The sequence below is a fragment of the Oenococcus oeni genome, assembly GCF_020510245.1.
Taxonomy (GTDB): domain Bacteria; phylum Bacillota; class Bacilli; order Lactobacillales; family Lactobacillaceae; genus Oenococcus; species Oenococcus oeni.
Genome location: NZ_CP084701.1, coordinates 921,844 through 979,514 on the forward strand (window position 1 = coordinate 921,844; position 57,671 = coordinate 979,514).

Genomic DNA, 57,671 nt, shown 5'->3' on the forward strand with positions numbered 1-57,671 from the left:
ATTTTTAGGTCGATTTGAACCATTATTTGATTTTCTTCGACTTTTTTTCAAATTATTGGATGAATCCCTTCGCTTTTCATTAGGGGCTTTGTTTGCATCGTTATTGTAGTTATCATAATTCTCATACGAGAAATTTTGCGTATTGAAATCACTATTTTGGTTGAAATCGTTACTTTGATTAAAATCCTGGTTTTGTCCGTACGAACTCTGATTTCCATCAAAATTTTTGTTTATGTTTTTATTTTTATTCCGACCAAAATGGATAGGAAGCCGTCCATTTGTCTCGGGAAACATATTATTCGGATCTTTGTAATTCGATGGGGCTGAATCAAAATTCGAGTTGGCTTTATTAGCAGAATCGCTGCTATGATTTTGGCCGTCGTAATTACTTCCGAAATTATTTGGATTGTAAGAATTGTCAGACATTTAGATATTAAAAAGTTTTTTCAAAGCTGGTAAATAATCCAGACTAGGTATCATTTTACTGTTTATTTTAATTCCTTGCTTGGAAACGATTTTATAGGGCAAAGATTTCTCTCCGCCAGCCTTTGCTTTATCCCAAATTTTGATTAAAAGTGAGGCTGGAAAAATATAATACTCCGATAAAGTCGTAAAGCCAAGGACCAAAAAACCAATCCCTCCATTTTCAAGCACGTTTTTTAAATGGGTAATTTGGTGTTGATGAAAATTTTTTAAGGGCATATTGGTCTTGTTTTTTGTTTCTTTGGCATCGAAATCAATATATTTGCCGCTAACGACCCCATTATAATCGGTTGTTGACGGTTGAACATAATAAGCCTCGGTAATCTTGGCCATGCTCCGATCGGGATAGTCGACATGGACAACAGTAATCGGAGTTGGTTTTTTATGAATGACTGCTTGATGATTCACTAAGTAGTAGTCGTTGGCCTGATTGATCATTTCTTCAAGACCCATCCCACGTTTACCGTAACGGATGTTCTGATTTTTCTTTTTTTGTGGATAACCGCCTGCTCTTACTCCACTTGGATAATTTACCATAACAACAATTGTAGAATAAAGACATGCAAACACGTCTTTGGGTTACAGGATACCGAAGTTTTGAGTTAGGTGCTTTCAATGATAAAGATCCGAAGATCGAAGTCATTAAACGTGCTTTGAAGGAAAATCTGATTGATCAGTTGAAAAATAACGGACTCGAATGGATAATTACCGGGGGACAAATGGGCACTGAACAGTGGACTTGTGAAACCGCGATTGGGCTTAAAAAAGATTTCCCACAGCTTAAAATAGCACTTATGCTTCCTTTTTCTAATTTCGCTGCAAATTGGAATCAGGAACACCAAGTAAAGTTAACTGATTTGAGGACTCGGGTCGATTTTTCGGAGGCTCTTTCAAAAGAGAGCTATAAAAGTCCAATTCAATTACGCAACTTTCAGGCCTTTATGCTTAAGCACACAGATGGAGCATTGATGGTTTATGATCCTGATAATCCTGGAAAAGCGGAGTTTGAATACAAAGCAATTCAAGCATATCAACTGGAACACCCCGACTATTCTTTAAAAACAATTGATTTTGATATGCTGACAGATATTTCCAATGAAATCGAAGAAGAAAAACGACCCTGGTAAGGATCGTTTCTTAATAAAAATCTTAAAATAATTTTTTCAAGGTTGAAGGATTATTTTTAATTTATTTCTCAATTTGTTTCGTGTAAGCGATGATTTTATCAACTGTATCAGATAAAAATTGAATTGTATTTTTCAATGGTTGATCACTTGTTACATCGACTCCGGCAGTTTTAGCGGCCGCAATCGGTGCTTTGGAACCGCCAAGTTTTAGGAAATCCAACCAAGATTTGCGACCGTTTTCAGGATTGTTTTTTAAATTAATAAATCCCTGGGTTGAAATTGTTAAACCAGCTGAGTATGTGTAAGAATAAAGACCCATATAGTAGTGCGCCTGCCGCATCCAAGTTAAAGCGGCATCATCATCTATTTCGACTGCATCGCCCCAAAAACTTGAAAGAACCTTCTTCATAATTTGATTCAGTTTTTCTGCATTAAAGGAAGCCCCTTGATCGATGATTGTGTAAACTTCTCGTTGAAAAGCCGCCTCGGTCAAATGAGTAATAAAATTATGAAAATAAGTATCGCTTAGACGGTGAGAAAGAGCGAAACGCTTCGTTCTTGGATCATCGGACCGGTTTTCCAGATAGTCCGACAGGAGCAGTTCGTTAAAAGTTGAGGGAGCTTCGACATAATAGGTTGAAGGTTCATAGTTGTAATAGCTTTGATTTTTAGCTGACAAAGCACCTTGACCGGCATGACCGATTTCATGAATTAGAGTATAAACATCCGACAAGCGCCCAGTCCAGCTCATCAGGATGAAGGGATGGACCCCATATGGAAATGTTGTATATCCGCCAGAATCTTTGCCAGTATTTGCCGGGAAATCGACCCAACGATCTTTTAAGAAAGGCTCGATTGTTTTTGTATATTCATCCCCAAGTTTGGCAGTGGCCTTCATCACATAGCTGTAACCGTCTTCAATTGAAGCCTCCGGATTCAATTCGGAGTCCAAATCAAGTTTCCAATCGGCAAAAGTCATTTTCGACAACCCATTGACCTTGGCAACGTGTTTTAAATATTTTTGCGCAACCGGGGCAAAATCGTTCATGATCAAATCAATTTGCCGATCAAACATTGTCCGATCGACTTCTTGGGGAGCCAACAGATAGTCAAAAACTGAATCGTAACCGTGCATTGTTGCCAGTACTTTTTCGTTTGTCACCTGATTAAGATAAGCCGCCGCTGCAGCGTTTTGGTTTTCTCTTAAACCAGTTGAGAAAGAACGGAAAGATTTTTCTCGAATCTCGGCATTTTCGTCGTTTTGGTAGAAATTTTCGTATGCGACAAATGAATTTTTGTATATTTTTCCATCGACTTGAAAATCCTGCATATGATAGTCGCCAGCCCGAAGCTTTGTATAAACATCGTAAGGAGTGTTTAAAGCACTTTGTAAATTCGCGATTGTTTTTTCGACGGTATTTCCTAAATAACTTTTTTTGTCGAGTCTTGTTTTGCGAACCAATTCCGCATAATTGGGATTTTTATTTATTTCTTTAAGAATTTGATCATCGGCGTTAATCAAGGCATCTTTCCAAAAACTTAAAGCAACATCGCTTTTGGTGACAAAGTCCTGAGCGGCATGAGCTATTTCACCAAATTTTTCATCGGAAAAATCCGATGTTTGAGGCATAAAACCATAATTTGCAATTTGATCTATCTCTATTCCCAACTGTTCATAAACCTTCAAGGCTCTTTGAAAATCTTCAAGGCTATGTAAATGCCCATCAAAATTTTTTTGAAAAGCTTTAATCTGGTCCAAGCTATCGCTAATAGCTCTTAGAAATGCATTTTCATCGGCAAAAAGAGGACTCAGATCCCACTTATACCTTTCTTCGAATTCTGAACGTGCTTTTAACTCTGTCATAATTTCCTCCTAAATTTCCAAGTTACGAGTTAATAAAAAGTCTAGCACGGTAAAGCATTTGTAGAAATTCTTACTAAAAAATGTTTCTTTTTTATTTTTTTGAAAAAGTCGCCATGTGTATAATAGTTAAGGGCAAATCGGATGATCGCGCGATGAAAGACTCGTGAGGAAGGTCCATGCCCGCCCAATCTGAGATGATTGGAGTGTTTGTACTGAGCCCAATAAGCGAAGGCAGTATTTAACTGACGGCTAGCGAAAGGACTAAAGCTTAGCCATGTCTGATTAACTTATAAAAGTGCTATAGCGACGAATAACCGGGAAACCGGGGAAGTGAGACGACGTAAACCCTGCAAGCGGGCAACCCAAACTTTTTGGTAGGGGCGGTCAATTTGGCTAAATGAAGTAAAAATTGACACCGGTTTTATCCGGTAGATAGATGATCGTCGAAGAACGTGATCGCCAATCTCGTTTGGAACATAACATGGCCTATAGATTTGCCAAGGCAACCGCAGAGATGCGGTTTTTTTGTGCAATTGTGAAATTTATTGAAAGCGTTTCCAAGTCCCTTGTTAAAGTAGTAAAATGAATTTTGTAATATGGTTCACAAGTAGCGCGAAATCATAGTTTACAAGGGGAAGGTTTTATTATGAAAACAAGTAAGACGCTAAAAAGCATCGCTTTAACGAGCGCTGCGTTTATAATACTTCGGTTACGGACAGCGCAGCAAAAACTGCGAAGCAGACCGCTGGTAAGAAGCTTAAAAATGGGACTTACAAATTGGCAGAGCAGGATTACTATAATGGATATCGTGTTGTAATGTCGATGAAAGTCAAAAACAACAAAATTGTTTCCAATAAATATGATTATGTCAACAAAAAAGGCAAGTCGAAGACTGATGACGCAGCCTATGAAAAAGCAATGAAAAAGGCCAACGGGGTTGGACCTAAGGAATATATTCCAAAGTTAAACGAGGAATTAATTAAAGCTTACGGTTCCAAAGAACCTTCGGCCGTTGTTGACACGGTTTCCGGGGCAACCGAGTCTTCGAATCTTTTCGTTATTTATGCTCAACAGCTCATCAATCGTGCTCAAGCGGGCAACCATAAGACCGTTAAAATTTCTAATATCATTTACTCGGATTGAGCAACATAAATTTTCAACAATCTGAATCAAAAACACTTGTAATTCGAGGGTTCGGCTTACAGGTGTTTTTATGTTCCTTAATACGTAAAATTTAAATGAGAGGTTAAAAATGACAAAAAAGGATTATGCGAAAATCACCTGGCCAATTTTCTTTCAATTGATCAGTCTCCCACAGAAACTCACTGGTTTGATGCCCCTTTTATTCGGTTTTGCCTATGCTCAGTATGCTTTTGGCAGAATTGACTGGATAAATACGCTGCTTTATTTCGTTGCCCAATTCTGTGTTGCTCTCTTTGTATCGGGTTTTAATCATGTACAGGATTTTAAAAAAGCCAAAGATTCAAAATACTTGGAAACGACAAATATTATCAGTTATCGGCATTTGAATCCGAAACACGTTCTTTATTTAATGTTTTCCTTTTTATTAATTGCTTGTTCAATTGGAATTATATTAGTTTTTCGGACAAATTTAATCCTTCTTTTCATCGGTGGGGCAGCGATCTTTGTTGCAATTTTTTACACAGCCGGCCCAATCCCTCTGTCGAGACTTCCTTTAGGAGAGATGTTGTCCGGACCGGTCGAAGGTTTTGGAACCGTTTTTATCGCTTCCTTCATCAACATGCCATATTTGCCGATTTTTTTGTCTTTTCATTCCGAATGGATTGTTAATCTGACGGTCAATCTTGCTGTTCTGTTCCAACTTTTACTTGTCGGTCTGCCATTCGCAATTCTCGATAGTACGGTTATGTTCGCTGATAATATATGCGACTTAAAACAGGACATAAAAAATGAACGTTATACTCTGCCTTTCTATCTGGAAAAAAAGAAAGCCGTCCAAATTTATCCATTTTGGCCATCGACGGCGCTTTTGTTCATCTTAATTTCAGTTATTTTTAATTATTTGCCAATCTGGAGTCTACTGGTTCTTCTTTTATTACCCTGGATAATCAAAAATACCCATGCCTTTATGCAATTTCAGGATAAGGCAACAACTTTTAAAAGCGCTATAAATAACTTGCTGATGATAGGCGCAGCGCAAGTATTGATTATCGTTGCTTTTCTTTTATTTTCTTAAAAAATATATTGCGAAAATCAGAAAAACAAATATTAAGCATGCTATCCAGTCATTCACTTTAAATTTTAATCGATTAAATTTTGTTCTTTTAGGAGCTCCGCCATAACCGCGTGATTCCATTGCCGTTGCCAATTCATCGGCTCGATTAAAACTGGCGATAAATCGGGGAATAAAAGTCGGTACAAGCGATCTCATTTGTTGGAAAATATTTCCTTCGCCGAAATCAACTCCGCGAGCTCGTTGGGCATTCATAATTTTACCTGTTTCATCCATTAGAGTTGGTACAAATCTGAGGGAGAGGGCAAGCATTAGCGATATTTCATCGATGGGGAGATGGAAAAATTTTAATGGTTTTAAAATACTGGATAATCCGTTTGCCAAATTTGTTGGCGAGGTTGTCAAAGTCAATAATGTTGAAATAAAAATAATTAAAACGAAGCGCAAAAAAACGATTATTCCAGAATTGATACCGTACTGTGATATTGTCAACCACCCCCAATGCCAGTAAAGGTGTCCGCCGGTTAGGAAAAGAACCTGCATCATAACTGTGAAAATGATCAGCCAGAGCATCGGCCGTAAACCGTTTAAAAAAAGCCAAAGCGAATTTTTGCAATCAAAACACAAAAAAAGATGAAGGCAAACAGTAATAGATTGGATTGCCAATTATCAGCGAAAAAAGTTAGAAAAATAAAGGCCAGTGTGATCACTAATTTTACCCGTGGATCAAGTCGATGAATCAGTGTTTTTCCGGGCAAATATCGGCCAATTAATAAGCGGTCAACATTCATTTTTTATCCTTCTTAATTTCAAACTGCTTTTTAATTTCTCTTAACAGCTCTCGCTTATTTTTGATTGAAACATTAATTGGAAAACCAACTTTTTTCAATTGCTTGGCAAAATCGATTGCCGAGGGTAAACGCAATTTTTCTTTGCGTAAATAACTTTCATCGGAAAATATTTCTTCCGGACTACCGACTTTTGAAATCCTGCCAGCGTTTAAAACGATTATTTGATCGGAATAATCGGCGACATCATCCATTTCGTGACTTACCATTACAATCGTTTTTCCCTGCTGGTTGAGTCTGCTAAAAAGATTCATTATTTCATCCTTGCTGCCCGGATCCAAACCAATGACCGGTTCGTCAAGCAAAAGCAGCTGCGGATCGGAAATTAGAATCGATGCAATCGCGACCCGTCTCCTTTGGCCGCCGGAAAGGTCTAGTGGTGATTTTTGCAAAAATGATTCCGGTAAATTAACAGTTTTAAGAACTTTCCGCGCTTTTTCTTTGGCGATTTTTTCTTCGACGCCAAAATTTTTTGGTCCGAAAATCAAATCTTTTTCAACCGTTTCCTCAAATAGTTGATTTTCGGAAAACTGAAAAATAAAACCGACATTTTTCCGGAATTTCTTTAAATGCTTTGCATTGCTGCCGGAATTCATTTGAAAGCTTCCAGCTTGTATGTGACCTTTTTCTGGGATTAGAAGTCCATCGATAAGTTGAAGAACTGTCGATTTGCCACTACCCGTATGTCCGACAATAGAGGTGAAGGATCCATCTGGTATATCGAAACTGACATCTTTTAAGGCAGCAGTCGAAAATGGCGTATTTAATTGGTAACTAAAACTTACGTTCCTGAAATTGATTTCCATAGAAAATTAACCAGCTCCCTTTGATGATTGTATTCTTGTGTAAAATTGATTCCACTTTCACGCAAATCTTTTTGCAATTGTTGCAAAAAAGGAAGTTTAAGATCGTTTTTTGATAGAAGCTCACTATCAGAAAAGAGTTGGTTAATTTTTGTATCAGCGGCAATTTTTCCATCATTTAACAAAATTACTCGATCGGATAAATTAAGTTCATTCAAATCATGGTTAACTGATATGACGGTCAAATTTTGCTGTTCTTTTAATTTTTTGATTGTCTGCCAGACTTCATCGCGTCCATCCGGATCAAGCATACTGGCCGCTTCGTCCAAAATTAAAATTTTCGGCTGAATTGCCAAAACACCGGCGATTGCTACTCGCTGTTTTTGTCCACCTGACAGGCGAACTGGCGATTTTTCGGCAAAATCGATCATTCCGACAGTTTTTAAAGCCTGTTGAGCACGTACCAACATTTCTTCTTGTGGAATTTGATAATTCTCCATTCCAAAGGCAACATCTTCTATCACGCTACCGGACACAAATTGATTATCGGGATTTTGAAAAACGATTCCAATTTTTTTGCGAATTTCCCAGAGAGTTTTTTCTGAAAGGGTTAGTCCATCGATGATTATCTTTCCTGAATCAGCTTTAAGCAAGCCGTCTAAAAGGCGAATCAAGGTACTTTTACCGGAACCGTTTTTCCCGACTATCGTTATCCATTCACCATCTAAGACAGAAAAATTAACATTCTCGATACTTCTTATCGATGACTGAGTGTAACTATAATTTAAATTTTTTGTTTCGATTATTTTCATTTCAGGATTGCCGATCCAATAATTCCCTCGTGATATCGATTAAAGCTTTCTTTGCAGGTTTGTCAGGAAGATCATTAATTTGTATAAGTGCTTTTTTTGTATAGGTTTCAGCATATTTTTTGGCCTTTTTAATCCCATCGAATTCGATAACCAGCTTAGCAATTTCTTCAGTATCCTGATCAGTCATTTTGTTCTTCTTTTTCAAAAAAGGGAAAAAAAGATCTTTATGTTGAGCCATCGCCAGAATCAAAGGGGCTGAATAAACACCTTCACGCATGTCGTTATGAACCGGCTTGCCGATCTGTTGGCTATTATCGGTATAATCCAAAATATCATCCATTAATTGAAAAGATACGCCGATATTCAGGCCGATTTTTTCGGCATTTTTCGCGAATTTAATTTTATTTCCGCTTTCGTAGGCACCGAGAAAAGTTGCTAGGGAAAATAATTGCCCGGTTTTTCCGGAGATTTGTTTAAAATACTGGTCAATGGAAATGTTTAGATCATAACGCTCGACCATCTGTGTCATTTCACCATTTAAAATCGCATTCATATGGTGACCGTATTGCTGAATTCCACGAAAATCGCTGGCGTATTCGGCTAACAAGTTAAAACATACAACAAACAAATAATCACCGGAATAGACAGCTGTACTTTGTCCGAACTGTTTTTGAATCGATGACATTCCCCGTCGAGTTGGCGACTCATCGATTACGTCATCGTGAATCAAAGTCGCCATATGGAGAATTTCAATCGCTGCTGCCAAGGCAATAATTTTATTGCGATCGGTTTTTTGGAACATTGAAAACAACAATAAATAAGCTGGCCGGAGCAATTTTCCGCCGGAATTAATCATCTCCAAAATCGCTTTTGAAACGGGCTCGTTGTCAGTTTTAATATTTTTTTGCATCAAAGCTAAAGTAAGCCCCAACTCATGTTTGATAAGCGGATACTTATCCCACATCGGATTTATTTTCATATTTTTACTCGTTAAATCCTTTCTTTGACATTTGAATACTCAAAACGCAGACGAGACAGTGTACGGACATGTTCGAAGAGAAAATTAGCTGCGATGCCAACGGCAATTCCGGCTAAAATTCCAATGAAGGAAAGAATCGGCATATACAGCATTACAGTCCAAGAGCCGGCAATCCAACTTGCAACACTTAATTGGCCAATATTAAACAGTATTCCTCCAGCAGCTGAAATCCCAATCATAGAAACGTGTTTTTCTCCAAACTGTTTGATTAAGAGCATCCCAAGCCAAGAAAGAAAAGAACCGGCAACAGAATACATAAAAGTCGACATTGTTCCACCAAGCAGCGTCGTTAGAACCAAACGCATCAGCATCAATAAGAAACTTTCCGAAACTGGGAGGGTATAAATCGATACGATTGTAATAATGTTGGCCAAGCCTAATTTTGCTCCTGGCGCGAAGGCGAAGGGAAAAGGAATCATTCGTTCAATGAGGCCGATGATAACTCCTTGAGCACAAAGCAGGGAAATATAGACATATTGTCGTGTCTTTTCCGAAGAATAATTCAATTAACAATTCCTCCGAAGGTACGCCCATCACTGGATTTTATTTCGACGATTAATTTATGTGGCAGGCAAACGATCGATTGTCCTGCTTTGCCAATTGCCGCATGCTGAACGCAAATCTGATCCGGACAGTTAGCTTCGACGATTTTAACTTTTTTTCCTGTTGCAACTACCACGTTGTATGCTTTTCCATTCGTAAAACGATACTTTGTTGTTCCAGTATGTCCTGTTAATTTGATTTTGTGGACAACTTTTCCTTTATGAGTGATAACGGCAGTTAATATTTCCTGGGCCCCCGCTGATTGTTCTTTTTGTTCTTGAAGCGAGAAAACTCCCAAGGGTGCAAAGGAAAGTAAGATCAAAAGAACCACAATCATCAGATCAAGAGGTTTGATCATCTTCAAATATTTTTTTGCAGCAGCAGAAAGTCTCATCTTTTATAATTTCCAATTATTTGTAAATTGATTTTTCTTTTCCATACCACCAATTTACAAAATGTTCTCTAATCCATGGAATTATATATTTGTCAAGGCCGAAAATTCTGCCAGCACCGTTCATGGCTGCAATCGCCATTGGGATCATCCATATATTTGTCCAGTAAAACATCGAGCTCAAAGAAAATATTGCAACGAAGGCAACCGAGGCAGCGGATGCCAGCCAGGTGAATAGGCCGAAGACAAGCGCCAATCCGATTAATAATTCAAAAATAGTCATTGCTTTTTGCATGAAAAAAGCAACATCGGTATTTGGAATCATGAATTTAGTTATATTGTAATACCATTTCGGCATGTGTTTGAAGATCAACATCGGCTGGTTGCCATATTCATAGGAGAGAGAAAAAGTCGCTTTGGCTGTTGTTGCAGTCGAAGAAGTTGCATCGCTTCCGGCTGCCGAAGCTCCGGACGTCGTATTGGCTACCAACCAGTCAAAGCTCGTCAGCCGCAGCTTGTTTGCAAACCAGGAACCTTTTCCACTAATTTTTTGGGAAACATCGACAAGCCAGGTTGCGCCAAGGAAGAGGCGGGCCGGAAGCGACCACAGTACGTTTCCTTGCCTGCTTATATAACCGTGGAACATGTTTCGTTCATTTCGAGTATTGAAGAATTCATGTCGTAGATACCTAAGGAAATAATAAGCGTTTGTAATCTGGAAAAAATACATGAAATTGATCATGTGTTTAACTGCTTGAGCAAAAAAACCACTTAAATGAGTATTTTTGCCGAGATGGGCAACGGCGTATTTCGAACCAATCGATACAACAAAACCGGAATATTTTCCTTCGAATTCAGCTGTTGTCTTTTGCCCGGAAATTGCGAGGGCAATATTTTTCGCTGCAACTTTCGAACCGGCCTCGGCTCCTTGAACTGTTTGTGGTTGGCCTTTTCCTGAACCGTCTTCATCAGTTAACGAGACGTCGCCAAGAACATAGATTTTTTCGTCATCGAGAGACTGGCCTTGTTTGTTGACTAAAATCCTTCCGCCGCGTCCCTGTTGTAAACCAAATTTGTTTACTTGATCCGGCGCTTTGATCCCGGCTGTCCAGATCAAAGTCGAAGTTGAAAATTTACTGCCGTCTTTGAAATCGATTGAATCATCCCCGATACTAACCACGCTGGTATTCTTAAGGATTTCCACACCGTGCCTTATTAGATATTTTTCTCCTTTATCGGCGTCTTTTCGATCGAGCATATTCATCAAAGTTGGAGCCATTTCGATTAAGGTTAATTTAATTTCCGATGGATCGATCTTGTTTTTTTGCAAGAATTTTCTTCCAATCGATTAATTCACCGATCATTTCAATTCCGGTAAAACCGGATCCAACAACTGCTAGAGTCAACAGGCTTTTGCGTTTACTTGAATCTGTTTCGACAGCGCCAAGGCGAATATGCTCTTCGATTGCATGCTTCAATTTAATAGCTTGTTCCAGTGAACCAAGGGTATAACCATATTTTTCGACTCCCGGTGTTGAAAAACTGTTTGGTTCTGATCCGGCACTTAAAACCAGATAATCATAAGGGTAGCTACCGTTTTTTGTAATAACTTGCTTGTTTTTGCGATCAATATTCCTTACTTCGTCGGTCACGATATTGACATTTTTTCTATGACAAAACAGTTTTTGCAAATCGTATTGAATGGCATCGGCATCCACGCGATCGGCAGCGACTTCATATAATTCAGTCATATAAGTCATATATGAATTCTTATCGATTAAAGTAATTTTTACGCCGGAATTCTTTTTGAATTTCTTTGCGAGGTTCTTAACGGTATAAATTCCCCCGAAACCACCTCCGACAACGACAATGTTGCTATCTGACATTTTGGCAACTCCTCCAAATTGTTATGAATTTAACTAACTTCCTAATTGTAAGCCTTTTCATGTAAGCTTGTCTAGCTATTTTTTTGAAGACGAAATAATTCTTTGTAAAAAAATATTGTATTTTCCGGTCTTTTTAAAAGATAAAAAATTGCTTATTTTATAGTTTGTATCAATTTACTCATAAAAAAAATGAACAAGTAGAATGGAGTAATGAAGCAATTTAATTTAATCGCAACTTCCGGACAGGGAATCGAAGCACTCGTTGCCAAAGAACTGAATAATTTAGGTTATCAAACACGAACCGAAAATGGGTTTGTCCGCTTTTCCGGTAATCAAAGAGATATCTTGAAAACCAATATTTGGCTGAGAACAGCCGATCGGATCAAAATTCTTGTTGGAGAATTTCATACCTTGCGTTTCGACGATCTTTTTGAATCGGTTAAAGCGCTCCCTTGGAGTGAACTCATTAACTGGGATGATCAGTTCCCGGTAATGGAAGCTCATAGTCGCGATTCGCAGTTGTTTAGTGTACCTGATATTCAACGAATTACTAAAAAAGCGATTGTCGAGGCTTTGAGATCGCAGACTGGCCACGAAGATCTTCCTGAAACCGGAAAGCATGTCGGTATTGACATACGAATTGATAAAAATAACGTCCGAATTATGATCGATACAAGCGGCGAATCACTTTTTAAACGCGGCTATCGTACGGAACACGGTGGGGCTCCATTGAAGGAAAATTTTGCTGCCGCTTTGGTTTTATTGACGAACTGGTTTACAGATAATCCCTTCGTTGATCCGGTCTGTGGATCGGGAACGATTCCGATTGAAGCGGCTCTGATTGGAAAAAATATTGCACCAGGGATTAATCGAACTTTTGAAATCGAGTCATGGGCTTGGTTTGACAAAAAACTCAGTCAGGATGTTAGAGAAGAAGCTGATAGTCTGGCAAAATACGATCAACCTTTGGATATTAGCGGCTATGACATTGATGGTAATATGATCAGAATTTCCAAAGAAAATGCAAAAAAGGCCGGACTTTATAATGACATTGCCTTTAAACAGTTGGCAGTCAAAGATTGGCAAACTGATAAAATTAATGGAATTTTGGTAGCTAATCCGCCCTATGGCCAAAGACTTGGCGAAATCGAGGATGCACGACAGATTTATCAACAAATGGGTTCGATATATAATCAAATGCCGACCTGGAGCAAATATATTTTGACCAGCGATGAGAAATTCGAACAATTTTATGGTAAGAAAGCGACGAAGAAAAGGAAATTATACAATGGTCCGATTCGAACAGATTTATATCAATATTGGGGTAAGAAGGTTCGCTGATTTATAATAGATGAAATGAGAAGTAAACACTTAATAACTTATTATCAAGACTTAACTTTTAAAGGACAAATTACCTTGATTTGGTTGGCGATCTTTGGGCTTTTTGCTTTGGTTGTTCAGCTGGAGTTCTCACGCCTGGCTCTTGGTGCCTTCATTGTTTGGGGCCTGTTTTTGTTTACAGTTGTTTTTTATGTCTTTCGTTTACGTTTGTTATTGGATGACGACCGTATTCTTTTTCAGGGAGTTTTTTTTGGCAGCGATCTGGATATTGAGATAAAAGACATCAAAATCGTTAAAATATTTCCAAAAAAACGGTTTGTCGAGTTTACTTTCGATAATCGAAATTATCGAATACTTACAAGCAAAAAAGCAGTTAAGTATTTCCAAAAGATAAATGACGGTTCAAATGAAAAATAAGCAAATTTTAGAAAGTACAATCGTCAATCAAAGTGGAAGGTTAGACAAAATTTTAGCAACCGATTTTTCTGCTTTTTCTCGAAATCAGATCAAAAAATTAATTGATCAGGATAGAGTGATTGTCAACGGAAAGCCTGTTCTTGCAAAGTATCTTGTTCAAGATGGAGATCATGTCGTTATCAAAGTTCCACCTGTTAAAAAAACCGAATTGTTGCCTGAAAAAATTCCACTCGATATTGTCTATGAAGACGACGACCTTATTGTTGTAAATAAGCCTCAGGGAATGGTCGTCCATCCGAGTGCCGGCCATTCGGAACATACACTTGTTAATGCTCTGCTTAGCCATGCCCCCTTATCGACCATCAATGGCGAGTTCCGTCCTGGAATTGTCCACCGAATCGATAAAGATACCAGCGGATTGTTAATGGTAGCTAAAAATAATTTTGCTCATGAACATCTGTCGCTTGATTTGAAATCTCACAAAACGGGACGAAAATACTTAGCAATTGTTCATGGGAATTTTTCTGAGAAAAGAGGCACGATTAAAGCACCAATCGATCGTGATCCAAAAAATCGTCAAAAGCAGGCCGTCGTCGCTAACGGCCGGGAAGCAATAACGCACTTTAAGGTTTTGGAAAGTTTTTCAAATTATTCGTTAATCGAAGCTGTTTTGGAAACCGGTCGTACCCATCAAATTCGAGTCCATATGGCTTATATTGGCCATCCGGTCGCTGGCGATCCTTTATACGGACCCCGAAAAACTTTGCCCGGCAGGGGACAGTATCTTTTTGCAAGCAGCTTATCTTTGACACAGCCGCATACCGGAAAAGAATTAAGTTTTAGTGCGCCTTTACCTGATTATTTTCAAAAAATGCTTTTAAAATTGCGGAATCTAAATGAGTAAAAATTACGAAAAACTTAGCCGAAATTACTATGACAAAATTGCCGGTCACTTCGATTTCTCGATCTCGGGCTTTTTTTCCTATCCATTTAAACGTTTAATAAATCACAACTTAAAATTAAAAGATAACGATCGTTTGTTGGATATCGGTTGTGCCAATGGCCGTTTACTAGGATTACTTGGAAAACAAGCCAATATTATTGGTGAAGGGATTGATATATCGGGAAAAATGGTTTCTGTCGCCAAACAAAAATATCCTGATTATCGTTTTGTCTGTGCTTCTTCAGAATCAATTCCATTCAAAAATGAAAAGTTTGATTACATTATTTGTTCTGCATCTTTTCATCATTTTTCAGATCTAGACCATTTTTTGAATTCGATCAAACATTTTCTAAAAGCAGACGGCCGTTTAATAATAGCCGAAATTAATATTCCGTTTTTCCATAATCTTTATAATAATCTGATCGTATCCCAATCCAAAGAGGGAGATGTCAAAGCCTATAAAACGAGTGAATTAATAAATTTATTTCAGGAAAACTCTTTTAAAATTTTAAAAAAAGAAATTATTTTCCAAATTCAATATTACGAACTAAGCCTTTAATTCTTCAACTAATTTTCGGTTCGGAGTAACGTAAATTGTTTGCTGACCTTCAAAAACGACAAAACCAGGTTTCGACCCGTTTGGTTTTCTTAATCTGCCAACGGGAAGATAATCGACAGCGACATTGGCCGAATTTTTCGCTTTGCTGAAATAAGCTGCTAATTTGGCGGCTTCAATGAGGGTCTTATCACTTGGGTTATTGGAATGAATAATGACATGAGAGCCTGGAATCTTTTGTACATGAAGCCAAATATCATCCTTTTTAGGATTTTTCATACTTAGTTGATCATTTTGAAAATTATTTTTGCCGACCTCGATTAAAGTACCATCATTAGCAATAAAACGATCAGGTTTGGCAACTTTAGATCTTTTTTTGGCAGGTTTTTTATCGCTTTTTTTATCTTTTAAATATCCTTCTTTGAGCAATTCGATTTTAATTTGATCAAGATCTTTAGGCGAGGCATTTTTTAATTGCTCTTCGATATTTTCAAAGTAATCCAGCTCTTTACTTGCCAGCCTAATTTGTTCATCGAGATATTTAACTGATTTTTTTAGTTTTTGATATTTTGTAAAATATTTTTGAGCATTGGCATTTGCCGATATTTTTGGGTCTAAAGTAATTTCGATTGCTTTCCCATCGTAATAATTATTCAAGCTAATCGAGTTGTTGCCGCGAATTACTTTGTTTTGAAAAGTTGTTAACAATTCGCCCTTGATCCGATAATTATCGGCTCCTTTTGTTTTGATCAAATCATTATTTAAGTTTTGTAATTTTCGGCGGTTCCTATGTAATTCGTTTTTCACAATTTGATCAATTTGCGATGAAAGTTCGTGGACTCGCAACTGATTAGCCGATTGAGCATAATAGGCATCCAAAAGATCTGATAGTAAAGGGAAGAATGTTTTTTCGCCTATAACGCTTTTATAAGGAAAAGCCGTGAATTCGGATTTTTTTTCATTGATTTTTGTCAGCGTTGCCTGAGGTTGATCGAATTTCTTGAACCAATCTGTCAAATATTCGGCGTCAGCAGCTTCTCTTGCCGACACCATTGACATTCCTTGATAATGGTCCGCCAGTATCCGTGGATCATTTGAAGTAAATTCGCTTGATTCGAAAGGATTAATTAAATCCTGCTTTGGCGGTCTTTGGTATTGAGCGCCGGGAAGCAGGATGCGAACGCGATTCTCAAAGGCCGGAACATGTTTTATCAGCTCGATGATTTTATTTTCCGAATCAAGGAAAAATATATTTGAATGGCGGCCCATGATTTCAAGTACGATCTTATATGAAACTGCGTCGCCAATTTCATTTGCATTGGCAACTAAAATTTCCAGAATTCGATCATTTGCAATTTGTCTGAAGGCTAATATCTTGCCGCCTTGAAGATAACGTCTCAGTACCATGACAAAGTTTGGTGCTGTAATAGGGTTTTCGAAATCAACTTTTGTAATTTGTGCACGAGCCATAACGGGATGAGCTGAAAGTAAAAGTTTTCGGTTTTTTCGAAAAGAGCGAACTGTCAAAATAATTTCGTGTGGAAAAGGGAAGGCGATTTTTGTGATTCTGCCTCCGGCCAATTCCTTATTTAATTCTTTTGTCATTGAATGGAGAAAAAGTCCGTCGAAAGCCATAAATCCAGTCTAGAACAAATTTAGAAGATTTTCTGAAAAGAATTTTTTTGCTCTCTTGTATAGTACAATTACTTTGTTTATAATTTATTGCAGTATACAAGAGTTTATTTATGAAGACAGCATTGGAAAGTTTAAGAAACGCGAGCGCGCTATATAACGAAAAACTCGTCAAATTGATGAAGTCTTTTGGTATGACAATTGCCGAGCATCGCCTTCTTTTATTGATTGAGTCCGGTCTTGACACTCAAGAAAAAATATCTCTGGCAACAAAACTTGATACTTCGACTCTTAGCCGGCAACTTAAATCTGCAGTAAGAAAAGAACTTTTAGACAAAGTAGCGACTGGTCGTGATAAACGTCAATTGATTTATTCCGTTACCGAAAAAGGTCAAAGCGATTTAAAAGGAATTGCAGCCGAACTTGCCAGGATCGACGCGAATGTCTTTTCCGATTGGAACCAAAACGATCGAGCACTTCTGGACCAACTGCTTGATAAATTGGAAAAATCAATCTAGCTTTTTTTTCTCCTTATTGGTGACAGTTTTATTTTTATTTTTCGGATCTTTTTGGCCAAGAGCTTTTTTCCTCGAGTTTTTTGTCTGTTCGTCCTCGGGCATAATGAAGAGATCGTCTAATTTTTTATATGGATCATTTTCCATTTTTTGAATTTTTGCCATTTTTTCCTCTTTTTCCTCGTTAGTTAAATTTTATCGGATTTTGCCGAAACATCAAAGATTAGATAAAAGAGCCAGTATAAAGCGAAAGTCATTGTTGAAAAGAGAACAACAAAACCCAAGGTATGGGAATTGATCTGATCCAATGCAATTTTGAATAAATAGTCCGGACGCCTGATAATATCCCATGAATTAAATCTTGGGAAACGTCCGAGGAAGACACCGAATCCTGACAGAAGGCTTACAATCATCGAGAAAATCCAGGCCGTTATAGTACCAGATTTTTTTCTAATTATTTGAGAAACCAGGTAAAAAGAGAGCATACCCATTAAAACGCCGGTGATAATCGAAAAGGTTGCAAAAAGAACACCGAACCAAGCCGAATGGAAGGTTGAAATATCGAGTCCATAAGAAACATGATATAAATTCAAATGGGCCAAATCAGTCACCATATAGGGTGAATTGGGAAAAAGAATCAACCAAATTATTCCGATCAAAAGAGAAAGAAACTGATTTTCTTTTTTATAGAATAAAAAGTCAATTAAAAGAGCACATAAGAGAGGCAATAGAGCAAGGAAAATATTCCAGATGTAACCGTTGGCCAATGGTATATATCTATGGAAAATTATCGAAACGACAACCAGAATGGTATAGGTGAAAATCAGACCGATTGTCAGGCGATATATTCGATTGTTATTCATGTCGGACACTAAAACTCATTTTAACTTAGATTCGTTTATAATTTTATCGTGGCATCAGAGTTAATTGAACAAAAATTGGCTTTATTGCCTTCCCAACCTGGTTCTTACCAAATGAAAGACAAAAACGGCAAGATCATTTATGTTGGTAAAGCAAAAAATCTGAAAAATCGCGTTCGTTCGTATTTCAAAGCCGAGCATACCGGGAAGACAGCCGAATTGGTTGCAAATATTCATGATTTCGAATTTATTGTGACTAATTCCGATAAAGAAGCTTTTCTTTTGGAAAATACTTTGATTAAACGTTATCGGCCTTATTTTAATATTCGTTTAAAATTTTCCGGTTCTTACCCCTATATCGAGATTACGAATGAACGTGATCCGCGTTTAATATTGGCAAATACTTTAAAACACGATCACGGAACTTATTTTGGACCGTATCCGAATGTATACGCCGCTTCGGAAACTCTGCATTTTTTGGAAATGACTTATCCTTTGCGTCGATGCAACGGTTATCAGGGACGTCCTTGTTTGTATTATTCGATGGGTCAATGTTTGGGAGCCTGCTGGCGAACCGTTCCACAAGAGGAATATCAAAAAAACATTGATGCAATTACTCGTTTCTTAAATGGTGAAACCGGAAAAGCGATTTCCGATATTAAAAAGAAGATGAAAAGAGCTTCTGATTCGACGGAATATGAATTAGCAGCCGATTTCCGCGATCGTTTAAAATTCATCGATCAAACGGTGGAAAGTCAACGTGTTTTGCAAAACGACCATACTCCAAGGGATTTGTTTAATTTCTATATGGATAAAGGTTGGATGACTATTGAAATATTTTTCCTGCGTCAAGGTCGGCTCTTGCGCCAACAAAAGGAGACACTTGCTTTAGCGGATTCCGTTAAAGAAGAGCTGGAATCATATATTCAACAATTCTATAGCCAGAAGAATGCTCAGAAACCTAAAGAAGTATTGGTGCCCAAGAATGTCGATACAAAGCTGCTTGCGGAGACACTTGAAATCCCAGTCAGAACTCCGGTTCGAGGTGAAAAAAGAGATTTGCTGAAACTGGCTGCCAAAAACGCTCGAATTACATTGGAAGACAAATTCCGCTTGATGGAATTAAACGAAGAGAAGACGACGGGTGCCATGAAGGAAATAACCGATGCTTTAAAAATCCCTCATGGATATCGTTTTGAGGCTTTTGATCATTCCAATACACAAGGAAGCAATTATGTCTCTGCTTTGGTTGTTTTTGAGGATGGGCTGCCGAATAAAAATCTTTACAGGCGATACAAACTGAGGACGCCGACAGGACAGGACGAAGCGAAAGCTACTTTCGAAGTAATCACTCGGCGCTATACTCGTTTAAGAGATGAAGGCCAGATGTATCCTGATTTAATTTTAATGGATGGTGGAGAGATTCAGTTGCATTCTGCTGAGGCAGCTTTGAGGAAATTAGATATCGATATTCCAGTAGCTGCGATGGTAAAAAACGACAAACATCAAACAGCCGATTTACTTAATTCAAGAGGTGAGAATCTTTTCTTAGATCCCCATTCTCAGGGATTTTATCTACTGCAAAGAATTCAGGATGAAGTTCATCGTTTTGTAATTACTTTTCATCGGCAACTGAGAACGAAAACTAATTTATCATCTAGATTGGACGAAATTGCCGGAATCGGGCCTAAATCCAGAGTGAAATTGATGCGCCGTTTTGGATCGCTGCCAAAAATTGCCGATGCCTCGATTGAGGATATTGAGGCCTTGGGAATTGGCGAGAAAGTTGCAACGCTCGTTAAAGTATCTGTTTCGGCAATGGTAAAATCCGAGAATAAAAAAATAATCGCCAAGCGAAAATTTGAAAAAGAATAGACCTGTATAATAGATTGGATGGCATTTGTAGATCAAGCGACAATTGAAATGAAAGCCGGTAATGGCGGTGATGGGATAATTTCTTTTCGGCATGAAAAGTTTGTTCCTTTAGGTGGACCCTTTGGCGGCGATGGCGGAAAAGGCGGCGATATTTATTTTATTGTCGATGAAGGTTTAAGGACATTAATGGATTTCCGTTATAATCGTCATTTTCGTGCCAAACATGGTGAAAAGGGTGGTACAAAGGGGATGACTGGTGCCTCGGCCGACGATCTTTATGTCAAAGTTCCGACTGGCACGATTATTTCAAATGCAGATACCAATCAGCAGATTGTCGATCTGACTGAAAATGGTAAAAAGTTTTTGATTGCTCATGGCGGTCGCGGTGGCCGCGGCAATATGCGTTTTGCCACACCTTCGAATCCGGCTCCGGAAATATCGGAAAACGGCGAGCCCGGAGAAACTTTGAAGGTTAAATTAGAGTTGAGAGTTTTGGCGGATGTCGGCTTAGTTGGTTTTCCGTCAGCTGGAAAATCTACCTTTTTGTCGGTAGTAACGGCTGCCCGTCCAAAAATTGCTGCTTATCATTTTACAACGATTGACCCAAATTTGGGAATGGTTCAATTACCAGACGGTCGCGATTTTACGATTGCTGATTTACCTGGTTTGATTAAGGGTGCGTCAAAGGGCGTTGGGCTTGGTTTTGAGTTTTTGCGTCACGTTGAGAGAACTCGGGTTCTCCTCCATATGATTGACATGAGTGAAGAGTCTGGTCTGGGCATTAAGCCATTTGAAGCTTATTTGCAGATTAATCAGGAACTGAAAAGCTATGATCCTCGTTTACTTGACCGACCGATGATTATTGTTGCTACGAAGATGGATTTACCGAGTTCAAAGGCAAATCTTGAAGATTTCAAACAAGAACTTGCCAATCGCCAGATCAATATGCCAATTGTGGAAATTTCCTCGGTGACACAGACCGGCACGAAGCAGTTGTTATTAAAGGTTGCCGATTTATTGGACAAGACTCCGCGAATGATTGAAAGAAAAGAAGAACAATCCACGGATGACCGACTTTATGAATTTAAAGATGATCATCAATCGACAGATTTTCAAATTGAGCATGAAGGCGATGACTGGATTATTGTTAGTGAGCGCATTTCTAAATTGGCAAAAATGACAAATAAGACGACTGATGAGTCTTTGCGTCGTTTTGCTCGTCAGCTTCGTTCTTTTGGCGTTGATGACAAGTTAAGAGAAGCCGGTGCCAAAGACGGCGATATGGTCTATATAGATGGTGCTGATTTTGCTTTCGAGTTTGAAGAATAAATAATTATGGAATTAGAATTTTTAGGAACTGGTGCCGGCCAACCCAGCAAACAGCGTAATGTTACTTCAATTGCTCTGCGGCTTTTGGATGAGAGAAACGAAGTGTGGCTGTTTGATGTCGGAGAAGCTACTCAACATCAATTATTAAAATCGAATACAAGGTCCAGAAAAGTTACGAAGATCTTTATTACACATATGCACGGGGACCATATTTTTGGTTTACCTGGTTTTCTGACTTCTCGAAATTTTCAAGGTTCCGAGTTAATTGATGGTGGTAAACCGACTGATGTAACAATTTATGGACCTGCTGGTTTGCAGCAATATGTTTTTTCTGTTTTGCGTGCAGCTCAAGTTCACTTGCAGTATCGAATTAATTTTATTCAAGTTCGACCAGGGATCATTTTTGAAGATCAACAATTCGCTGTTTCGGCATTTCCTATGAATCACGGAATTGAAGATTATGCCTATCGAGTAGTCGAAAAAGATACTGTCGGGCAACTACAGGTTGAAAAACTGCTTAAATTGGGTCTGAAGTCCGGCCCATTATTTGGAAAAATAAAGGCTGGTGAAATTGTTAAGCTCGAAAATGGTTTAACAATTAATGGGAAAGACTTTCTCGGCCCGGATCGTCCGGGACGAATTATTGCGATTGTTCTGGACACCAAAGATACACCGGAAATCATTAAAGCCGCTGAACAGGCCGACGTCCTTGTTCATGAAGCTACTTATGGGGCGGAAAATTCTATTATGGCTAAGAGGCATGGACATTCGACTTCCTTGCAAGCGGCTGAACATGCTAGAGCGGCCCATGCTCATCAACTAATCCTAACCCATATTTCTGCTCGTTATCTTGGAAAAATGGCTGATCAGTTAGTTAAACAAGCCAAAAATGTTTTTCGTCGTACCTATATTGCACATGATTTGGAAATTTTTGATATCCCAGCAAAGAAAAGCGAAAGGAAAGACAAAATCGATGTTGGATAATCAATATTTTTGGTTTAAAAGACAGACTGATAAGCAATTTATCCAGAAAATCGAACAGCATTTTTCGCTTGACAGACTGACGAGTACGGTCCTTGCCGGGCGGTTTTCTTCGGTTCCGCTGATTGAGGATTTTTTTAGTTCAGATTTGAATAAATTAGTTGATCCGAGTCGTTTGGACCAGATAGAACTTTTAAAAAAACGCTTGATTAGCGCAATTGATAATCAGGAGAAAATCACGATATACGGCGATTATGATGCTGACGGGATTACAAGTACTTCGATTTTATTAAAGACTTTGCAAATACTTGGGGCTCGGGTGGATTATTTTATTCCGAATCGTTTTCGCGATGGTTATGGACCGAATAAGTTTGTTTATCAGCAGCTAATCGATACGGGAACAAAATTGATTTTTGCGGTCGATAATGGCATTTCCGGTTTTGACGCGGTCGATTTGGCAAATCGAAACCAAGTCGATGTCCTGATTGCCGATCATCATCAGTTGCCGAAAAAATTGCCAAACGCCAAAGCGATTATCCATCCTGATTTATCGGATGATTATCCTTTTAAAAACTTGTCTGCTGCCGGTATCGCTTTTAAAGTGTCCAAATATTTGTTGGGAACTCAAAAGGCGCGCCAATTCCTTCCCTTGGTTGCAATTGGTGAAATTGCCGACGTAATGCCCTTAATCAATGAAAATAGAATTCTGATTCAAACTGGTATCGATTTAATAAAGAGTGGCGAAAATAAGGGCCTTCAGGAAGTGATTAAAAGAGCTGATTTGAAGCTCGAAAGTCTTACAGCCCAGGATATTGCCTTTAAAATAGCTCCGCGTCTTAATTCTTTGGGAAGAATGGCTGATTCCGGAATCGGTGTTGAATTGCTTACCACTGATGATTCCGATAAGGTATCCGAGATTACCAAGCAGGTTGAACACTTAAACAAACAGCGGCAAAAAGAAGCCGATAAAATTTATCGTATTGCCTCAAGGCAGGTTTCTCCTCAAGAAAATAATATTATTATTGTTTCTGGTGAAAATTGGCATGAAGGAATTATCGGAATCATTGCCGGCCGTTTGTCGGCATATTTTGGCCGTCCGGCGGTTGTTTTCTCGGTCAAAAACGGTATCGCCAAAGGATCTGCCCGTAGTACCGGAGATTTTGATCTCTATAAGGTTTTAGATCGAGCTCGTGATCTTTATATTTCTTTTGGTGGGCATAAACAAGCGGCCGGTTTAAGTCTCAAGGCCAGTGATTTGGATCGTTTGGACAAAATATTGAATGCCGACGACTACCATTTTTCGGTTGGGAGACTTGCGATCGATGCGGTTATAAAAGCAGGGGATTTATCAATCGATTCTTTTAAACAATTGTCAAAACTTGCTCCTTTTGGTGAGGGAAATCCAGAACCGATTTTTGATTTGGATGATGTCGAATTAGTCAATTTGCGGATTTTGGGATCGGATAAGAAACATTTCAAGTTAAAAGTAAATGGTTTTTCGGGTGATATTTTGTTTTTCAATCGTCCTGATTTAATTGGAAAACTTCAATTAGGTGAAAGGTTGTCGATTGTTGGAACTCTTTCTCTAAATGAGTGGAAGCACAGACAGTCTCTGCAAATTATCGGCAAAGATATCAGAAGCGAGAATCGAATTCCCGACCGAAATTCCTTCTCTCGGATTTATCACTATTATTGTGCGAAAAATGTTTTATACTCTCCAAATGATTTCTTCCAAAAAGTTTTTTTGGAATTAGGATTTGTTAGAATTGTAAATGGTGTTGTTTTTGTCGTTCCTGAAGCAAAGCATGCTGAATTATCTCAATCGTATACATATCGAAAGCGAGCTGAAAATGGATATTGATTTACATGATTATATTGCGACTACTCCTGATTTTCCTGAAAAAGGAGTAATGTTTCGAGACATTAATCCTTTGATAGGTAATGGCCCCGCCTATCGACAGGCAATTAATGAATTGATTGATTTCGCTCGTCCGTTAAAACCTGATATTATCGCAGGTCCGGAAGCCCGTGGTTTCGTCGTTGGATCACCGATGGCCTATGTATTGGGAATCGGTTTTGTTCCGGCACGCAAATACGGAAAACTTCCTCGAAAGTCTGTTAGTTCCAGTTACAGCTTGGAGTACGGAAAAAATGAATTGCAGATGCATGTTGATTCTATCAAACCGGGTCAGCGGGTCTTTATTGTCGATGATTTGCTGGCAACTGGAGGAACGATCACAGCGACAATGGATTTGGTTCGCCAATTGGGTGGCCAAGTTGTCGGAACAGGCTTCTTTATCGAGTTGGCGGATCTTCAGGGCCGAAAAAAGATAATGGAAGTTGAAAATGTTCCTTTTAAGTCTTTGCTGGAATATTAATTAAAACCAGTCATTCGGCTGGTTTTTTAGTAGGCTAGATTATATGAAGATTGTTGACTGCAAATTAGCTCACTATTCAGTTTCTCTGAAAACGACTTTTAAAACCGCCTTGCATGCACAAAATTTTGCAAATGGGTGGATCGTTCGCTTAAAATCAGAAATGGGTAATTATGGTTATGGCGAAGCGATTCCTTCCTTAAGAGTCACGGGCGATAGTGATGCTAGTATTTTTGGAAGCTTAAAAGAGATTATTTTTCCGGCAATTATTGGTAAAAACTTCGAAAATATTGGAAAATTCGATGATTTTGTTTCCAAACTGATTACGCAAAATTCAGCTGCTAGAAATGCTGTTAGCGAAGGAACTTTGGATTTGTTTATTAAAGATGAAGGAACGAATTTGGAGAGTTTTTTTAATCTAGGCAAGGGGAAGAAAGTTGAGACAGACTATACCTTGAGCATTAATAACGAATTGAATATGCTGAATGAAGCAAAAAAACTCAGTAAAAAAGGCTTTTCGACATTAAAAATAAAACTTGGAGATGATCTAATTGAAAAAGAAGTTCAAAAATTAGTCTATTTGAACGATCATTTGGAGAACATTTCTTTTCGGATCGATGCAAATCAAGCTTGGAATCTTCGCGGAAGTTTACGATTTGATCAACTGGCCTTTGAAAATAGATTGCCGATCGAAACAATCGAACAACCGTTACCTATCGGTTTTGAAGATGAATATTCATATTTAATCGGAAAATTTCATTTTTCGATTATTTTGGATGAGTCGGTTCATGAATTTAATGATGCACGCAAATTGAATACGGGGGTCGATTTTAATGGTTATAATGTAAAACTTGAAAAAAGTGGTGGCATTTCTCAAGCTAAGGCCCTGCTCGATTATTCGGAATCGCTTGATAAAAATACCATGATCGGCTGCATGATTGAATCGAACATTGGCATTGCTTTTGCAGCTGCTTTAGCAAAGGCATATCCAATTGTTAAATTTATTGATTTGGATTCTCCTTTAATGTTTACAGATGAAATTTTCAAAGGTTGGCTTAATGACGAACAGACAGGATTCTCTTTTAATTCGCAATTCGTTGAAACAGATGCTTTAAGAGGTCTTTCATGGCAATAAGTTTTAACGAAGTGAGCCAGGAAATCGAGGACATTTTAAAAAGCCTGGACAAACAGCTGCAATTGTCTTTTTATCTATCAAACAGTGAAAACTGTTTTAGCTTTCACGGTAATCGAGTTATGCCAAGTGCCAGTTTAATCAAACTTATGATTGCTGACTATTATTGTTCTAATTTTTCGCTTGCCGATTTACAAAAACAAACGCAAAAAATTAGTCAGGGTGTCGGCGGATCGGGTGTGATCCAAATTTTGGATCAAAAAGTTCTTTCACTTTCCGATTTGATTTCGATGATGCTAAGTCTTTCCGATAATACTGCAGCAAATACATTGATCGATATAGTTGGATTAAATAGTTTGTCTGTTTGGATAAAGGGGCACTATTCTGCAACGAGTCTTTCCAGAAAATTTATGGATTTCAGCCAAAAAAAAGATAATCTGACTGACGCTAACGATGCTGCCCATGCTTTGAGAAGGCTGATTGAATTTCCTTTGACAAAAAGAGCTCTTCTTAAGCAACAATCAACGAATAAATTCGAATTGAATTTCGTTGAATCGAATAATCAAAAAATATATTTTTATAATAAAACAGGTGAAGGTAGTGGTATAGATCATGATGCTATCATTTTTCGTTATCAAAATCGGCAGATTTTGGCCGTTTTGATGACGAAATACGATCCTGCAATCGAAAGTCGTTTGGAAATTATTAATTTGTTCAGTGAAATTGGGGATCTGTTAAAGGAGTCTATTTTATGATTAAATTATCGGCAGTCGCCCAGTCATCGCTTTTTGCTGAACTAAACGGAAAAATTATATCCAAAAAGAACGTTCGAAAAACATTTCCGATTTCGGACTTAAGTCGCCTGGTGCTTATCTATGAAGTTTTATCGGCAATTAGATCTAAAAAGATTTCATTGGATACCCCACTAATTGTTTCGGAAAAAATTAGTCTTTTTTCAAAAAAAGACCGATCGGCGGCAATGCATTTCCAAATTGGCGAATTTTTCACAGTTAAACAAGCAATTGAAATCCTTCTGATAATGTCTGAAAAATCTGCTGCTTACTTGTTGATTGAAAAAATTTTTGGCAATTTGGAAAAGTGGCGAAGCGAAACGGCCCGTTTCTTGAAACAAGAAAAGATCGATGGCCTTATTTACGAACCGGTCGGATTAATGAGTGGGGAGGGTCGAGAAAACTTGCTAAGCGCCATTTCGATTTTGAAAGTCATTAATAAATTAGTGAATGATTTTCCAAAAATACTCGCAATGACACAAAAAAAGCAATTTATTTTTCAATCAGACCGACAAGTACAGTTTTATAGAAATCCAAGTTTTAAACAGCGAATAAATAATCTTCAAATATCAGCTTTTTTTGCGGAAAAATATCAAAAAAGCAGTAATTTTATCTCCGTTTTCAAAATAAAAGATAAGCTATACCTATCAGAATTGTTGGCGGTTGATAACACTTTTTTTAATCGTGAAGAAACGGCTGATGCGCTCATAGATAATCAATTTTTAGAGGTCGAAAAACAATTATGGCAAGAATAAAACATAATCTACCTAACAGTGCTTATTTGGATAATCCATTATTAAGGCTTGTTAATCGAAAACATAAATTACGTGCGGAGATTGATTTTAAAAAATTCAAAATCGGGCGAGAATCTTTCGACATTATCATTCTCGATAATTTGTTGAGATTTTTATCGGATGCTGAGAAGAGAATGTTTAAACTGACGCTTGTTTCCGGTTATCGTTCGATTGACTATCAAAAAAAGCTTTTTAACCGTGCTTTGAAAAAATATCAAAAGAAGGGTCTGACAGAAAAAGAAGCCAGAGAAAAGGTTCTTGAATATCTTCAGGCTCCAGGTGCTTCTGAACATCATACAGGTCTAGCTGTCGACATTATTGATAGCAGCTTTCTCAAAGAGAAAGGCGATCTATATCCTGAAGTCGATCAATTACAATCACAGGAATGGTTAATCAACAACGCACCCAAGTATGGTTTTATTTTGCGTTTTCCAAAAGATAAAGAAGCAGAAACCGGGGTTAAATACGAGTCATGGCATTTTCGCTATGTTGGCGTTGAGAATGCAAAATTTATTCATAGCGAAAGAATCTCTTTGGAAGAGTATATTAAGTTATTAAAAAAGGAAAAGCGCAATAAGATTTTTATTCGAACGCAATATAACGCATGAAACATAAAACGAAAATTTTACATTTGAAAAATGGTTATGATCTTTGGGGAGCCAGTTTTGGTGATCCGAATTCACCAATTAAAATTTTGGCTCTCCATGGTGGTCCTGGCGATGACGCAGATGAGTTTATCGTTTGGGCCGATCAGTTGAAGAAATTCGCTCGAATCGATGCAGAGGTTTTTGTCTATGAACAACTTGGGTCTTTTCACAGCGAATCGCCTGATTTTTCCAAAAAGGAAAATGTCGACAATTATTTAAATTATAACTACTACATAAATGAAGTTGAGGAAGTTCGTCAACTCTTTGACTTGGACAACTTTTATTTGGCTGGCCATTCATGGGGTGGGATTCTGGCATACGAGTATATGCTTCGTTCGGAATATCGGCAACATCTGAAAGCTGGAATCGTTTTCTCGATGAACGATAATATTGACGATTATGTAAAACAAATTAATAAAGAATTACTGGATATGTTTGGCGAGCAAGAATTCAAATATATGAAAAGAATAGAAACTTCCGGGGATTTTTCTCAAAAGCATTACCATCAGAATTTGATCGAATTATACAAAGAACATCTAAATAGAGACCCAAATTACAATCCCGATGATGGAATGAAAATGATGGCAGAAGATGTTTATCATCATTTTCAGGGAAATAACGAATTTGTGGTCACTGGAGAAATGAAAAATTGGAACGTATCCAGCCGCTTACCAGAAATTGATATTCCTGTTTTAGAAACAGTGGGAGAGTTTGATACGATGTCGGTCGAATCTGCAAAAAGATCAGCTCGAAAATTGCCGCGAGGTCGTTTTGCTCTAACTGAGAACGGTGGACATTCTCATGCTCAAGACCACCCTAAAGAATTTTTTGAACATTTGGGAAGTTTTATTAAAGATGTTAAGGCAGGAAATGTCTGAAGATGAATTCATTGAAAAAAACTACAATCAATGGCTAACTGATTTTCAAGAATTATTGTCGATTAATTCGGTTCGCGATGATCATTTGGCCGATACAGTCCATCCCTATGGTCCGGGACCAAAAGCTGCTTTAAAGAAAATGATTTCCTTTGCAATACGTGATGGTTTTACAAGGTTCGGTGTCATAGATAATCGGGCAGGTTACATCGAAATTGGTCCAAAAGATGCCCGGCAGACTGTAGGAATTTTAATCCATGTGGATGTCGTTCCGGTTGATAAGGAATTATGGAATTATGAGCCTTTTGCCGGTACGATTGTCGATGATCGTTTGTATGGTCGCGGATCCGATGATATGAAAGGCTCCGACATGCTCAGTTATTATGCTTTGAAAGCTCTAAAGGATCGATCTTCTACTTTTAAAAATAAAGTTAGGCTCATAATTGGTACTGATGAAGAAAATGATTGGCAGGATATGGAAGCTTATTTTACTGCCGAGGGTCGACCAGATTTGGGATTTTCTCCTGACGGCGATTTTATTGTTGAGAATGCCGAAAAGGGAATTGCTCATCTGGATTTAATATCCGATAGTAAAATTTTAAATCCTTCAAATGGACAATTGCTTTTTTTACGGGCCGGAAAGGCCTCTAACGTTGTTCCCGGTGTCGCTCGAGCAGCGGTGAAAAATGTTGCTTTTAATCGGGCACAAGAAATTTTTCAAGACTTTTTAAAGAAAGAACAGTTGACTGGTCAAATAGAAGAAGATAGTGATGGTTTTAAAATCATTTTGAATGGTTTTTCAGTTCACGGATCAACACCCGACGAAGGAAGAAACGCTGCGACTTATCTAGCTCTTTTCTTGTTGAATTTCGATTTTGATGAGCGAACAAACCGTTGGCTGAATTTTCTTGCCAAAACTATTCATCAGGATTATTTTGCAGAAAAACTGGGTATTGGTATCACTACTCCGGAAATGGGAAAAACGACTCTTAATGCCGGAATCGTGGACTTGGAGATTAATAAAACTGCAAAAATTAATTTGAATTTGCGCTATCCGATCGGTTTTAGCGGTCTAAAGGCGGTAGAAATTATTGAAAATAATTTTCCTTGGATCAAGGCTTATCTCCGAGATGATGGTCTAAAACCACATTTAGTTCCTGCAGACGATCCGGTAGTTACTAATCTGCTATCGATCTACAAACAAGTAACCGGAAAAGAAACTCATTTGAATGTATCCGCCGGTGCTTCTTTTGGTCGATTAATGCCGCGGGGTGTTTGTTACGGAACCCGTTTTATTGGCCAGCAGTCGACTGCTCATCAAATCGATGAATATTTTAATTTACAAAATTATCAGCCGGCAATGAGGATTTTAATTAAATCAATTGAAGCCCTGGCTAATTTGGATTGAGGATAGTTTATTTTCGATGACGAAATATTAGAAACGGATTGGACCAATGTACGGACGACTTTTTACTTATGGACGTAAAAAACTTAAATACGGATTAATTGAGGCTTTTTTCACTTGGCTTGAAAGTCTGGAAGTTTTATTATTCCTTTGGGCTTTGGCCGATTATTACAATAGCCATCGACTTGGATTTTTTTTCTATCTGATTATCCCAGTTATTTTTCTGTCGATTATCGTTTATAGATTTCTTTTTTCCGAAAAAATTGTTCAAGTATGGTCAAATTCGGCTATCAAAGAGATTCAAAAAGTGTTTATTTAAGAAAAAATAATTTTAATCAAAAGATCTCTGCTTTAATTCAGCGTGATTTAAAAGCGATTACCGATTTAAATTCTTTTTACGCTTTAATTGTGCCGACACTTATTAAACTGTCTTTGACCGGTTTGCTGCTGATAATTTTTATTATAATCTGGCAGCCTCTTGCTATATTTATTCCTTTTTTGTCAATTATATTGATAGGTCTCGGCATGATGGCTTTAGCTAAACATGGCGATAAAGAAAATGCGCGTTATATAAATAGTTTTGTCCATATGGGTGAACGTTTTCTAGATGATTTTTTTGAAATGAACGCAATTATTATGTATCGAAGGGACAGAGCTTTCTCTGCTGATTTTCATCGTGATTCGGAAAATTTCAGGAAAAGAACAATGGCTGTTCTGGCCTATCAATTACAAACGCTGAATATTTTGGATTTTGCTATATATGGCGGCATTGGTGCTTTTGCTTTATTTTTGTCTTTTGGAACGGCGCAGGGCAATTTATCGGTTGTGCAAGCAATAATTTTATTCGTATTAGATGCTGATTGGTTCATTGAATTTCGAAAGTCTGGCTATTTCATTCATGTAATGAAACAATTAAGTCCGACTTTAAAACATATTTTTGCTCAAATAGATGATAAGAATTCTTTTTCGTCTCAGAAAAAACAAAGAACGATTGCGAATGATATTCCAAAAATTTTGGAAATAACGATCGATAATCTCTCAATTGGTTATGATAAACCATTAATAACACAATTATCATGGTCTTTAAAAATCGGCCATCTTTATGCTTTATCTGGTCAAAGCGGTTCAGGTAAAAGTACTTTGGCAAAAACTTTAATGGCTCAGCAAAAATCTCTGGCAGGAGAAATTTCTTTTTCCGATAAAAAATTAAGATTTGACGCGAATTTTCGACATGATTGGCTTAAAAGAGCGATTTATTTAGGCAGCGAACCTTATTTGTTTAGCGGTTCGATTATTGATAATTTATTGTTTGCCAGCAAATATGATCGAAAAGAGCTAATAAAAATTTTTGATAAATTTGGTTTGTGTTCTTTTGTTTCTAGCTTGCCTGGCCAATATGATAGTCAGGTTGGTGAAAATGGAAAATGGCTATCGCCTGGCCAACGCCAGCAAATCGCCTTTGGGCGAGCTGTTGCAGCCGACAAAAATTTTTATATTTTTGACGAAGTCACTTCAAATATTGATCATGAGAACGCAGGGATTATTCTCCGGGCTATGAAACGTTTGGCTAAAGAGAAAATCGTTTTAATAATTACGCACAAAATAGAAGACTTGAAACAAAGCGATCAAATTGCTTTCATCACTGAAAAAAAGGCCGTAATCGGTCCTTATGAATCATTATTAAAAAATTCGCCTTCCTTCAAGAACCTTATCAATCAACAATTTCTTTTGTTGAAAGGAAATAAGCAAGATGCTTAAACGACTACTTATTCAAACACATCGATTAAATAATTTACTTCTAGCAAGTATTTTTTGTGGTGCGATTTCCACCTTACTTCAGATTTTTATTATTGCAGCGGCTTTTTACTTAATTATTCAACATCAATTCAGTTGGACTTATGCGCTAATTTTACTTTTTGTGGCTTTGGCTTTGGGTTTTTCGCGATTTGGTGAACAATATTTGGGACATTTTATTGCTTTTCATTTGCTGGCAGATTTAAGAACGCAATTATATGATCATTTATTGTCGTTGGCTCCAGCCAAATTGGATGACAAAGAATCCGGTAAGATATTAAAGTTACTGGTTAAGGATATTGAACAAATCGAGGTTTTTTACGCACATACAATCGCACCAGTTGTGATTGCTGTTCTTCTTTCATTTTTACAAAGTTTCCTGATTTTTTTGTTTTCGCCATTGATGGGGACCTTGGCATTACTGTCTTATTTTTGGATTGGGTTTGTCCTTCCTCTTTTCAGAAAGAAGAAGATTGAAAATACGAGTTCATCTTTATCAAAATATGAAACTGAAAATGATCAGTTATTGAGTGAGACTGTTAACGGAAAAAGCCTTTTGCAACAATTTCAAAAAATCGAACAACGAATCTCTCTTTTAGATAAACAGCGGGATTTAATAGGTAATACAATCAAAAAAGGGACTTTTAGCGATTCAGCCGCTGCCACGGCAACTCAATTAAGTTTATTATTTTTCTCGATTGCAATGGGATATTTGGCTTTTAATTTCTCTGTTGGGAATACTTTATGTTGGGTAATTGCTTTTACTTTTCCATTTTCTTTTGGCAGAGTTCTCGCCTTAGCCAATCTTCCAAGTTCTCTAGGCAATGCTTTACTATCTGCTAAGAATATTTTTAAAATTCTCGATGAAAAAGCAGTATCCAATTTATCTGAAAATCAAGAAATTTCTTTGATCAAACAAAGTCGTTTTGTAGATGTGAATTTTTCATATCCTTTGCGTCCTAATAAAACCGTTTTGAAAGATGCTTCTTTGATTGGAAAAAAATCGGAAGTCATCGGAATTATTGGCGAAAGTGGAGAGAGGAAGAGCACTTTGATGAAGCTTTTGATGAAATGGTATCAACCAAAGAAAGGCTTAATAGAAGTATATAGTCATGATTTGCGGAAAATAAAAAAATCCGGCCTTCGCAAACAAATTAATTATGTTGCCCAAAATCCTTTAATTCTTTCCGGTACGATCCGAGAAAACATAACTTTAAAAAATAATAGTTTTTCTGATTCAAAAATTTGGGAGTCTTTAAAGAAAGTTGAATTGGATAAAACCGTCAAAAAAATGCCCAAAGAGCTTGATACAAAAATCAGTCGTTTAGAGCAGCGTTTTTCTTCCGGCGAATTGCAAAGACTGGAAATTGCCAGAGCATTGCTGTACCCGAGTTCAATATTGATTTTAGACGAACCGACAAGCAACTTGGGCACCCTTAATGAAGCAATTATAATTAATAGTCTGCAGAATTATTATCGGGGACTAATATTTATTGTGATTCACAGGCCAAGTTCACTTTCCTTCACTGAACGGGTTTATCGTTTAGCTGGTGGAGAGTTAGCCGAAATTAAGCAATAAAAAAGTTACTATTTTCGAGTAACTTTTTTATTGCTTAATTTTTTATTTTTTGCGTTCCTGAATTCAGCAATTGACCAACGACTGGAAGCTGACCGAAACTGCCGACTTGATCGTTTGAAACAACAATTGTATTGGTATCCGATTTTGCCAATTCGGTAAAGGCATTGATGCTTTGGTTTTGAAAGTATTTGTTATCGGCATTTTTCAATCCAGTTTGAACAGTATCAATTCGATATTTCTCAGCTTCAGCCCGTGTTTTTGTGGCATCAGCTTGAGCTTTGGCTGTTGCCACAATTGCATCGTTTTTAGCTTTGGTTGTTAACTCAATCGACTTTGCTTCCCCTTCGGCTTGAGCAATTGTTGCAACACGTTCTCGATCAGCTGTTAACTGTTTGTCCATTGCTTCTTGGATAGCTCGTGACGGAGTTAACTCATCAATATTGATTCGATCAACGTTAATCCCGTAAGTATTAGTTAAATCACCAATAGCCGAAGCTAATTCCTGGTTTATTCTGGCTGTCGCGCCTAAGGCTTCATTTAAATCCAAACGACCTATAATATCACGTAAGTGACCACGAACTAATTGAGCCATTGATTCTACCGAGTCGGTGTTTTCGTATTCGTATTTTACAGCATCAGTTACATGATAATTTAAAGTAACGCTGGCAGATACATCCGCGTTATCCTTCGTTATGACTGAATAGTTCGGCAACTTCAAAGGGCTCATTGCCAAGGTGACTTCCTTTATTCCTTGAAAAAAGGGAATGTAAAAATGAATTCCCGGATCAACACTTTTTCGATATTTTCCTAATACTTCGACTAATCCTTTATTGTTTTGTGGAACGATCTTAAAAAATAGTGCCATTTTCTCTCCTAATTTGCCATTTCCATTTTTCTCAGCGTTAAGACATTGCCATTGGCTTCAAGAATAACGTAATTAGCTGTTTTATCGACTTTTTGGTTATCTTCAATTAAATAGCGGTAATAGATTCCCGAAACTTCAACGAGACCATTCTTGTCGTTAATTCTTTTTCCGGGTATCAGTGTACCAACGAACTGTCGATCCTCGAAAGAATTATTTTTAACATCTTTTTCAAGAATTTTTGTGATATAAGAATTTACACTTCGATTGTCAGCGGCAGCTAAGCGCGTGATTTTTTCGTGTAATTCAGGATCAATTCGTAATGCTATATTTCCGGATTTTTTCGTGCTCGTAAGTTGCCCCCAATTTCTATAACTCCATCTGGACAATGATCATGATATCACATTGATATATTTTTTATATTAAAGTTTCTTTAATGTTTAAATGCTCAAGCATAAATTACTAAGGGTTTTTAATCGTGAAAGGCCGCTCTGTTTAATTCCAGCGTATAATATGTCTTGCGTAGATTGAAATATTATTGAAACTTATTCAAATAATATTTTCAGTTACTTGTAGCTTTAATCAACTGACTATTATTCAACCGGATGGATAAGTAAGAGAGGAATTTTTATTAAATTGAATTACACTAAATAATATGAAAGCTGAGAATTTGTAATTTAGAGACAAGCAACACAGAAGAATAATTTGTCTTTTTTTAATGAGTTACGAATAAATGATTTTGAATTGACGCGCCGGATTTTTAATTTAGACGTACTGAACTTAGAAGGGATGAAAGATGACTGAATTTAAACATTTTTTTGAAACATTTCAACCGGAACATTATGAAATTTTTTTGGATATCAATCGAGAAAACAAAAAGTTTTCTGGTAAAACAACAATTAGCGGCAATGCAAAAAACACTAAAATTGCCATCCATGAAAAGGATTTAACAATTAAATCTGTTCAATCTGATGGACATGACTTGTCATTTAATATTGATCCCGAATTAGATGCGATTAAGATTGAATTACCTCAGACCGGTAAAACAAGTTTGACGATAAGTTACACAGCAACTTTAACCGATAGTATGATGGGAATTTATCCTTCATATTACGAAGTTAATGGCGAGAAAAAACAAATTATTGGTACACAATTTGAAACGACCTTCGCTCGGCAGGCTTTCCCTTGTATTGATGAACCGGAAGCTAAAGCAACTTTTGATTTGGCAATTAAATTCGACGAAAAGCCGGGTGAAACGATTTTAGCAAACATGCCGGAAGTACGCGAAAAAGATGGCGTGCATTATTTTGATACGACAATGCGCATGTCGACTTACCTGGTTGCGTTCGCTTTTGGGGATTTACAAAGTAAAAAAACATCAACCAAGAGTGGTGTTGAAGTTAGTGTATATAGTACTAAAGCCCATCCAATTAAGCAACTTGATTTTGCCTTGGACATTGCCAAACGTTCAATTGAGTTTTATGAAGAATTTTATCAAACCCCCTATCTGTTACCGCAGTCCAATCAGTTGGCTTTGCCTGATTTTTCAGCCGGGGCTATGGAAAACTGGGGACTTGTGACTTACCGTGAAGCTTATTTGCTGCTTGATCCGGATAACACAGCCCTTAATACGAAACAGCTTGTTGCTACAGTGATTGCGCATGAATTGGCGCATCAGTGGTTTGGCGATTTGGTTACGATGAAATGGTGGGATGATTTGTGGCTAAATGAAAGTTTTGCCAATATGATGGAGTATGTTGCCGTAGATGCCATTGAGCCAAGCTGGAATATTTGGGAAACCTTCCAGACTTCTGATGTACCATCTGCTTTGCAACGTGATGCAACCGACGGTGTACAATCTGTTCATGTGCAGGTTGAACATCCGGCAGAAATCGATGCTTTATTCGATGGTGCAATTGTTTACGCGAAGGGCGCTCGTATGTTGGTTATGGTGCGAGCATTGATTGGCGATGACGCCCTGCGTAAGGGCCTGAAAAATTATTTCGCCGCACATCATTACGGCAACGCAACAGGACATGATTTATGGTCCGCTTTGGGCGATGCTTCCGGTATAGATGTCAGTGCTGTTATGAATTCATGGCTTGAACAGCCAGGCTATCCAGCTGTAGCGGCTGCTGTTGTAAATGGTAAATTGACTATCTCGCAACAGCAATTCTTCATTGGCGAAAATCAGGAAGCAGGACGTCTTTGGCAAATTCCTCTGAATAGTAATTATGATTCAGTACCTGCTATTTTTGCTGATAAGAATTTAACAATTGGTGATTATTCCGAATTACGCAAAGCAGCCGGTGAGCCTTTTCGATTGAATATTGGCAATAATTCGCATTTCATTGTCAAATACGATAAAACTTTGCTGTCAGATATTTTAGATGATATTAATTCATTTGATTCCGTTTCCCAACTTCAAATTTTGCAGGACTTACGTTTATTGGCAGAGGGTCGACAAGTCCTGTACGCCGATATCGTTCCTTTGTTAATGCGTTTTTCAAGTAGCAGGTCGATGCTTGTTAATGCTGCTCTTTATCGTGTTGCCAACAACCTGAAAAAGTTTGTGACGCCAAAATCTGATGAAGAGAAGGCGCTGAAAGTACTCTTTGAAAAATTGAGTTCTAAACAGTTTATACGTTTAGGTTGGAAGCCTAAACCATCTGAATCAAACGATGATCAATTGACTCGTCCATATGTTTTAAATGCGGCACTGTATGCCGAGAATGACGATGCGATTTCATCGGCGCATGATTTATTCGTCGATAATGCTGACAAATTGTTGAGTTTGCCGGCAGGCGTCCGCGTGTATGTCTTGGCGAACGAAATGAAAAACTTTGCTAATACAGCACTATTCGATAAATTATTAACTGCTTATCATGATTCTTCGGATGCCAGTTTTAAAGAAGACCTGCGTGTAGCTATCACTAGTGTAACGGACAGCTCTCTTATTGCACACTTAATTGAAAAATTCGAGGATGCCGATGTGATCAAACCCCAAGATCTGCGCGGCTGGTTCTATAGTCTTTTGGCCAATAATAATGCTCAGCAAGCAGCTTGGGATTGGATTCGTAAGGATTGGGATTGGTTGGAAGATACTGTTGGCGGCGACATGGAGTTTGCAACTTATATTACAGTTATTTCGATGGTTTTTCGTACACCGGAGCGTTTAACAGAATTTAAAGAATTCTTCGAACCGAAATTGAATACACCTGGTTTAACCCGTGAAATCAGTATGGATATCAAGGTAATTGCAAACCGTGTTGATTTGGTTGAAGCAGAAAAAACTTCTGTCATTGCAGCTATTTTGGAAGCAGGTAGATAAAACTTATTCTCAAGCAGGAGGATTTATTTCTTTTTACTAAGCGCCTTGATGGCGCTTTTTGTTTTGAACCGTGATATAAAAAATATTAAGGATTGATATTTGTTTATCTAGCATCATTAAATATGAAATTTCGATTAATTATTTATTAATCTCAATTTTATTTTGTTTAAAGTTGACATACTTTTAACAAGTGTTATATTTTAGTGCATAGATTTCAAACGATTTGATCTGGAAAGTACTTTTCCAGTAATGTCTAGAGAGTCGTACTAGCTGTAAGCCGATCTTTACTAAGAAAAGGAAAATGGCCGGTGATTGGTTGATACGAACGGTTTACCGAAAGTATCAAACGGAATGGTTCTCGTTATCGGACACGCCATTGCTGTTAGCCCATCTGCTAACAAAGATGGTTAGTAAGGTTTATTTGTGCAAGCAAAGAAACAAATCAGGATGGTAACGCGACAAGTCGCTTCTGTATTAATTTACAGGAGCGATTTTTTTGTCGGGAAAAGGAAATATATGGAAACAAAACAAACAAGATATTCATTGCTTAATGATCAGGCGCAGTCTTTGTTGGACGGTGAACATGACTTAATTGCCAACATGAGCAATTTAGTTTCGTTGATTTTTAATTCTGACCAAAATATTAATGGAACAACTTATTATCGTCTAAAAAATGGAGAACTTATATTAGGACCTTTTCAAGGCAAACCAGCTTGTGTGCATATACCTTTAGGAAGAGGAGTTTGCGGTACAGCAGCTGCTCTTAAAAAAACAGTGATCGTTTCGAACGTTCATAAATTCGAGGGTCATATTGCTTGTGACAAGGATTCAAATTCTGAAATTGTGGTTCCGATTTTTTCAAAAAATGAATTTTGGGGTGTTCTCGATCTGGATAGTACAAAATTCAACTATTTTGATAAAAATGATCAAGAATATTTGGAAAAAATCGGGAATTATATATTTGGTATTTAACCATTTGAAATATAAAAGGAAGGAGAACTTATGGCTGCCTTTATTAATAGCAAAACCAATATCATTGACCTAAAAAACATCACCGTTCTGTTTAAAAATCAAAGAAAAGAAGTTAGAGCAGTCGATAACGTAAATTTGGCTGTAGAGCGAGGCGACATTTTCGGAATTATAGGTTATTCCGGAGCCGGCAAGAGTACTCTTGTGCGAACAATAAACTTGTTACAAAAACCGACAAATGGATCTGTAATTGTTAATGGCATCGACATTAAAAAAATAGATGAAAAAAATTTACGTGTGGTAAGGCATAAAATTGGTATGATTTTCCAACATTTTAATTTAATGAGTTCGCGTTCGGTTCTTGGCAATATCGAATATCCATTATTAGATCAAAAAATTAATCGGAAAAAACGTCAGCAACGTGCACTGGAACTATTGAAGCTGGTTGGACTTCAAGAATATGTTTCAGCATATCCCTCGCAATTGTCCGGCGGGCAGAAACAACGAGTCGCAATTGCAAGAGCTTTGGCCAATAATCCCGAGATATTAATCTCTGATGAATCTACGAGCGCTTTAGATCCAAAAACAACCGAATCTATTTTGGAACTCTTAAAGGATTTGAATAAAAAACTGAATTTAACAATTGTTCTAATTACGCACGAAATGCAGGTCATTAAAAGTATTTGTCATAACGTAGCCGTCATGGAATCAGGAAAAATAATCGAAGAAGGTAAGGTCACGGATATTTTCATTGATCCATCCAGAGAAGTTACTCAAGATTTTGTCGACACATCAACAAATGTTAAAAACGCGATTAAACGCATTATCAAGAACACTAAATTTAAAATTCCGGGCATTAATCAGGAATTGGTCTATTTAAAGTTCGTTGGTCAATCCGCAAATGAGGGAATAATTTCGAAAATAGTAAAAAAATTCAGAATTAGTTTTAACATACTTTTTGCAAATGTTGATCAAGTTGACGGTGAAGACATTGGTCATATGATAATTGCTTTTTCCGGAGAAGATTCTTTAATAAAAAAATCATTGGATGCACTTATTAAAAATGGTGTTCGAACACAAATATTAGTTAAAGGAGATACATGATATTGAGACTAATAAATCAACTAATGCCGAATGTAATTGCGATGAAAGGAGAATTTATAGAGGCAACTTTTGAGACGATCTACATGACAGTCGTTTCAGCTGTTATAGCTGGAATTTTCGGATTAGCATCGGGCGTCTGCCTTGTGATTACTGAAGAAAACGGTATAGCTGCCGACACGTTTATTTATTCGATATTGGATAAAATAATTAATTTGTTAAGATCTATTCCATTTATCATATTGCTGGCCGTGATTGCTCCGCTTACTTATTTTTTGGTTGGTACAACAGTTGGCACGACTGCATCACTGGTTCCATTAATTTTTGGTATTTTTCCATTTTATGCGAGACAGATTCAGAACGCTCTTTTGGATGTCGATCCAGGAATTATTGAATCTGCCAAATCGATGGGTTCCAGTACGATTGAAATAATTTTTCGTGTTTATCTTCGAGAAGGGCTTGCGGACATTGTTAGAGTATCAACCTTGACGATTATAAGTTTATTAGGTCTCACGACCATGGCTGGAGCAATTGGAGCCGGAGGATTGGGAGATATCGCAATTAGTATAGGCTATGCGAGGTTTGAAAACGATATTACTTTTATGGCAATGATTATTATTTTGATTATGGTTTTTATAGTTCAATTGGCTGGTGATTGGATTGCCCGAAAAGTTCAAAAATATTAATTAGTTTGAAGAGGTTTTTATGAAAAGGAATAAAAATATAAAAAGAATTTCTTGGATTACTGGAATTATTGTGATTATCATCGTTGCAATTTTCGGTATTCACTATCTTAGTTCGAAACATCAGACCGCTGTTGAAAAATCATCAACAATCACAGTCGGTTCTCAAGGTTCCGATTATGCCATTTGGCAACATATAGCCAAAAGTAACGATGCCAAGAAATTAGGGCTGAAAATTAAAGTAAAACAAATCACTGATGGAGTTCAACTCAATAAGGCTACAGCACAGGGCAGCATCGACGTTAACGCTTTTCAGTCTTGGTCATATTATTTAGCATACAATCAGGAGAATAAAAAAAATAAGCTTGCTGCGCTCGGAACCACTTATTTAGAACCGATGGGCATATATTCCGATAAATACAAGAAAATTAGCGAGATACCTGATGGTGCTACGATTGCAATTGCCAATAATCCTAGCCAAGCGGCACGCGGGCTACTATTACTTGAAAAAGCAGGTTTAATTACATTAAATAAAAATTTCGGATATTTAGGAACGATTAATGATATTAAAAGTAATCCGAAACATTTGAAATTTAAACAGATTGACGATACAACCGGACCAAGAATGCTTCATAGCGTGAGTGCTGTGCTAATTTCAAACACGGTTGCGTTAGAAGGCGGTTTGCACGTATTAACTGATTCTATTTATCATGAAGCAGTAAACCAGGGCACAAAAGACAACATTAATATACTTGCTACGGCAGCGAAAAATAAAAACAATAAAACTTATAAAAAGCTAGTTACTCTTTACCATAAGAAAAATATTCAAAAATATATTAAAAACAAATACTTTGGAACAAAGATAGAAGTTTCAAAAGATTTGTCCTATTTTAAGTAGACCACAAAATTATTAATTAGAAATTTTGGCAAAAATGTTTTGTTTTCGTGGAGGATAAAAATGACAAAAACAGCAATTATTACCGGAGCAGGACGGGGAATCGGAGAAGGAATCGCATACCGTTTGGCAGAAAATGATTATGCGATTGCAGTAGCCGATATTAATTTCGTTTCAGCCAAGAAAGTAGCAGAAAATCTTAAACAACAAGGAGCTTTGGCAAAAGCTTATCAGTTAGACGTTGCCAATCGTAATGAGGTCTTTGATTTGGTTAGCGAAGTTATAAAAGAATTTGGCGAGCTTGCTATATTCGTTAATAACGCGGGAGTCACTTTTATTGATTCTTTTGTTGATTCTAATCCGTCGGATGTCGAACGATTGTTGGATGTTAATTTAAAAGGTACCTACTGGGGCATTCAAGCAGCAGCAAAACAATTTCAAAAACAGGGTCGTGGAGGCCGAATTATTAATGCTGCTTCGCTGGCGGGAGTTGAAGCATCGGCTTTGCAAAGTGCTTACTCCGCTTCTAAATTTGCTATTAGAGGTCTTACTCAGGCTGCTGCAAAAGAATTAGCCAAAGACAAAATTACCGTCAATGCTTATGATCCTGGCGTTGTTAGAACTCCTTTACGAGATGCAATCGATCAAAAGACAGCCGCAATTAAAGGTCTATCGGTTGAAAAACAAAAAGAATCTGTGCTTAAAGAAATTGCTCTTGGTCGAGAAGCGACACCAAAGGACGTTGCAGAAGTGGTCTCTTGGTTATCATCACCATCTGCAAACTACATTACCGGTCAATCAATTTTGGTCGATGGGGGCATGCGTTATCAATAATTACCAACCAAAACGATAATATTGATGCGACAGAAAATTAGCTAAAAAATATAAATATTTCTAGTCGTGTTGAGTAACGGTTACTCAGTTGTTTCATAAGCAATTTTTATAGGTTCGACTCCTGTCACCACGTTTGTATATTAAACGCTTTGGAGAATTTGATGAGCAGAATTGAACAACACAAAATTAATAAATGGTTAGCGTTCTGGAGAGGAGGATCTTTAGAGGATACGATCATGCATTGCTGAAATTTTTTAAAATTTTAATCAATAATTGTTAAAGGAGTAGGAGACCTATGAATTCAAGTTTAACCTACCGTTCAGGAGTCAAAGATGTTTTGCCGACAGTATTTGGCTATATCGGTGTTGGTATGGCTTTTGGAATTGTTGCCGAAGCAAACCGTTTGTCAATTCTAGCCGTTTTATTTATGTCTTTACTGGTATATGCCGCTTCTGTTCAATTTCTTATTTCAGCCATGCTTTTGGCTGGCAGCCCAATTTCAACAATTGTTTTATCAGCTTTTTTAATCAATTCTAGAATCATTTTAATGGGAGCATCAATCGCGAATCATTTTAAAAAAAGTAGTTTATTACAAAATATTTTTATCGGCAGCTTATTGACGGATGAAACTTTTGCCTTAGCGATAACTAAGGTTAACAAGACCGATGGTCGTCTAACAACGGCCTGGTTTAACGCTGCAAATATAGTTGCCTATTTTATATGGGTCATTTCCACCGTCGTCGGTTGTGCACTGGGCAAAATGATTAAGAATCCACTTAAATTTGGTTTGGATTTTGCTTTAATCGCTATGTTTGTTGGTCTACTTTATTTACAAATAATCAATGATCATAGTAAGACTATTCAATTACAACTAATAGTTGTAATTTTCGTTGCGATAGCGATGTACTTTTTAATACGTTGGTTTTCCGGCAATATAGCTTTGTTGATGGCAACGATTATTGGATGCTTGTTCGGAATGGAGATCAGAAAAAAATGACATTAAAAGTTGGAGTAACGATTTTATTATGTGGTCTGGTTACCTGGTTTTCTCGTTTATTGCCATTTTTGTTTTTAAAGAAATTCAAATTGGCAACTTGGTTTATCAATTTTTTATCTTTCGTACCAATCACGATCATTTCCGCAATTCTATTCGAAAATTTATTAATTGAAAAAAATGGACAATGGCCAAACTTGAATTTTATCAATTGTTTGGCTGCAATCCCGACTTTATTAGCAGGATTTTTGAGCAAAAGGTAGATTGCAAATTTAATCCGAATTTTTGGACAAATTTGTCAGCATAACCCGATAAGGTGTTTGCCAGTCAAGTATTTTAAGTGGCCTCTGATTAATTTCGAGTAAGGTGGTTTTCAAGCCTTGAGCACTAATGTGCTCAAAATAAGTCCCTTTAGGATAAAAATAACGTAAATTCCGATTAAAGCGTTCATTACTACCACGTTCAGCTGGCGTATAAGCATGGCAGTAATAGGTCTTAATACCATATTGTGATTCAAGTGATACTAGCCCACTAAACTCAGTGCCACGGTCCACAGTAAAGCTGTGCACCGGACCATTAAAAGTGGTTAGGAACTTAGTTAGTGCTTCATTAACAGTCGCTGTCGTCCGATCTTTTAACCGGTATGCCCAAAGGAACCGTGATTTTCGATCGATTAAAGTTAATAAAACTGCCTTACTATGCCCACGAGGACCAACGACTGTATCTAGTTCAAAATCGCCGATGCGATTACGTTGATTAATCATCATGGGACGCTGTTCAATTGATCGCCCCAAAGATTGATTATATTTGGATCGTTGGTCAACGTTACGCCGTTGGCGTACGCCATGTTCAGGTAGATCATTCAAGGAGAAACCAATTCTCCCCTGATTTAGCCAATTATAAATAGATTTAGTAGCTAGTTTAAATTCGTGAGCAATCATTCCTGGTGACCAGCTTAGACGTAAATGGTTGAGAATTTTTTGCTTTAACTCATCGCTCAGCTTAGTTTTCCGACCACATCGTGATCGCTTGTATTCGGCATCTGTTTGTGCTAATTCAGCCTGATAAGGTTGACATCGAGATAATTCATAAGAAATTGTTGACGGTGATCGGTTCAGCCGAACGCCCATTTGGATATTGGACAGCCCTAGTTCACAAAAGGTTTCGATTTTAATTCGTTCGGAATAGGTTATACTAGACAAAAGATCAGCTCCTAAAAGATGGGTTTGTGGTAAACACCATTTTAAAGGAAGCTGATCTTTTTTGTCCGAACAGCGTTCGGATTAATTTTACAATCTACCTTGGGGGTTTAATTATGGTTTATTAACCGTCCTAACCACCAAAATGACTCATTTGCCTGCCAATTGACTGTTTGGGCAGTCAGCACCAACCATTTTAGTGGCGTGATTTCTCAAAATGACGTAAAACTAACTTTAAATTTAGCAAGAAGATGGTTAGATGGTATTGATAAGACAATCTTCGTTAATCATCGTTTCTATTACACATTTATCGATGCGCTTGGTTCAGGGATTCTCACTTTTTCATTAGGTTTGTTATTGTTAAAACTTACTGGTCTGGCCATTAGCTTTGGCTTTTCCATTATCATTGGCCCGCTAATTAGTCTCGCCATAGCCCCGCTTGTCGGCCACTTACTTGATACACTCCCCCATAAGCAAGTGGCCTTGCTTGGCAATTTCGGTATGTTGATCAGTGTCCTCCTCTTTTGGGGCTACAGTCTCATCGCATTTTCCCCTCATAGTATCTTTTGGACCGTTATTATCTTTAATATTTTAACCACTGCTGCCAGTCGCTTTTCCGGTCTTGCCTATATCTCATCCGTTCAAAACTTGGTTTCTAAAAACCAATGTCAACGTTTAAATGCGATCATGGGTCTCAGCTCATCAATCTCCGGAATCATCAGTGCCCCAATCGCCGGCTGGTTATTTTCAGAAGTCTCTTTCAAATTCATTATTCTTCTCCGGCTATTAACTGTGATTAGCACGCTAACTTTAACTTTAATGATCGACTTTACCCGCTACGATTCTCAACCGCACCAAATAATGACACGTACTGGTTCCTTTAAAGCCGCCTACCAGTATTTACAGCAACAACCTCGACTCTTAAAAGTGACCGTTTCGGTTTGCCTATTAAACTTCACCAGTGTGTTATTCGAGATCGGAACGCCCTTTGTAATTTTACAACGGCTACATCTAACCAGCCGTGTCAGTGGGCTGATTCAAGGGTGCTCTTCAGTGGGCATCGTTCTTGGTGGTATTGTCATCTCCATTGTCACAATTAAGCGACCATTTAGCTTTACGATCCGACTATACCAAGTCTATGCCTTGCTCTCGCTGAGCGTTGGTTTCCTATTAAATAGCCGCTTACTGCCAATTCTGGCTGTCTTAGCTACGTTTAACCTATTAGCCGGGAGCATCTCCGCCATGGCAGACGCACCTATCTTTACCACTATCCAAAAAAACGTTCCACCGGAAATTGTTGGCCATTTAATGACCTTACTATTTACACTCGTCCAAGTCTTACAGCCGGCTGGCGTTTTCCTTTACAGTGGCCTACTAGACCATTATCAGTATCCGTTAATCTTTTTGATAAATGGCCTTGTTCTGATGAGCATTGTCTTTCGTTTCTTTGGCGTTCATCGCAATTACACTTAAAAACGGTTCCTTCAGAATGCACAACGCACTGAAGGAACCGTTTTTCTTTTAATCAGAGTGAGTTGCGGATAACCGCGCACGTAACTTAGCCCGTTGTACTTTACCATTGCCATTGTGGGGAATCTCCACCACTGGGATAAAGGTTTGGGGAACCTGATAGTGGGCCAAGTGCTGCCGACCAAACGCGACTAACGCCGCCACATCAAGAGGATAGTCACTGACCACAAAGGCCACCGGCACCATTCCCCATTCAGCGTCCGACCGACCAACGACCGCAATATCGCGAACCCCTGGCGCCGATTGGTAGGCGGCCTCAATCGCATCAGGGAAGATATTTTCCCCGCCAGAAATAATCATGTCATCCAACCGGCCATCAACGTATAAGAAGCCGGCCTCATCTAAATGACCCACATCGCCGGTATGATACCAACCATCTGCCGTTAGCTTCGCCGCAAACTTCTCCGGCTGTCCTAAGTATCCGGCGGCTAACGCGGGTGTTTTTAATAGAATCTCATGCGTCTGCGGGGTCAACTGGAGTTGCGTGGTAAATAACGGTTTGCCTGATGATCCCACATGACTTGGCGCATCCGCAAAGTTTAACGCCACCACCTGAGAAGCCGTTTCGGTCATCCCATAGGATTGCACAACGGGAACCCCTTGCTGCTGACACCGCCGCAACGTGGCTTGATCAATGGGGCCACCCCCTAGCAGCATTCCTCGTAAAGCACAATAAGGTGCCGCCGTGGGGGTCTGTTGATCTAACAGCTTCTTGAGCATGAATGGCACTACCGAAATTAAGGTCACCGGTTCCGTTCGCAAGATGTGCGCAATGGCTGACGCGTCAAACTGTGGTACCAAGCGCACCGTCATCCCATAGATTAAGCCACGCATCATAATTGAAAACCCACTGATGTGAAAAATCGGTACCGTACACAGCCATTCATCGTCTGGCATCACACCTAAATTTAAGGCAGAAGCAATTGCTGAGGTATAATGATTCTCGAAGGTCTGTAGCACGCCCTTGGGTTGTCCCGTTGTCCCCGATGTATACATGATACTGGCGACCTGATGCACATCAAACGTTGCGACAAGTGGGCGGGGCGTTGCGGCCGTGGTCAATAACGTTCCAAAACGTACCGCGTTCACCCCCAACCCCTCACGCCATAAGTCATCGGCAACGAGACACGTTGCCACCGTACTGTCTTGTAATTGCCGCCTTAGTTCTGTGGTCGGTAGACGTTTGTTCAACCAGACAATCGTGTGCCTCGTCCCCAATAAGGCGAGGGCAACTTGGTAGCCGGCGAGGGAGTTATCAGTCAGCATCGCTACTCGGGGCTGCGTTAAGGCACCAACCGCCGCCAGTTGACCGGCCACTTGTGTTAAGCGCTGTGCCAGTGTCGCAAATGTCAGTGACTGATGCCCATCCGTCACCGCGATCTTTTGGGGCGCCAACTGAGCTTGCTTCGTGATCCAATTATCCACGACTGTTGCTCCTTTCTATGGAAACTTAGGGTATTGGTCGAAGTCAGGCTGCCGTTTTTCGTTAAAGGCATCGCGTCCCTCTTTCCCCTCATCGGTCGTATAAAAGAGCATCGTTGCGTCGCCGCCCAATTGTTGAAGGCCTGCTAATCAGTCCGTATCAGTATTCATAGCGGCCTTGATAAAGCGCAATGCCGTTGGTGATTTCTGCAAAATCTCGTGATACCAATCCAACGTTTCTGATTCAACCTCGGCTAGTGGCACCACTTTATTAATCCAGTTCATTTGGTAAGCCTCTTCCGCGCTATAGAAGTGATTCAAGAACCAGACTTCCTTGGCACGCTTGTGACCAATGACGCGGGCCAGATAGCCAGACCCGTAGCCTGCATCAAAACTGCCCACTTTCGGCCCCGTTTGACCAAATTGTGCATTGTCAGCCGCAATCGTTAAATCACAAACCAGTTGTAAGATGTTACCACCACCAACTGACCAGCCCTTAACCATGGCAATCACGGGCTTGGGAATTACCCGAATGAGGTGTTGCAGATCCAAGACGTTGAGCCGGGCAATATGGTCAGGACCCACATAGCCCCCGTTACCCCGCACGGTCTGATCACCACCGGAAGAAAAGGCCTTATCACCGGCCCCCGTTAAAATAATCACGCCAATGCTACTATCATCACGACAAATCGCGAAGGCCTCAATCATTTCCTGGATCGTTACCGGCGTAAACGCATTGAGCTTTTTCGGACGGTTCATGGTAATCTTAGCGACCTTATCCGCTCGTTCAAAAATAATTTCTTGGTAATCCTTAACCTGTTGCCAATTTGCTGTTGTCATGATTTCACAACCCTTTCAAAAGAGGTATTATTATGGAAAATTTATTAACCACCTTAGGCATCAAGCAATGCTTAATCACTAAGACAAAATCGATTATAGCACTCCCTGTGAGCGCTGCCATCAAACAACCCTATGGCGTCGTTCGTGGGGGCATCAATGGCGTATTAGCCGAGACCGCGGCCTCGCTAGGCGCCAATGCTAATCTCGATGCTGATCAGGTCGCCGTCGGGGTTAATTTAACCGTCCAACATCTCCAAGCTGTGACCCAGGGGGAATTAATTGCGACAGCTACACCGTTGCATATCGGGCATCACTTGCAGACCTGGCAAGTCGCCATTACAGTCGCTGACCAACTCACCAGCCAGGCCACCGTCACTCTCACAACAATGAAAAAATAATCGTTAGTTTTCAAAAAAGACTTACGTCGTGAAAAAATTTGTGGTACGCTGAGTTCTCGTGGGAAATTCAAACGAGGAGCAACACAATGCCTAGAAATTTTAAAGAAGAACTACTATTTACTGCTGTCATGGCGGGCCTGATGGTCCTAGTGATGGCTGGTTACAACATCGCCTTAGCTGATGGCTTCGGTCATCACTTCATCAGAGAAGTCTTGGTCGGCTACCCCTTGGCCTTACTGGTCGCCGCAATTTGCGATCTAGGGATCATCGGTCCCGGCGTCAAATATCTCTTTTTCCACTACATCATTAATGATTATATGAAAAAGAAACAGATTCGGATCGCCCTCACCATCTCCGTAATGATGGTGGCCGGAATGGTCACGTTAATGTCACTTTTCGGAATGGTCGTCACTCAAAACTTTGGGGGCAACGTCTTCTTGACGTATCTCCACACTTGGATTTTTAATCTCTTCATGGCGTTACCACTACAATTATTAATTGTTGGCCCAATTGCCCGTAAGATTTTATCACTCGTCCAAAAGGTGCCAGCACCCGAACGACCATTAGAAACCGAAACATCTAAAGATTAACCTAACTAAACGTCGCCGCTACCAATCAGTAGTTGCGACGTTTTTTATTTGTCGTTATCCCACGCTAACGACAAACGACCCGCGTTGCGTCTGCAACCGGGTCATTTTTGGTTTCATTACTTTTCGGTAAGTTGCAATTTCGGCCAGCGCCCATTTGGATATTGGACAGCCCTAGTTCACAAAAGGTTTCGATTTTAATTCGTTCGGAATAGGTTATACTAGACAAAAGATCAGCTCCTAAAAGATGGGTTTGTGGTAAACACCATTTTAAAGGAAGCTGATCTTTTTTGTCCGAACAGCGTTCGGATTAATTTTACAATCTACCAATTGGAAGAAGGCCCGAGCAGATAAATCGAAGACTAGGCCGTCTAGTTCCTCCGTAATAGTTGGTTTGCCGGCCAGTAATGTTGTTTGGTCACCCCAGATCAATGAAGTTTTACCAGCATTGATATTTTGCATGACCGACACGACCATTGGCAGTTTTTCAGCGATTTTCATCAATAATTGATGCTTTTTCGGTAACTTGGGTGTATTTGTGATGAAGACCAGCTGAATTTCACCAGTGGCGGCCGCTTCACGCACAACGATCGTCTTGACGATGCCAGAATTATGTTCTTCATCGTAAATCGGTACTTGGAGTTCCTCCAGCCAAGCCACGACTTGACGCATGACTGTCATTGTCGCCGGCATTTGCACCGAACAGGTCGGTAAGTCGACTAGGTCATGACTATTTTCTTTATATAAGCCAGCAGCGACGTGCCCATCAATTAAACGAACTTGAAATTGGGCTTTGTTGCGGTATTCATAAGGATTAGTCATCCCAATGGTGGGCCGAACATCATAGTGTCGATAACCAGCTGGGCAGTATTTTTCGAGTGCTTGACGAATTAAATCTTGCTTAAAGGCTAATTGGGCCGGGTAGTCGAGGTGTTCTAATTCAAAACCACCGACTTCGCCCGCATAGGCATCGCGGGGATCGACCCGGTCAGGACTAGGCTTGTGAATACTACGAATCTTATATTTATGTCGAACCAGTTAACAAAAGTTCCAAACAATGGATTAACGTGATTGCTGCCAAACCAAATTACAAGAAAAACAAAGCCAAATACGCTGCCTATAAAGAAATCATTAAAGGCTATCACCAAAAGAAAGTTAAGCAGTTAATCAAAAAATATTCTGATAATACTTCAATGGCAGCTTGGAATCTAAAACTGAAGTGAAGTTGAAAAGATTTATGGGATCTTACCTTTTTTTGAAGGAAGCCAGTCTTTAATCATCGTCACTCATAATATGGGATTGGTAAAATTAATCGCCGACAGGATCGTTTTTCTTGAAGACGGAAAAGTTTTATTTGATGATTCTACTAAAATTTTCTTTAATAGGCCCGATAAATTAATTGCTGATTTTCTTGTCGTCTATGAACTTTGGCTGTCAAAAATACAAAAAATAAACAAATATTTTTATAAAAGATGATCTTCAATCAATTTAAAGCAAGAGAATTTTGCCTCATTATTTTTCCTTGACAAGACTGTCTATCCAATCAAAAAGATCAATTAAGTCGTAATCTCCGCTGTGGGGTTTTGCCCAAGGCATAAAGAAGTCAATGTCCAAATTCATATTTTGCAATGTGGTGGCTAAAATGATTGGAACAGCAAAAGAGGTATCGCGATCCGCTGCACCATGACGAATACGCCAATGCTTGGCAATCAAACTGTTTGACTGATTGTTTAAATAATTAAGTGGATTAATCGCTGTAACAAGCTCCGGATCCGCTTTTTTTGCGGTTTTCTCACTATATTTTTGTCCTATTTCAGTAAAATGTTTTGCTTTGATTTTTATATCACCAAATAAATCATTTTCTGGGTTATTTAATCCTAAATCATCAAATGCAGGAACTTTTTTCATTCTTGTTATATAACGCAAATAGGCTTTCCATTTTAGCGAAACAACTTTGCCATTTCGAATATCGAGAAAATTCGGATTATTCAGTTCGTTTCCTTTTTCAATTTCTGTTTGAGCCGACTTGATTAAGAATTTTTTGGTTAAATCCAAGAAATTACCTTCGCCAATTTTATTCAACGTCAGATAATCTCCGTCCGGATTTCTTAAACGTAGAGAATTCAAATATTCAATAAATTGATTCTTTAATTTTGATGATAATTGTTTTTCAAGTTCGTTAAGTTGCCCATTTAAAGGACTAAACTCGGCTTTGCCATTTTTTATATCAATTTTTTGCGTATGCCAGTCGTTAATACCGTTGAACTGCCATTCATAGGCAGCATCAGCATTCTCAAGATTATGAATCGGACAATAGGCCGATACGGCAAATATATTATCCGAACTGTCAGCCGCACCGATTTCATCCAATTCTTTTTCAAAAAAAACATTATTCCCGGATGCACCAATTAGAGCTGATATCGCTCCACCGGCACTTGTTCCGTTGGTGATAATTTTATTAACGTCACCTGGAAAATTGTCTTTATTAAATTTAATGTATCTGATTGCTGCTTTCATATCAATGATGAATGCAGGTGCTTTTCCAATAAATTCTCCTTTTTCATTTGTTAAAGTTCGACCTCTTAGCCCGGCGGAGACAACAACATAACCTCTAGATAAAGCTTTAACCATCGTGGAGGAGTTATATAATATTTTTTTGTTTCCTGGAAAAGTCCGCGGCCCGGGAAAATAGCCACCAACGGTATTTGGCATAAAAATCGGGGCAGTATTTAGTCCATAATCATTAATGATTTCGTTTTTATAATATCCGAGTGGAACAAAGACATTCATTTTTTGAATAGAATGAACTGGTTTGGAAACGTAATCAATGTCCTAAAATGCACGATATTTAACAGTTGATACTCCATCCTTAATAGATTCTTCCGTATATTTATTATTATCAAATGACAGAGATAGATTCATTTAAGACTCCTTTTTAAGGTTTTATATCGTGGCTGCATAAAAAATTATTTACCGTAATTTTAAATAATTTAAATTAAAAATACTTTAAATTTTAAAATTTGATTTAATTTAAAAATTTGCAGAAGAATATTTCTTAAGCAGATTAATTTGTATAAAAAATATTTATAATGTTGTTAAAATCCTGTTTTAGCAGGAGATTATAAAACTGACCCTAGTTTAATAAAAATAATTCTGATGAGGTAGGGGACGATAATGAAAGATTTTTTTGGCATTTTAGGTGGCATGGGAACAATGGCAACGGAAAACTTTGTTCGTACATTGGATCGTTTGACCGAAACTCATAGCGACCAGAATTTTCTGAATTATTTAGTATTTAATCATGCTTGTATTCCCGATCGAACAGCATATATTTTCGATCGGACTAAAGATAATCCATTACCTTTTCTTAAAGAAGATATTCAACAGTTAAATTCTTTGTCGGCTGATTTTGTTGTCATTACTTGTAATACAGCTCATTATTTTTTGCCCGAATTAACGGCAATTGCAAAAATGCCTATTTTAAATATGCCATCCTTGGCGGTTCAAGCTTGTAAAAAACGAACAGCGGGAACTTTAAAAATTAGTATCTTGGCAACAGACGGTACAATCGCTTCCGGACTATACCAAGAAAAAATTTCGGCGCAATCCGATCAAGCGATTATTCCTGATAAAGAATTGCAAATACAGGTCATGAAATTTATTTATCAGGATATAAAGCAGAATAATCGAATTGAGGCAGATAAATATCATCACTTAGTAGAGAAACTTTTAATCAAACAAAAATGCGATTATGTAATTTTGGGATGTACAGAGTTTTCTGTTGCACAAGAACGTGAACCTTATATATCCGATCGCGTGATTGATGCGCAGCAAGTTCTTGCGAACACCGCCGTAAGTATGGCAAAAAATTCATAAAATAATTTAGTACGTATATTCTCAATTTCCGTTAAAAAATACAATCTGTTTTTTGGAATAAAAGTTGTTTTTTTTGAAAAATCGAACACATTGTTCATACTCTCTAAATTTAAATACCGTTAACCACATGTTATTATATTCACATAAAAAGAGGTATTGATAATGAAAACATTGCAGGACTCAATTATATTTCGACATGGCGCCAAGATTAAGGGAAGAATTGTTCAACCACCAATGTTGACAAACAGTGGGAATGATGGTTACGTCACGCAAGACACCCTCGATTATTACGCTGCACGTTCCCAATCAGCCGGAATGATAATTGTTGAATATACTACTGTGAGTGAAAATGGCGGCCCCTCACGTTCTTGGGCAAGAGATCGTGAACAGTTGACAATTTATGATGATAAATTCAAACCGGGAATGGCCAAGTTGGCAACTGTTATCAAAAAAATGGGAATAAAGCTTTATTACAATTGGTCCATACCGGTCGAGAAGCTAATTATCTCGCTCAACTGGGTCAGCCGGTTTATGCACCAAGTGCGATAGATTTCAGTTTCCTTGACTATGATGTTCACGAATTGAGCGACACACAGATCAAAAAAATCATTGAAGATTTTGGTTCCGCAACAAAAAGAGCAATCGATTGTGGGTTTGATGGTGTTGAAATTCATGGAGCAAATCACTACCTTATTCAGCAATTTTTCTCAAAATGGTCTAACAAACGAAATGATTTTTGGGGTGGCTCCTTGGAAAAACGAATGAATTTCGCCAAAGCAGTTACGGACAAGGTCTTCAAAACCGCAAAAAAATATGCACCGAAAGATTTTATTATTGGCTACAGAATATCACCCGAAGAAATTCATGATACGGTTGGTTATACTTGGCACGAATCCACGCAATTAATCAAAACGTTGACGAGTGAATTTGACTTTGATTATATTCATCTGTCACTGCCCGAATACAATTCAAAACCAAACGATTCGGATAAAAGTTTCGCAGAATTATTTCAACCAGCTCTCGGAGACGCTATCAAGGAAATTATTGTCGGTAATATTATGAATGAATCTGACGCTGAAGACGCAATCCGATATGCTGATTTAGTTGCCGTTGGACGTGCTACGCTGATCGACCCACAATTTGGTTTGAAAATTCAAGAGGGTCGCGGAAATGAAATTATCGAAAAAATTTCTCCTGAACAAGTCAAAAAATCGCACCTGACACCTGGCTTGATCAACATATTCTCCGATCCTAAGATGGAACCACATTTATCGGGGAGAGAGTCGATTTATGACCTTCATCAAAAGGGAACGCTTGATGAATCAGTAATTAAAAACGGAACCGGTGCCTCTTATAATCTTGATAATTTTAAAAAATAATTAAAAATGCCAGTGATTTTCCTTAAAAAAGCTGGCTTTTTAACATTCTTTGATTTGTGCATCAACATGTTTGATGAATTCCTGTGTATAACGATGTGTATAACGACTGGTAGTATATTTGGGATTTGTAAGCCAACCAAGATAGAATCGATCATCTATTAAATTGCTAATGTCTAAGCTCGGCAGTTTTTGCAAAGGTTCATACGAAGAGTAGCTTGTTTGCCAATCGCGAACTAGTGCAACGGCATTTGCCTTTTTGATAGTCGTATACATTGCCCAACCGTCATCAGTTTTGATTACTGTTTTGAGTGGACCACAAAGATATTGAAGGTGCTCAAAAATGCGATCATTGTAGGGATCATTAAAAAGAGCAAATCTTTGTTTTTGAAGATCTTCAATATTAATTTTTTGTTTTTTAACAAGCTGATTATCTGGAGAAAGGAACAACTTCAGGTGCCCAACATGAACTGGCTTAAATTCCAAACCATGAATTTCCGCTTTATTCGAATCGTTGATAGCGATAAATCCTAAATTTATTCGATGACTACGAATTCCATCAATAATCTGGGTTACAGTCTCTTGAGAAATTTCCATGTTAAATTTTGTCGGCACATCTTGATACATTGCCAAATACTCGTTGAGGAATGGTTTCAACATCGTATTAGCATAAGCAACACGTACCGTTTCGATCTGTCCAGATTTCCCAAGATTATGAGCTTTTTTAGTTAGAGAAACGCCTTGGGATAGCATCTGCTTAATTAATGGTAACAATTCTTTTCCTTGAGCTGTGAGTTTGGATCCATAACGGGTGCGCTTAAACAACTTGACTCCCAGTTCATTTTCTAATTGGGAAATTGATTGACTAAGACCAGATTTACTAATGTGCAGAAGGTCGGCGGTTTCTTGGAGAGTTTGATGATTAGCTAATTCTACGGCGTAAAGGAGCTGTTCGAAAGTCATTAGTATTTTCCTCAGATATCTTTTCTGCACCATTGGAAAGCATAATGATAATAATTATTCGAGAGTAAATATTCGGGAGCGACGCTTGGGCTCCAGGAATCGTCTCCGCCAACTCCCATACGATAGCCATCAATCGACAGCCAGACACCATTTTCTGCTTGTAAAAGATTTCGATGTGAAATCCTGGCTAATTGCTGCTTACTAAAACGACTCAAATTGAAAGAAAAGTTTTGCTCATGATACGCTGAAATTTTTTGCTTGCCAAATTCCAATTGACTAACTTGACCACGTGAACCGTTTTCACTTGGAAATATATAAGGCGTGTAAAGATCATCCAATTCCATTTGCCAATGGCCGTATTGAGCCGCCGATTGACGATCGGGATAATTTTCAAATGGGCCCAGTCCCGTGTATGAAACATCAGTTATTTGGTCAGCTAAGTGACAAGTTAAACCTATTCTTGCAGGGAACGGAATTCCCTGAGCCAGTGAAACATCGACTGTAACGGTCATCGTCCCGTTAGCATCAATTCGATAAATTTTCGAACTCTTGAAAAGAATCTGGAAATGATTTGAATAACTGTGTTCTGTTCGAATAAGAACAGCTCGTTCGAGTTGTTCGGCATCAATTGAAACAAGATTGGTTTTTAGATTATACATTCCTGCGGATTTCCAACGTTCATACCATGCATTTGGATCGATATGGTCGACTTTACTAACACCAATGTCGTTATCAAGCGGTGCACGTGTAAATTGATCACGTAACGCGTCCAATAAATTCTCATTGCCTGATTTGGACCAACTCACTAACAAACCGGAATTTTTAGCAAACTGCCACTTTTGATCGTCCAATTTGATTTCAAAAGTGTTGGTATCTTTGTTTTCGATTAAAGAAATCTTATTCGTTGCTGCCGTGACGGCGTTAGTTGGCCCAAACTTTTTTGCTAAAACATATTGTTCACTGGCAATTTTAAAGCCGCTTGGAGCCCAAGAGTTTCCCTTGATAAGAGAGATATCTATATCAAGCAAAGAACTGGTCGAAGATCGACCCTTCGGTAATTTTATTAATAAAGATTCACCGGGATTAAGCACTAGATCAATATATTTATCAATAACGATTTCGTTTTCGCTTTTAATCTGGTAATGTAATCGTTCATTACTGCTCTTTTTAAAAGAATAATCATTGGTGACAGTGAAACTTTCAGCCTGTCCAAGTGGGTTTCGCTGCAAATTAAACAAATAATATTGTTGCCAATATTTGACTTCATGCATCGCCGGCTTCGGTGTTCGATCGGGAAAAAGCAAACCGTCCAAACAGAATTGACGATCATTTGGTTGATCTTTAAAGTCGCCTCCATAGGCATAAAAGTCATTACCGTTTACATCTTTCTTCAAAAGTCCCTGGTCGACCCAATCCCAAATAAAACCTCCCTGTAATCGTGGATACTTATGAAAGGCTTGCCAATATTTGCCGAAGCCACCCAAACTGTTGCCCATATCGTGGGCATATTCGCAAAGAATTAGCGAGCGCGTTTCTCCGGGAAGACCAATCCACTTCTTTAAAGACCATTTTGAATTAACTGATTCTATTTGATCTTGCTCAACACGAGCATACATTGGAACAATAATGTCAGTAACTGCTGTATTGGCGCCGCCTCCTTCATATTGTACCGGCCGACTCAGATCACTTTGTTTGATCCAGTTGTATAAAGCGGCATGGTTGCGGCCGTATCCGGATTCATTGCCTAAAGACCAAATTATAATTGATGGATGATTGCGATCGCGTGTAACCATTCTCGTCACACGATCCGACATTAAAGGCAAGTACACCGGATCATTTGTCAAACGATTCATTGGCACCATTCCGTGGGTCTCGATATTCGCTTCGTCGACAACATAAAGGCCATACTGATCACAAAGTTCATACCATCGACGATTATTAGGATAATGCGAGCATCTG

The 57,671-nt window shown here is 38.3% G+C and carries 53 protein-coding genes, 1 other RNA gene and 6 pseudogenes (2 of these 60 only partly in view); 37 read left to right on the forward strand and 23 right to left on the reverse strand.

Features of this window, described 5'->3' with window-relative positions; genetic code table 11:
* On the reverse strand, positions 1–426 hold the 5' end (the start) of the coding sequence (locus J3U91_RS04870) for a transglycosylase domain-containing protein (protein WP_002818914.1). Its footprint begins 2,208 nt before the window's first position; the window shows 426 of its 2,634 coding nt (coding positions 1–426); its start codon is at positions 424–426; its stop codon lies off the left edge, out of view.
* On the reverse strand, positions 427–1,020 hold the full coding sequence (recU, locus tag J3U91_RS04875) for a Holliday junction resolvase RecU (protein WP_002818912.1): 594 nt from the start codon (positions 1,018–1,020) through the stop codon (positions 427–429).
* Between the two features lie 23 nt (positions 1,021–1,043).
* Between recU and J3U91_RS04880 the strand changes: the two genes are divergently transcribed.
* The gene (locus J3U91_RS04880) at positions 1,044–1,610 is read left to right on the forward strand and encodes an SLOG family protein (protein ID WP_002818911.1); all 567 of its coding nucleotides are present in this window, start codon (positions 1,044–1,046) and stop codon (positions 1,608–1,610) included.
* Between the two features lie 61 nt (positions 1,611–1,671).
* Here J3U91_RS04880 and pepF read toward each other — a convergent pair whose 3' ends face one another.
* The gene (pepF, locus tag J3U91_RS04885; RefSeq protein ID WP_002818909.1) at positions 1,672–3,474 is read right to left on the reverse strand and encodes an oligoendopeptidase F; all 1,803 of its coding nucleotides are present in this window, start codon (positions 3,472–3,474) and stop codon (positions 1,672–1,674) included.
* Positions 3,475–3,607: 133 nt separating this feature from the next.
* Between pepF and rnpB the strand changes: the two genes are divergently transcribed.
* The 3 genes from rnpB to J3U91_RS04900 all read left to right on the forward strand — a co-directional run bounded on the left by rnpB (position 3,608) and on the right by J3U91_RS04900 (position 5,692).
* Positions 3,608–3,968, forward strand: an RNA gene (rnpB, locus tag J3U91_RS04890) — RNase P RNA component class B.
* A 283-nt stretch (positions 3,969–4,251) separates the two neighbouring features.
* Positions 4,252–4,617: an FMN-binding protein gene (locus J3U91_RS04895; RefSeq protein WP_226489992.1), complete on the forward strand. Its 366-nt coding sequence runs from the start codon at positions 4,252–4,254 to the stop codon at positions 4,615–4,617.
* A gap of 109 nt (positions 4,618–4,726) precedes the next feature.
* On the forward strand, positions 4,727–5,692 hold the full coding sequence (locus J3U91_RS04900; protein WP_002818905.1) for a prenyltransferase: 966 nt from the start codon (positions 4,727–4,729) through the stop codon (positions 5,690–5,692).
* Here the strand turns inward: J3U91_RS04900 and J3U91_RS04905 are convergent.
* The 7 genes and pseudogenes from J3U91_RS04905 to J3U91_RS04935 all read right to left on the reverse strand — a co-directional run bounded on the left by J3U91_RS04905 (position 5,681) and on the right by J3U91_RS04935 (position 12,011).
* A pseudogene (locus J3U91_RS04905) lies at positions 5,681–6,480 on the reverse strand (energy-coupling factor transporter transmembrane component T family protein). The gene J3U91_RS04900 and the pseudogene J3U91_RS04905 overlap by 12 nt on opposite strands.
* Positions 6,477–7,343 (reverse strand): energy-coupling factor transporter ATPase, encoded by an 867-nt coding sequence (locus tag J3U91_RS04910; RefSeq protein WP_002818900.1) that lies wholly within the window; start codon positions 7,341–7,343, stop codon positions 6,477–6,479. Before J3U91_RS04910 ends, J3U91_RS04905 begins: the two are co-directional and overlap by 4 nt.
* Positions 7,319–8,152, reverse strand: coding sequence for an energy-coupling factor transporter ATPase (locus J3U91_RS04915; protein ID WP_002818898.1), 834 nt, complete (start codon positions 8,150–8,152; stop codon positions 7,319–7,321). Before J3U91_RS04915 ends, J3U91_RS04910 begins: the two co-directional genes overlap by 25 nt.
* 1 nt (position 8,153) lies before the next feature.
* Complete coding sequence (locus tag J3U91_RS04920) at positions 8,154–9,131, reverse strand: polyprenyl synthetase family protein (protein WP_002818896.1); 978 nt, start codon at positions 9,129–9,131, stop codon at positions 8,154–8,156.
* A gap of 11 nt (positions 9,132–9,142) precedes the next feature.
* Positions 9,143–9,697, reverse strand: a complete 555-nt coding sequence (locus tag J3U91_RS04925) for a Gx transporter family protein (RefSeq protein ID WP_002818895.1) — start codon at positions 9,695–9,697, stop codon at positions 9,143–9,145.
* Positions 9,694–10,128 (reverse strand): NusG domain II-containing protein, encoded by a 435-nt coding sequence (locus J3U91_RS04930; RefSeq protein ID WP_002818892.1) that lies wholly within the window; start codon positions 10,126–10,128, stop codon positions 9,694–9,696. The genes J3U91_RS04925 and J3U91_RS04930 overlap by 4 nt, the downstream gene beginning before the upstream one ends.
* A 16-nt stretch (positions 10,129–10,144) precedes the next feature.
* Positions 10,145–12,011, reverse strand: a pseudogene (locus tag J3U91_RS04935) (NAD(P)/FAD-dependent oxidoreductase).
* A 210-nt stretch (positions 12,012–12,221) separates the two neighbouring features.
* On the opposite strand from J3U91_RS04935, the gene J3U91_RS04940 reads away from it, so the two are divergent.
* From J3U91_RS04940 to J3U91_RS04955, 4 genes are read left to right on the forward strand one after another with little or no spacing between them, the layout of a single operon-like run.
* A complete protein-coding gene (locus J3U91_RS04940; RefSeq protein ID WP_002818888.1) occupies positions 12,222–13,352 on the forward strand; it encodes a THUMP domain-containing class I SAM-dependent RNA methyltransferase in 1,131 nt (376 codons plus the stop codon).
* Between the two features lie 15 nt (positions 13,353–13,367).
* Positions 13,368–13,769 carry an EbsA family protein gene (locus tag J3U91_RS04945; RefSeq protein ID WP_002817188.1) on the forward strand — a complete coding sequence of 134 codons (402 nt, stop codon included), beginning with the start codon at positions 13,368–13,370 and terminating at the stop codon, positions 13,767–13,769.
* Complete coding sequence (locus J3U91_RS04950) at positions 13,759–14,673, forward strand: RluA family pseudouridine synthase (protein WP_002818886.1); 915 nt, start codon at positions 13,759–13,761, stop codon at positions 14,671–14,673. Before J3U91_RS04945 ends, J3U91_RS04950 begins: the two co-directional genes overlap by 11 nt.
* Positions 14,666–15,271: a class I SAM-dependent methyltransferase gene (locus tag J3U91_RS04955; RefSeq protein WP_002818885.1), complete on the forward strand. Its 606-nt coding sequence runs from the start codon at positions 14,666–14,668 to the stop codon at positions 15,269–15,271. The genes J3U91_RS04950 and J3U91_RS04955 overlap by 8 nt, the downstream gene beginning before the upstream one ends.
* Here the strand turns inward: J3U91_RS04955 and J3U91_RS04960 are convergent.
* Positions 15,260–16,903 (reverse strand): Rqc2 family fibronectin-binding protein, encoded by a 1,644-nt coding sequence (locus tag J3U91_RS04960; RefSeq protein WP_002818884.1) that lies wholly within the window; start codon positions 16,901–16,903, stop codon positions 15,260–15,262. The genes J3U91_RS04955 and J3U91_RS04960 overlap by 12 nt on opposite strands.
* A gap of 110 nt (positions 16,904–17,013) precedes the next feature.
* On the opposite strand from J3U91_RS04960, the gene J3U91_RS04965 reads away from it, so the two are divergent.
* A complete protein-coding gene (locus J3U91_RS04965) occupies positions 17,014–17,418 on the forward strand; it encodes a MarR family winged helix-turn-helix transcriptional regulator (RefSeq protein WP_002817192.1) in 405 nt (134 codons plus the stop codon).
* Here the strand turns inward: J3U91_RS04965 and J3U91_RS04970 are convergent.
* Together J3U91_RS04970 and J3U91_RS04975 are read right to left on the reverse strand one after the other, a co-directional pair.
* Positions 17,410–17,580, reverse strand: a complete 171-nt coding sequence (locus tag J3U91_RS04970; RefSeq protein WP_002818882.1) for a hypothetical protein — start codon at positions 17,578–17,580, stop codon at positions 17,410–17,412. The genes J3U91_RS04965 and J3U91_RS04970 overlap by 9 nt on opposite strands.
* Positions 17,581–17,603: 23 nt before the next feature.
* Entirely contained in the window at positions 17,604–18,278 is a 675-nt protein-coding gene (locus tag J3U91_RS04975) for a DUF1361 domain-containing protein (protein ID WP_002820114.1), read from the reverse strand.
* A gap of 48 nt (positions 18,279–18,326) precedes the next feature.
* Here J3U91_RS04975 and uvrC point away from each other — a divergent pair, with 48 nt between their 5' ends.
* Genes uvrC through J3U91_RS05045 form a run of 14 tightly spaced genes read left to right on the forward strand, consistent with a single transcriptional unit; the run spans position 18,327 to position 33,852 of the window.
* Complete coding sequence (gene uvrC / locus J3U91_RS04980) at positions 18,327–20,150, forward strand: excinuclease ABC subunit UvrC (RefSeq protein WP_002817195.1); 1,824 nt, start codon at positions 18,327–18,329, stop codon at positions 20,148–20,150.
* Positions 20,151–20,168: 18 nt separating this feature from the next.
* On the forward strand, positions 20,169–21,479 hold the full coding sequence (gene obgE, locus J3U91_RS04985) for a GTPase ObgE (protein WP_002818879.1): 1,311 nt from the start codon (positions 20,169–20,171) through the stop codon (positions 21,477–21,479).
* A 6-nt stretch (positions 21,480–21,485) separates the two neighbouring features.
* A complete protein-coding gene (rnz, locus tag J3U91_RS04990) occupies positions 21,486–22,463 on the forward strand; it encodes a ribonuclease Z (protein ID WP_002818878.1) in 978 nt (325 codons plus the stop codon).
* Entirely contained in the window at positions 22,453–24,321 is a 1,869-nt protein-coding gene (gene recJ, locus J3U91_RS04995) for a single-stranded-DNA-specific exonuclease RecJ (RefSeq protein WP_002818877.1), read from the forward strand. Before rnz ends, recJ begins: the two co-directional genes overlap by 11 nt.
* A complete protein-coding gene (locus J3U91_RS05000; RefSeq protein ID WP_002818875.1) occupies positions 24,311–24,838 on the forward strand; it encodes an adenine phosphoribosyltransferase in 528 nt (175 codons plus the stop codon). The genes recJ and J3U91_RS05000 overlap by 11 nt, the downstream gene beginning before the upstream one ends.
* Positions 24,839–24,881: 43 nt before the next feature.
* Positions 24,882–25,970 (forward strand): dipeptide epimerase, encoded by a 1,089-nt coding sequence (locus J3U91_RS05005; protein WP_002818873.1) that lies wholly within the window; start codon positions 24,882–24,884, stop codon positions 25,968–25,970.
* Entirely contained in the window at positions 25,961–26,722 is a 762-nt protein-coding gene (locus tag J3U91_RS05010; protein ID WP_002818872.1) for a serine hydrolase, read from the forward strand. The genes J3U91_RS05005 and J3U91_RS05010 overlap by 10 nt, the downstream gene beginning before the upstream one ends.
* Positions 26,719–27,513: a serine hydrolase gene (locus tag J3U91_RS05015; RefSeq protein ID WP_002818871.1), complete on the forward strand. Its 795-nt coding sequence runs from the start codon at positions 26,719–26,721 to the stop codon at positions 27,511–27,513. The genes J3U91_RS05010 and J3U91_RS05015 overlap by 4 nt, the downstream gene beginning before the upstream one ends.
* Complete coding sequence (locus J3U91_RS05020) at positions 27,501–28,160, forward strand: M15 family metallopeptidase (protein ID WP_002818870.1); 660 nt, start codon at positions 27,501–27,503, stop codon at positions 28,158–28,160. The genes J3U91_RS05015 and J3U91_RS05020 overlap by 13 nt, the downstream gene beginning before the upstream one ends.
* A complete protein-coding gene (locus tag J3U91_RS05025; protein WP_002818869.1) occupies positions 28,157–29,077 on the forward strand; it encodes a proline iminopeptidase-family hydrolase in 921 nt (306 codons plus the stop codon). Before J3U91_RS05020 ends, J3U91_RS05025 begins: the two co-directional genes overlap by 4 nt.
* Positions 29,055–30,482: a dipeptidase PepV gene (gene pepV, locus J3U91_RS05030; RefSeq protein WP_002818868.1), complete on the forward strand. Its 1,428-nt coding sequence runs from the start codon at positions 29,055–29,057 to the stop codon at positions 30,480–30,482. The genes J3U91_RS05025 and pepV overlap by 23 nt, the downstream gene beginning before the upstream one ends.
* A gap of 46 nt (positions 30,483–30,528) precedes the next feature.
* Complete coding sequence (locus J3U91_RS05035) at positions 30,529–30,798, forward strand: hypothetical protein (protein WP_002818867.1); 270 nt, start codon at positions 30,529–30,531, stop codon at positions 30,796–30,798.
* The gene (locus J3U91_RS05040; protein WP_002818866.1) at positions 30,753–32,237 is read left to right on the forward strand and encodes an ATP-binding cassette domain-containing protein; all 1,485 of its coding nucleotides are present in this window, start codon (positions 30,753–30,755) and stop codon (positions 32,235–32,237) included. The genes J3U91_RS05035 and J3U91_RS05040 overlap by 46 nt, the downstream gene beginning before the upstream one ends.
* Complete coding sequence (locus tag J3U91_RS05045; protein WP_002818865.1) at positions 32,230–33,852, forward strand: ABC transporter ATP-binding protein; 1,623 nt, start codon at positions 32,230–32,232, stop codon at positions 33,850–33,852. Before J3U91_RS05040 ends, J3U91_RS05045 begins: the two co-directional genes overlap by 8 nt.
* 34 nt (positions 33,853–33,886) lie before the next feature.
* Here the strand turns inward: J3U91_RS05045 and J3U91_RS05050 are convergent, their stop codons facing one another.
* Positions 33,887–34,717 (reverse strand): SPFH domain-containing protein, encoded by an 831-nt coding sequence (locus J3U91_RS05050; protein ID WP_002818864.1) that lies wholly within the window; start codon positions 34,715–34,717, stop codon positions 33,887–33,889.
* 8 nt (positions 34,718–34,725) lie between these two features.
* Positions 34,726–35,103, reverse strand: a complete 378-nt coding sequence (locus J3U91_RS05055; protein ID WP_002817204.1) for a type II toxin-antitoxin system antitoxin — start codon at positions 35,101–35,103, stop codon at positions 34,726–34,728.
* Positions 35,104–35,510: 407 nt separating this feature from the next.
* On the opposite strand from J3U91_RS05055, the gene J3U91_RS05060 reads away from it, so the two are divergent.
* The 8 genes from J3U91_RS05060 (at position 35,511) to J3U91_RS05095 (ending at position 43,784) form a co-directional block, all read left to right on the forward strand.
* Positions 35,511–38,045 (forward strand): M1 family metallopeptidase, encoded by a 2,535-nt coding sequence (locus J3U91_RS05060; protein ID WP_002818863.1) that lies wholly within the window; start codon positions 35,511–35,513, stop codon positions 38,043–38,045.
* Positions 38,046–38,492: 447 nt separating this feature from the next.
* The gene (locus tag J3U91_RS05065) at positions 38,493–39,017 is read left to right on the forward strand and encodes a GAF domain-containing protein (RefSeq protein ID WP_002821091.1); all 525 of its coding nucleotides are present in this window, start codon (positions 38,493–38,495) and stop codon (positions 39,015–39,017) included.
* A gap of 30 nt (positions 39,018–39,047) precedes the next feature.
* The gene (locus J3U91_RS05070) at positions 39,048–40,118 is read left to right on the forward strand and encodes a methionine ABC transporter ATP-binding protein (RefSeq protein WP_002818858.1); all 1,071 of its coding nucleotides are present in this window, start codon (positions 39,048–39,050) and stop codon (positions 40,116–40,118) included.
* Positions 40,115–40,801 (forward strand): methionine ABC transporter permease, encoded by a 687-nt coding sequence (locus tag J3U91_RS05075; protein ID WP_002822504.1) that lies wholly within the window; start codon positions 40,115–40,117, stop codon positions 40,799–40,801. The genes J3U91_RS05070 and J3U91_RS05075 overlap by 4 nt, the downstream gene beginning before the upstream one ends.
* Positions 40,802–40,820: 19 nt before the next feature.
* Positions 40,821–41,696 carry a MetQ/NlpA family ABC transporter substrate-binding protein gene (locus tag J3U91_RS05080; protein WP_002818855.1) on the forward strand — a complete coding sequence of 292 codons (876 nt, stop codon included), beginning with the start codon at positions 40,821–40,823 and terminating at the stop codon, positions 41,694–41,696.
* A 60-nt stretch (positions 41,697–41,756) separates the two neighbouring features.
* Positions 41,757–42,527 carry an acetoin reductase gene (locus tag J3U91_RS05085; RefSeq protein ID WP_002818854.1) on the forward strand — a complete coding sequence of 257 codons (771 nt, stop codon included), beginning with the start codon at positions 41,757–41,759 and terminating at the stop codon, positions 42,525–42,527.
* Positions 42,528–42,822: 295 nt separating this feature from the next.
* Positions 42,823–43,524, forward strand: a complete 702-nt coding sequence (locus J3U91_RS05090; protein WP_002818853.1) for an AzlC family ABC transporter permease — start codon at positions 42,823–42,825, stop codon at positions 43,522–43,524.
* The gene (locus tag J3U91_RS05095; protein ID WP_002820127.1) at positions 43,521–43,784 is read left to right on the forward strand and encodes an AzlD domain-containing protein; all 264 of its coding nucleotides are present in this window, start codon (positions 43,521–43,523) and stop codon (positions 43,782–43,784) included. The genes J3U91_RS05090 and J3U91_RS05095 overlap by 4 nt, the downstream gene beginning before the upstream one ends.
* Positions 43,785–43,793: 9 nt before the next feature.
* Here the strand turns inward: J3U91_RS05095 and J3U91_RS05100 are convergent, their stop codons facing one another.
* On the reverse strand, positions 43,794–44,723 hold the full coding sequence (locus J3U91_RS05100) for an IS30-like element ISLpl1 family transposase (RefSeq protein ID WP_071418214.1): 930 nt from the start codon (positions 44,721–44,723) through the stop codon (positions 43,794–43,796).
* A 201-nt stretch (positions 44,724–44,924) separates the two neighbouring features.
* On the opposite strand from J3U91_RS05100, the gene J3U91_RS05105 reads away from it, so the two are divergent.
* The gene (locus J3U91_RS05105) at positions 44,925–46,193 is read left to right on the forward strand and encodes an MFS transporter (RefSeq protein WP_226490001.1); all 1,269 of its coding nucleotides are present in this window, start codon (positions 44,925–44,927) and stop codon (positions 46,191–46,193) included.
* 48 nt (positions 46,194–46,241) lie between these two features.
* Here J3U91_RS05105 and J3U91_RS05110 read toward each other — a convergent pair whose 3' ends face one another.
* Together J3U91_RS05110 and menB are read right to left on the reverse strand one after the other, a co-directional pair.
* A complete protein-coding gene (locus J3U91_RS05110; RefSeq protein ID WP_002818845.1) occupies positions 46,242–47,675 on the reverse strand; it encodes an o-succinylbenzoate--CoA ligase in 1,434 nt (477 codons plus the stop codon).
* 15 nt (positions 47,676–47,690) lie between these two features.
* Positions 47,691–48,512: pseudogene (gene menB / locus J3U91_RS05115) on the reverse strand (1,4-dihydroxy-2-naphthoyl-CoA synthase).
* A gap of 32 nt (positions 48,513–48,544) precedes the next feature.
* Here menB and J3U91_RS05120 point away from each other — a divergent pair.
* Together J3U91_RS05120 and J3U91_RS05125 are read left to right on the forward strand one after the other, a co-directional pair.
* Entirely contained in the window at positions 48,545–48,910 is a 366-nt protein-coding gene (locus J3U91_RS05120) for a PaaI family thioesterase (protein ID WP_002818841.1), read from the forward strand.
* A gap of 86 nt (positions 48,911–48,996) precedes the next feature.
* Positions 48,997–49,500: a DUF2798 domain-containing protein gene (locus J3U91_RS05125; RefSeq protein WP_002818840.1), complete on the forward strand. Its 504-nt coding sequence runs from the start codon at positions 48,997–48,999 to the stop codon at positions 49,498–49,500.
* 136 nt (positions 49,501–49,636) lie between these two features.
* Here the strand turns inward: J3U91_RS05125 and J3U91_RS09995 are convergent.
* Positions 49,637–49,726: pseudogene (locus J3U91_RS09995) on the reverse strand (IS30 family transposase); the annotation flags it as partial.
* Between the two features lie 53 nt (positions 49,727–49,779).
* A pseudogene (gene rlmD, locus J3U91_RS05135) lies at positions 49,780–50,517 on the reverse strand (23S rRNA (uracil(1939)-C(5))-methyltransferase RlmD); the annotation flags it as partial.
* 47 nt (positions 50,518–50,564) lie between these two features.
* Between rlmD and J3U91_RS05140 the strand changes: the two are divergent.
* Positions 50,565–50,720, forward strand: a complete 156-nt coding sequence (locus tag J3U91_RS05140) for a hypothetical protein (RefSeq protein ID WP_002820405.1) — start codon at positions 50,565–50,567, stop codon at positions 50,718–50,720.
* Positions 50,721–51,009: 289 nt separating this feature from the next.
* Here the strand turns inward: J3U91_RS05140 and J3U91_RS05145 are convergent, their stop codons facing one another.
* Positions 51,010–52,287 (reverse strand): subtype B tannase, encoded by a 1,278-nt coding sequence (locus tag J3U91_RS05145; protein ID WP_002820407.1) that lies wholly within the window; start codon positions 52,285–52,287, stop codon positions 51,010–51,012.
* Between the two features lie 384 nt (positions 52,288–52,671).
* Between J3U91_RS05145 and J3U91_RS05150 the strand changes: the two genes are divergently transcribed.
* Both J3U91_RS05150 and J3U91_RS05155 read left to right on the forward strand, forming a co-directional pair.
* The gene (locus J3U91_RS05150; protein ID WP_002820408.1) at positions 52,672–53,373 is read left to right on the forward strand and encodes an aspartate/glutamate racemase family protein; all 702 of its coding nucleotides are present in this window, start codon (positions 52,672–52,674) and stop codon (positions 53,371–53,373) included.
* A 162-nt stretch (positions 53,374–53,535) separates the two neighbouring features.
* Positions 53,536–54,752, forward strand: a pseudogene (locus J3U91_RS05155) (oxidoreductase).
* Between the two features lie 39 nt (positions 54,753–54,791).
* On the opposite strand, the gene J3U91_RS05160 reads toward J3U91_RS05155, so the two are convergent.
* The gene (locus tag J3U91_RS05160; protein WP_002816423.1) at positions 54,792–55,712 is read right to left on the reverse strand and encodes a LysR family transcriptional regulator; all 921 of its coding nucleotides are present in this window, start codon (positions 55,710–55,712) and stop codon (positions 54,792–54,794) included.
* 11 nt (positions 55,713–55,723) lie between these two features.
* Positions 55,724–57,671: the 3' portion of a beta-galactosidase gene (locus tag J3U91_RS05165; RefSeq protein ID WP_002820417.1), read on the reverse strand. The gene runs 1,148 nt beyond the window's last position; only the last 1,948 of its 3,096 coding nucleotides appear in the window; the start codon falls outside the window, past its right edge — the gene reads right to left on this strand; its stop codon occupies positions 55,724–55,726.

What these genes read in the sequence shown, in the direction of transcription:
- recU (WP_002818912.1), bottom strand. Translation starts at nt 1,020, where the DNA reads ATGGTAAATTATCCAAGTGGAGTAAGAGCAGGCGGTTATCCACAAAAA.
- J3U91_RS04880 (WP_002818911.1), top strand. Translation starts at nt 1,044, where the DNA reads ATGCAAACACGTCTTTGGGTTACAGGATACCGAAGTTTTGAGTTAGGT.
- pepF (WP_002818909.1), bottom strand. Translation starts at nt 3,474, where the DNA reads ATGACAGAGTTAAAAGCACGTTCAGAATTCGAAGAAAGGTATAAGTGG.
- J3U91_RS04900 (WP_002818905.1), top strand. Translation starts at nt 4,727, where the DNA reads ATGACAAAAAAGGATTATGCGAAAATCACCTGGCCAATTTTCTTTCAA.
- J3U91_RS04910 (WP_002818900.1), bottom strand. Translation starts at nt 7,343, where the DNA reads ATGGAAATCAATTTCAGGAACGTAAGTTTTAGTTACCAATTAAATACG.
- J3U91_RS04915 (WP_002818898.1), bottom strand. Translation starts at nt 8,152, where the DNA reads ATGAAAATAATCGAAACAAAAAATTTAAATTATAGTTACACTCAGTCA.
- J3U91_RS04920 (WP_002818896.1), bottom strand. Translation starts at nt 9,131, where the DNA reads ATGAAAATAAATCCGATGTGGGATAAGTATCCGCTTATCAAACATGAG.
- J3U91_RS04930 (WP_002818892.1), bottom strand. Translation starts at nt 10,128, where the DNA reads ATGAGACTTTCTGCTGCTGCAAAAAAATATTTGAAGATGATCAAACCT.
- J3U91_RS04940 (WP_002818888.1), top strand. Translation starts at nt 12,222, where the DNA reads ATGAAGCAATTTAATTTAATCGCAACTTCCGGACAGGGAATCGAAGCA.
- J3U91_RS04945 (WP_002817188.1), top strand. Translation starts at nt 13,368, where the DNA reads ATGAGAAGTAAACACTTAATAACTTATTATCAAGACTTAACTTTTAAA.
- J3U91_RS04950 (WP_002818886.1), top strand. Translation starts at nt 13,759, where the DNA reads ATGAAAAATAAGCAAATTTTAGAAAGTACAATCGTCAATCAAAGTGGA.
- J3U91_RS04955 (WP_002818885.1), top strand. Translation starts at nt 14,666, where the DNA reads ATGAGTAAAAATTACGAAAAACTTAGCCGAAATTACTATGACAAAATT.
- J3U91_RS04960 (WP_002818884.1), bottom strand. Translation starts at nt 16,903, where the DNA reads ATGGCTTTCGACGGACTTTTTCTCCATTCAATGACAAAAGAATTAAAT.
- J3U91_RS04965 (WP_002817192.1), top strand. Translation starts at nt 17,014, where the DNA reads ATGAAGACAGCATTGGAAAGTTTAAGAAACGCGAGCGCGCTATATAAC.
- J3U91_RS04970 (WP_002818882.1), bottom strand. Translation starts at nt 17,580, where the DNA reads ATGGCAAAAATTCAAAAAATGGAAAATGATCCATATAAAAAATTAGAC.
- J3U91_RS04975 (WP_002820114.1), bottom strand. Translation starts at nt 18,278, where the DNA reads ATGAATAACAATCGAATATATCGCCTGACAATCGGTCTGATTTTCACC.
- obgE (WP_002818879.1), top strand. Translation starts at nt 20,169, where the DNA reads ATGGCATTTGTAGATCAAGCGACAATTGAAATGAAAGCCGGTAATGGC.
- rnz (WP_002818878.1), top strand. Translation starts at nt 21,486, where the DNA reads ATGGAATTAGAATTTTTAGGAACTGGTGCCGGCCAACCCAGCAAACAG.
- recJ (WP_002818877.1), top strand. Translation starts at nt 22,453, where the DNA reads ATGTTGGATAATCAATATTTTTGGTTTAAAAGACAGACTGATAAGCAA.
- J3U91_RS05000 (WP_002818875.1), top strand. Translation starts at nt 24,311, where the DNA reads ATGGATATTGATTTACATGATTATATTGCGACTACTCCTGATTTTCCT.
- J3U91_RS05005 (WP_002818873.1), top strand. Translation starts at nt 24,882, where the DNA reads ATGAAGATTGTTGACTGCAAATTAGCTCACTATTCAGTTTCTCTGAAA.
- J3U91_RS05010 (WP_002818872.1), top strand. Translation starts at nt 25,961, where the DNA reads ATGGCAATAAGTTTTAACGAAGTGAGCCAGGAAATCGAGGACATTTTA.
- J3U91_RS05015 (WP_002818871.1), top strand. Translation starts at nt 26,719, where the DNA reads ATGATTAAATTATCGGCAGTCGCCCAGTCATCGCTTTTTGCTGAACTA.
- J3U91_RS05020 (WP_002818870.1), top strand. Translation starts at nt 27,501, where the DNA reads ATGGCAAGAATAAAACATAATCTACCTAACAGTGCTTATTTGGATAAT.
- J3U91_RS05025 (WP_002818869.1), top strand. Translation starts at nt 28,157, where the DNA reads ATGAAACATAAAACGAAAATTTTACATTTGAAAAATGGTTATGATCTT.
- pepV (WP_002818868.1), top strand. Translation starts at nt 29,055, where the DNA reads ATGTTAAGGCAGGAAATGTCTGAAGATGAATTCATTGAAAAAAACTAC.
- J3U91_RS05035 (WP_002818867.1), top strand. Translation starts at nt 30,529, where the DNA reads ATGTACGGACGACTTTTTACTTATGGACGTAAAAAACTTAAATACGGA.
- J3U91_RS05040 (WP_002818866.1), top strand. Translation starts at nt 30,753, where the DNA reads ATGGTCAAATTCGGCTATCAAAGAGATTCAAAAAGTGTTTATTTAAGA.
- J3U91_RS05045 (WP_002818865.1), top strand. Translation starts at nt 32,230, where the DNA reads ATGCTTAAACGACTACTTATTCAAACACATCGATTAAATAATTTACTT.
- J3U91_RS05050 (WP_002818864.1), bottom strand. Translation starts at nt 34,717, where the DNA reads ATGGCACTATTTTTTAAGATCGTTCCACAAAACAATAAAGGATTAGTC.
- J3U91_RS05060 (WP_002818863.1), top strand. Translation starts at nt 35,511, where the DNA reads ATGACTGAATTTAAACATTTTTTTGAAACATTTCAACCGGAACATTAT.
- J3U91_RS05065 (WP_002821091.1), top strand. Translation starts at nt 38,493, where the DNA reads ATGGTAACGCGACAAGTCGCTTCTGTATTAATTTACAGGAGCGATTTT.
- J3U91_RS05070 (WP_002818858.1), top strand. Translation starts at nt 39,048, where the DNA reads ATGGCTGCCTTTATTAATAGCAAAACCAATATCATTGACCTAAAAAAC.
- J3U91_RS05075 (WP_002822504.1), top strand. Translation starts at nt 40,115, where the DNA reads ATGATATTGAGACTAATAAATCAACTAATGCCGAATGTAATTGCGATG.
- J3U91_RS05080 (WP_002818855.1), top strand. Translation starts at nt 40,821, where the DNA reads ATGAAAAGGAATAAAAATATAAAAAGAATTTCTTGGATTACTGGAATT.
- J3U91_RS05085 (WP_002818854.1), top strand. Translation starts at nt 41,757, where the DNA reads ATGACAAAAACAGCAATTATTACCGGAGCAGGACGGGGAATCGGAGAA.
- J3U91_RS05090 (WP_002818853.1), top strand. Translation starts at nt 42,823, where the DNA reads ATGAATTCAAGTTTAACCTACCGTTCAGGAGTCAAAGATGTTTTGCCG.
- J3U91_RS05095 (WP_002820127.1), top strand. Translation starts at nt 43,521, where the DNA reads ATGACATTAAAAGTTGGAGTAACGATTTTATTATGTGGTCTGGTTACC.
- J3U91_RS05120 (WP_002818841.1), top strand. Translation starts at nt 48,545, where the DNA reads ATGGAAAATTTATTAACCACCTTAGGCATCAAGCAATGCTTAATCACT.
- J3U91_RS05125 (WP_002818840.1), top strand. Translation starts at nt 48,997, where the DNA reads ATGCCTAGAAATTTTAAAGAAGAACTACTATTTACTGCTGTCATGGCG.
- J3U91_RS05145 (WP_002820407.1), bottom strand. Translation starts at nt 52,287, where the DNA reads ATGAATGTCTTTGTTCCACTCGGATATTATAAAAACGAAATCATTAAT.
- J3U91_RS05150 (WP_002820408.1), top strand. Translation starts at nt 52,672, where the DNA reads ATGAAAGATTTTTTTGGCATTTTAGGTGGCATGGGAACAATGGCAACG.
- J3U91_RS05160 (WP_002816423.1), bottom strand. Translation starts at nt 55,712, where the DNA reads ATGACTTTCGAACAGCTCCTTTACGCCGTAGAATTAGCTAATCATCAA.